This window comes from Thalassotalea litorea, assembly GCF_005843925.1.
Taxonomy (GTDB): domain Bacteria; phylum Pseudomonadota; class Gammaproteobacteria; order Enterobacterales; family Alteromonadaceae; genus Thalassotalea_A; species Thalassotalea_A litorea_A.
In genome coordinates this window covers 1-57,671 of the sequence record NZ_VCBC01000018.1, presented here as the reverse complement: position 1 = coordinate 57,671, position 57,671 = coordinate 1, and the positions used below count along the sequence as shown (strand labels likewise).

Annotated in this window: 51 protein-coding genes, 5 tRNA genes and 2 pseudogenes; 25 read left to right on the top strand and 33 right to left on the bottom strand. The window is 43.4% G+C overall.

Annotated features, from left to right (window positions below; translation table 11 throughout):
- Positions 1–206: 206 nt before the first annotated feature.
- From FE810_RS15525 to FE810_RS15510, 4 genes are all read left to right on the top strand, one after another.
- Positions 207–470, top strand: a complete 264-nt coding sequence (locus FE810_RS15525; protein ID WP_138321318.1) for a hypothetical protein — start codon at positions 207–209, stop codon at positions 468–470.
- A 64-nt stretch (positions 471–534) separates the two neighbouring features.
- Positions 535–1,697, top strand: a protein-coding gene (locus FE810_RS15520; protein WP_138321316.1) for an IS3 family transposase whose coding sequence is annotated in 2 segments (ribosomal slippage) — positions 535–790 and positions 790–1,697 — 1,164 coding nt in all. Because the reading frame shifts where the segments join, the coding sequence is not laid out codon by codon here.
- A 136-nt stretch (positions 1,698–1,833) separates the two neighbouring features.
- Complete coding sequence (locus FE810_RS15515; RefSeq protein ID WP_138321314.1) at positions 1,834–3,222, top strand: AAA family ATPase; 1,389 nt, start codon at positions 1,834–1,836, stop codon at positions 3,220–3,222.
- Complete coding sequence (locus FE810_RS15510) at positions 3,222–4,085, top strand: DUF4435 domain-containing protein (RefSeq protein ID WP_138321312.1); 864 nt, start codon at positions 3,222–3,224, stop codon at positions 4,083–4,085. Before FE810_RS15515 ends, FE810_RS15510 begins: the two co-directional genes overlap by 1 nt.
- Before the next feature lie 259 nt (positions 4,086–4,344).
- On the opposite strand, the gene FE810_RS15505 is transcribed toward FE810_RS15510, so the two are convergent.
- The gene (locus FE810_RS15505) at positions 4,345–5,484 is read right to left on the bottom strand and encodes a YiiX/YebB-like N1pC/P60 family cysteine hydrolase (protein ID WP_246037079.1); all 1,140 of its coding nucleotides are present in this window, start codon (positions 5,482–5,484) and stop codon (positions 4,345–4,347) included.
- 386 nt (positions 5,485–5,870) lie between these two features.
- On the opposite strand from FE810_RS15505, the gene FE810_RS15500 reads away from it, so the two are divergent.
- Positions 5,871–6,302, top strand: coding sequence for a hypothetical protein (locus FE810_RS15500; protein ID WP_138321308.1), 432 nt, complete (start codon positions 5,871–5,873; stop codon positions 6,300–6,302).
- Positions 6,303–6,770: 468 nt separating this feature from the next.
- Here the strand turns inward: FE810_RS15500 and FE810_RS15490 are convergent, their stop codons facing one another.
- The 3 genes from FE810_RS15490 to FE810_RS15475 form a co-directional block, all read right to left on the bottom strand.
- Positions 6,771–7,376, bottom strand: a complete 606-nt coding sequence (locus FE810_RS15490; protein ID WP_138321304.1) for a hypothetical protein — start codon at positions 7,374–7,376, stop codon at positions 6,771–6,773.
- A 370-nt stretch (positions 7,377–7,746) separates the two neighbouring features.
- Positions 7,747–7,956, bottom strand: coding sequence for a hypothetical protein (locus FE810_RS15480; RefSeq protein ID WP_138321300.1), 210 nt, complete (start codon positions 7,954–7,956; stop codon positions 7,747–7,749).
- Positions 7,957–8,154: 198 nt separating this feature from the next.
- Positions 8,155–8,424, bottom strand: coding sequence for a DUF7249 family protein (locus FE810_RS15475; protein WP_138321298.1), 270 nt, complete (start codon positions 8,422–8,424; stop codon positions 8,155–8,157).
- A gap of 484 nt (positions 8,425–8,908) precedes the next feature.
- Here FE810_RS15475 and FE810_RS15470 point away from each other — a divergent pair, with 484 nt between their 5' ends.
- Complete coding sequence (locus FE810_RS15470; protein WP_138321296.1) at positions 8,909–10,735, top strand: ATP-binding protein; 1,827 nt, start codon at positions 8,909–8,911, stop codon at positions 10,733–10,735.
- A gap of 66 nt (positions 10,736–10,801) precedes the next feature.
- On the opposite strand, the pseudogene FE810_RS15465 reads toward FE810_RS15470, so the two are convergent.
- A pseudogene (locus FE810_RS15465) lies at positions 10,802–10,942 on the bottom strand (IS481 family transposase); the annotation flags it as partial.
- 465 nt (positions 10,943–11,407) lie between these two features.
- Between FE810_RS15465 and FE810_RS15460 the strand changes: the two are divergent.
- Positions 11,408–11,698 (top strand): hypothetical protein, encoded by a 291-nt coding sequence (locus tag FE810_RS15460; protein WP_138321294.1) that lies wholly within the window; start codon positions 11,408–11,410, stop codon positions 11,696–11,698.
- Positions 11,699–11,823: 125 nt separating this feature from the next.
- A complete protein-coding gene (locus FE810_RS15455) occupies positions 11,824–12,645 on the top strand; it encodes a DNA/RNA non-specific endonuclease (RefSeq protein WP_138321292.1) in 822 nt (273 codons plus the stop codon).
- A 27-nt stretch (positions 12,646–12,672) separates the two neighbouring features.
- Here FE810_RS15455 and FE810_RS15450 read toward each other — a convergent pair whose 3' ends face one another.
- Both FE810_RS15450 and FE810_RS15445 read right to left on the bottom strand, forming a co-directional pair.
- Positions 12,673–12,888, bottom strand: coding sequence for a YHYH domain-containing protein (locus tag FE810_RS15450; RefSeq protein WP_138321290.1), 216 nt, complete (start codon positions 12,886–12,888; stop codon positions 12,673–12,675).
- A 496-nt stretch (positions 12,889–13,384) separates the two neighbouring features.
- A complete protein-coding gene (locus tag FE810_RS15445) occupies positions 13,385–16,234 on the bottom strand; it encodes a UvrD-helicase domain-containing protein (protein WP_138321288.1) in 2,850 nt (949 codons plus the stop codon).
- 295 nt (positions 16,235–16,529) lie between these two features.
- Here FE810_RS15445 and FE810_RS15440 point away from each other — a divergent pair, with 295 nt between their 5' ends.
- Positions 16,530–17,516 (top strand): PEP-CTERM sorting domain-containing protein, encoded by a 987-nt coding sequence (locus FE810_RS15440; RefSeq protein ID WP_138321286.1) that lies wholly within the window; start codon positions 16,530–16,532, stop codon positions 17,514–17,516.
- Positions 17,517–17,559: 43 nt separating this feature from the next.
- On the opposite strand, the gene FE810_RS15435 is transcribed toward FE810_RS15440, so the two are convergent.
- The 3 genes from FE810_RS15435 to FE810_RS15425 all read right to left on the bottom strand — a co-directional run bounded on the left by FE810_RS15435 (position 17,560) and on the right by FE810_RS15425 (position 19,835).
- On the bottom strand, positions 17,560–18,999 hold the full coding sequence (locus FE810_RS15435) for a hypothetical protein (RefSeq protein ID WP_138321284.1): 1,440 nt from the start codon (positions 18,997–18,999) through the stop codon (positions 17,560–17,562).
- Positions 18,989–19,204 (bottom strand): hypothetical protein, encoded by a 216-nt coding sequence (locus FE810_RS15430; RefSeq protein ID WP_138321282.1) that lies wholly within the window; start codon positions 19,202–19,204, stop codon positions 18,989–18,991. Before FE810_RS15430 ends, FE810_RS15435 begins: the two co-directional genes overlap by 11 nt.
- A gap of 157 nt (positions 19,205–19,361) precedes the next feature.
- The gene (locus tag FE810_RS15425) at positions 19,362–19,835 is read right to left on the bottom strand and encodes a helix-turn-helix domain-containing protein (RefSeq protein ID WP_138321280.1); all 474 of its coding nucleotides are present in this window, start codon (positions 19,833–19,835) and stop codon (positions 19,362–19,364) included.
- 1,215 nt (positions 19,836–21,050) lie between these two features.
- On the opposite strand from FE810_RS15425, the gene FE810_RS15420 reads away from it, so the two are divergent.
- Entirely contained in the window at positions 21,051–21,938 is an 888-nt protein-coding gene (locus FE810_RS15420; protein ID WP_138321278.1) for a hypothetical protein, read from the top strand.
- Between the two features lie 487 nt (positions 21,939–22,425).
- Here the strand turns inward: FE810_RS15420 and FE810_RS15415 are convergent, their stop codons facing one another.
- From FE810_RS15415 to FE810_RS15385, 7 genes and pseudogenes are all read right to left on the bottom strand, one after another.
- On the bottom strand, positions 22,426–22,677 hold the full coding sequence (locus FE810_RS15415) for a hypothetical protein (RefSeq protein ID WP_138321276.1): 252 nt from the start codon (positions 22,675–22,677) through the stop codon (positions 22,426–22,428).
- Between the two features lie 414 nt (positions 22,678–23,091).
- Positions 23,092–23,421, bottom strand: a pseudogene (locus tag FE810_RS15410) (IS3 family transposase); the annotation flags it as partial.
- Positions 23,422–23,455: 34 nt separating this feature from the next.
- Entirely contained in the window at positions 23,456–24,649 is a 1,194-nt protein-coding gene (locus tag FE810_RS15405) for a tyrosine-type recombinase/integrase (protein ID WP_138321273.1), read from the bottom strand.
- A gap of 141 nt (positions 24,650–24,790) precedes the next feature.
- The gene (locus FE810_RS15400) at positions 24,791–26,602 is read right to left on the bottom strand and encodes a DUF927 domain-containing protein (protein WP_138321271.1); all 1,812 of its coding nucleotides are present in this window, start codon (positions 26,600–26,602) and stop codon (positions 24,791–24,793) included.
- Positions 26,595–27,629 carry a primase/helicase family protein gene (locus FE810_RS15395; RefSeq protein WP_138321269.1) on the bottom strand — a complete coding sequence of 345 codons (1,035 nt, stop codon included), beginning with the start codon at positions 27,627–27,629 and terminating at the stop codon, positions 26,595–26,597. The genes FE810_RS15400 and FE810_RS15395 overlap by 8 nt, the downstream gene beginning before the upstream one ends.
- 26 nt (positions 27,630–27,655) lie before the next feature.
- Positions 27,656–28,057 carry a hypothetical protein gene (locus tag FE810_RS15390; RefSeq protein ID WP_138321267.1) on the bottom strand — a complete coding sequence of 134 codons (402 nt, stop codon included), beginning with the start codon at positions 28,055–28,057 and terminating at the stop codon, positions 27,656–27,658.
- A gap of 427 nt (positions 28,058–28,484) precedes the next feature.
- Positions 28,485–29,111: a hypothetical protein gene (locus tag FE810_RS15385; RefSeq protein ID WP_138321265.1), complete on the bottom strand. Its 627-nt coding sequence runs from the start codon at positions 29,109–29,111 to the stop codon at positions 28,485–28,487.
- A gap of 457 nt (positions 29,112–29,568) precedes the next feature.
- Here FE810_RS15385 and FE810_RS15380 point away from each other — a divergent pair, with 457 nt between their 5' ends.
- Complete coding sequence (locus tag FE810_RS15380) at positions 29,569–30,786, top strand: site-specific integrase (protein WP_138321263.1); 1,218 nt, start codon at positions 29,569–29,571, stop codon at positions 30,784–30,786.
- Between the two features lie 143 nt (positions 30,787–30,929).
- Here the strand turns inward: FE810_RS15380 and FE810_RS15375 are convergent.
- The 13 genes from FE810_RS15375 to ybgC form a co-directional block, all read right to left on the bottom strand.
- Positions 30,930–31,017: transfer RNA gene (locus tag FE810_RS15375), tRNA-Ser, on the bottom strand.
- A 362-nt stretch (positions 31,018–31,379) separates the two neighbouring features.
- Positions 31,380–32,423 (bottom strand): quinolinate synthase NadA, encoded by a 1,044-nt coding sequence (gene nadA / locus FE810_RS15370; protein ID WP_138321262.1) that lies wholly within the window; start codon positions 32,421–32,423, stop codon positions 31,380–31,382.
- Between the two features lie 774 nt (positions 32,424–33,197).
- Positions 33,198–33,273: transfer RNA gene (locus tag FE810_RS15365), tRNA-Lys, on the bottom strand.
- Between the two features lie 87 nt (positions 33,274–33,360).
- A tRNA-Lys gene (locus FE810_RS15360) sits at positions 33,361–33,436 on the bottom strand.
- A 57-nt stretch (positions 33,437–33,493) separates the two neighbouring features.
- Positions 33,494–33,569: transfer RNA gene (locus FE810_RS15355), tRNA-Lys, on the bottom strand.
- 39 nt (positions 33,570–33,608) lie between these two features.
- A tRNA-Lys gene (locus tag FE810_RS15350) sits at positions 33,609–33,684 on the bottom strand.
- A gap of 176 nt (positions 33,685–33,860) precedes the next feature.
- Complete coding sequence (ybgF, locus tag FE810_RS15345; RefSeq protein ID WP_138321260.1) at positions 33,861–34,640, bottom strand: tol-pal system protein YbgF; 780 nt, start codon at positions 34,638–34,640, stop codon at positions 33,861–33,863.
- 23 nt (positions 34,641–34,663) lie between these two features.
- Complete coding sequence (gene pal / locus FE810_RS15340) at positions 34,664–35,212, bottom strand: peptidoglycan-associated lipoprotein Pal (protein WP_138321258.1); 549 nt, start codon at positions 35,210–35,212, stop codon at positions 34,664–34,666.
- Between the two features lie 45 nt (positions 35,213–35,257).
- Positions 35,258–36,610, bottom strand: coding sequence for a Tol-Pal system beta propeller repeat protein TolB (gene tolB / locus FE810_RS15335; protein ID WP_138321256.1), 1,353 nt, complete (start codon positions 36,608–36,610; stop codon positions 35,258–35,260).
- A 61-nt stretch (positions 36,611–36,671) separates the two neighbouring features.
- Positions 36,672–37,664 carry a cell envelope integrity protein TolA gene (tolA, locus tag FE810_RS15330; RefSeq protein ID WP_246037078.1) on the bottom strand — a complete coding sequence of 331 codons (993 nt, stop codon included), beginning with the start codon at positions 37,662–37,664 and terminating at the stop codon, positions 36,672–36,674.
- A gap of 3 nt (positions 37,665–37,667) precedes the next feature.
- Positions 37,668–38,093, bottom strand: coding sequence for a protein TolR (gene tolR / locus FE810_RS15325; RefSeq protein WP_138321253.1), 426 nt, complete (start codon positions 38,091–38,093; stop codon positions 37,668–37,670).
- Between the two features lie 6 nt (positions 38,094–38,099).
- Positions 38,100–38,780: a protein TolQ gene (gene tolQ, locus FE810_RS15320; RefSeq protein WP_138321251.1), complete on the bottom strand. Its 681-nt coding sequence runs from the start codon at positions 38,778–38,780 to the stop codon at positions 38,100–38,102.
- Positions 38,770–39,195 (bottom strand): tol-pal system-associated acyl-CoA thioesterase, encoded by a 426-nt coding sequence (ybgC, locus tag FE810_RS15315; protein WP_138321250.1) that lies wholly within the window; start codon positions 39,193–39,195, stop codon positions 38,770–38,772. Before ybgC ends, tolQ begins: the two co-directional genes overlap by 11 nt.
- Positions 39,196–39,991: 796 nt before the next feature.
- Between ybgC and FE810_RS15310 the strand changes: the two genes are divergently transcribed.
- A complete protein-coding gene (locus FE810_RS15310) occupies positions 39,992–41,428 on the top strand; it encodes an arylsulfatase (protein ID WP_138321248.1) in 1,437 nt (478 codons plus the stop codon).
- A gap of 154 nt (positions 41,429–41,582) precedes the next feature.
- Here FE810_RS15310 and FE810_RS15305 read toward each other — a convergent pair whose 3' ends face one another.
- A complete protein-coding gene (locus tag FE810_RS15305) occupies positions 41,583–42,809 on the bottom strand; it encodes an NADH:flavin oxidoreductase/NADH oxidase family protein (protein WP_138321246.1) in 1,227 nt (408 codons plus the stop codon).
- Between the two features lie 234 nt (positions 42,810–43,043).
- Here FE810_RS15305 and FE810_RS15300 point away from each other — a divergent pair, with 234 nt between their 5' ends.
- On the top strand, positions 43,044–43,406 hold the full coding sequence (locus tag FE810_RS15300; RefSeq protein WP_138321244.1) for a hypothetical protein: 363 nt from the start codon (positions 43,044–43,046) through the stop codon (positions 43,404–43,406).
- Positions 43,407–43,465: 59 nt separating this feature from the next.
- Here FE810_RS15300 and FE810_RS15295 read toward each other — a convergent pair whose 3' ends face one another.
- Positions 43,466–45,472, bottom strand: a complete 2,007-nt coding sequence (locus FE810_RS15295; RefSeq protein WP_171022396.1) for a S9 family peptidase — start codon at positions 45,470–45,472, stop codon at positions 43,466–43,468.
- Positions 45,473–45,696: 224 nt separating this feature from the next.
- Positions 45,697–46,194, bottom strand: coding sequence for a hypothetical protein (locus FE810_RS15290; RefSeq protein ID WP_138321241.1), 498 nt, complete (start codon positions 46,192–46,194; stop codon positions 45,697–45,699).
- Positions 46,195–46,511: 317 nt separating this feature from the next.
- Here FE810_RS15290 and FE810_RS15285 point away from each other — a divergent pair, with 317 nt between their 5' ends.
- The 12 genes from FE810_RS15285 to FE810_RS15230 all read left to right on the top strand — a co-directional run bounded on the left by FE810_RS15285 (position 46,512) and on the right by FE810_RS15230 (position 57,325).
- Entirely contained in the window at positions 46,512–47,492 is a 981-nt protein-coding gene (locus tag FE810_RS15285; RefSeq protein ID WP_138321239.1) for an XdhC family protein, read from the top strand.
- Entirely contained in the window at positions 47,476–48,168 is a 693-nt protein-coding gene (locus FE810_RS15280) for a nucleotidyltransferase family protein (protein ID WP_138321237.1), read from the top strand. Before FE810_RS15285 ends, FE810_RS15280 begins: the two co-directional genes overlap by 17 nt.
- A 462-nt stretch (positions 48,169–48,630) precedes the next feature.
- Positions 48,631–49,533, top strand: a complete 903-nt coding sequence (gene hisG / locus FE810_RS15275) for an ATP phosphoribosyltransferase (protein ID WP_138321326.1) — start codon at positions 48,631–48,633, stop codon at positions 49,531–49,533.
- A gap of 3 nt (positions 49,534–49,536) precedes the next feature.
- Positions 49,537–50,892: a histidinol dehydrogenase gene (gene hisD, locus FE810_RS15270; protein WP_138321235.1), complete on the top strand. Its 1,356-nt coding sequence runs from the start codon at positions 49,537–49,539 to the stop codon at positions 50,890–50,892.
- Entirely contained in the window at positions 50,889–52,025 is a 1,137-nt protein-coding gene (gene hisC / locus FE810_RS15265) for a histidinol-phosphate transaminase (protein WP_138321234.1), read from the top strand. The genes hisD and hisC overlap by 4 nt, the downstream gene beginning before the upstream one ends.
- 88 nt (positions 52,026–52,113) lie before the next feature.
- Complete coding sequence (hisB, locus tag FE810_RS15260; RefSeq protein WP_138321232.1) at positions 52,114–53,184, top strand: bifunctional histidinol-phosphatase/imidazoleglycerol-phosphate dehydratase HisB; 1,071 nt, start codon at positions 52,114–52,116, stop codon at positions 53,182–53,184.
- Positions 53,181–53,825, top strand: a complete 645-nt coding sequence (gene hisH, locus FE810_RS15255; RefSeq protein WP_138321230.1) for an imidazole glycerol phosphate synthase subunit HisH — start codon at positions 53,181–53,183, stop codon at positions 53,823–53,825. The genes hisB and hisH overlap by 4 nt, the downstream gene beginning before the upstream one ends.
- A complete protein-coding gene (hisA, locus tag FE810_RS15250) occupies positions 53,825–54,562 on the top strand; it encodes a 1-(5-phosphoribosyl)-5-[(5-phosphoribosylamino)methylideneamino]imidazole-4-carboxamide isomerase (protein ID WP_138321228.1) in 738 nt (245 codons plus the stop codon). The genes hisH and hisA overlap by 1 nt, the downstream gene beginning before the upstream one ends.
- Entirely contained in the window at positions 54,544–55,317 is a 774-nt protein-coding gene (gene hisF, locus FE810_RS15245; RefSeq protein WP_138321226.1) for an imidazole glycerol phosphate synthase subunit HisF, read from the top strand. The genes hisA and hisF overlap by 19 nt, the downstream gene beginning before the upstream one ends.
- Positions 55,318–55,332: 15 nt before the next feature.
- Entirely contained in the window at positions 55,333–55,950 is a 618-nt protein-coding gene (hisIE, locus tag FE810_RS15240) for a bifunctional phosphoribosyl-AMP cyclohydrolase/phosphoribosyl-ATP diphosphatase HisIE (RefSeq protein WP_138321224.1), read from the top strand.
- 18 nt (positions 55,951–55,968) lie between these two features.
- Positions 55,969–56,460 carry a GNAT family N-acetyltransferase gene (locus FE810_RS15235; RefSeq protein WP_138321222.1) on the top strand — a complete coding sequence of 164 codons (492 nt, stop codon included), beginning with the start codon at positions 55,969–55,971 and terminating at the stop codon, positions 56,458–56,460.
- The gene (locus tag FE810_RS15230; protein ID WP_138321220.1) at positions 56,453–57,325 is read left to right on the top strand and encodes an alpha/beta hydrolase family protein; all 873 of its coding nucleotides are present in this window, start codon (positions 56,453–56,455) and stop codon (positions 57,323–57,325) included. Before FE810_RS15235 ends, FE810_RS15230 begins: the two co-directional genes overlap by 8 nt.
- The last annotated feature ends 346 nt before the right edge of the window (positions 57,326–57,671 follow it).

Genomic DNA, 57,671 nt, shown 5'->3' with positions numbered 1-57,671 from the left:
GATAATTTGAATTTAGATGATATCTAAAGACATTTCACTGGTCTGTTCCGGCAACTACCACAGCCAATCAAACTTTGCACCTTAGCTGTAAAATTGGATTTAAATACATATAGAGTATGTAATTTAGCAAAGACAGTGAGCTTTGAGCATAAAATTAACAAACTTGTATATACTTAAAATGCCCAATCCATACCGGTTAACGAAATATGTCAAAGTATAATTTCACTATTCTTGAACAAAAGTTCAAAAAACAATGGGAACAAAACATAACTAGTGAGTTCATAGCGGATACTTGTTTAAATAAGAACGAATATGAGAATTTAAATAACGGCGATATTTTAGACCGTTGGAAAGATAGCCAAAAAGAAAGATCTGGAAAAGGGTCTGAGAGGATCATAGAGATACTTCATAAAAGGCGGCTAGATGAACTTGAAAGTTGGGGAGAAAAATTTATAGAAGTTGTTGACTGATGTGATTCAATGATCCCGGACACCAATTTAGGTGGTGTTATCGCCACTCGATTAGAGGTGTTCCATGACAAGAAAACGTCGTACGTTTACAGAAGAATTTAAATTAGAAGCCGTTGGCCTAGTTTTAGATCAAGGTTACCCAATTCCTCAAGCTAGCCGTTCACTTGATGTTGGTGAAACTGCGTTAAGGCGCTGGGTTCAGCAGCTTCAGAAAGAGCGAGGTGGTGAAACACCACAAACCAAAGCTTTAACTTCTGAGCAGAAGAAAATACAGGAATTAGAGGCTCGAATTAATCGCTTAGAACGTGAAAAATCAATTCTAAAAAAGGCCACCGCTCTCTTGATGTCAGACGAGATGAACAATATTCGTTGATAGACCAATTAAGTGAGTTTGAATCGATAGAATTGGTCTGTGATATTTTCGATGTTCCTCGCTCAAGTTACTACGATTACAAGAATCGAGATAATTCAATCAAGCCCGAAGATGTAAAGCTTCGAGCAAAGATCAATGAGTTCTTTTCGATAAGCCGAAGCTCTGCGGGTAGCCGAACATTAGTCGCCAAGCTTTCGGAAGTAGGTCTAAATGCCGGAATATTCAAGGTGCGTAGCATCATGAAAGACATGCAATTGATTTGCAAACAACCAGGACCTCATGCCTATAAGAATGCAACGGTTGAAAGACCTGACATACCAAATCACTTGAATCGTGAATTTGCCGTTTGCCAGCCTAATCAGGTTTGGTGTGGTGACATCACCTATATTTGGTCTGGTAACAAGTGGATTTATTTAGCTGTCGTTCTAGACCTGTTTGCGCGCCGTGTGGTTGGTTGGGCCTTGTCTGATAAGCCTGATGCCGCTTTAGCTGTTAAAGCCTTAGATAGAGCTTATGAGCAGCGAGGTGAACCTAAAGGACTGTTGTTCCATTCTGATCAAGGCAGCCAGTATGGAGCTACAAAATTCAGACAACGGCTATGGCGATATCAAATTAAACAAAGCATGAGTCGTCGCGGAAACTGCTGGGATAATGCGCCGATGGAAAGACTCTTCAGAAGCTTGAAAACAGAATGGGTTCCATCAATCGGTTACCGCTCATTTGTCGAAGCAGAAAAGGATATCAGCTTCTATTTAATGGACTATTACAACTGGCAAAGGCCACACAGTTACAATGAAATGATTTCTCCTGCGATTAAGGAAGAAAAACTTAATTTACTGTCCGGAATTAGTTGACCACTTCAAAAGAAAAAATGACTCATAATTTTACTAATAGTTAAAAATACTCAAAAATTAAAGCATTAAAAAAGTTCGCTTCCTGATAACATATTGTATTTCTTGTTACTAAAAAGTTAATTCAGGGGTAGCTCAGGTGAGCGGATATATAAAGAAAATAATAATTAACGGATTATTCGAAGATAAAAATAACTATAAAATCGATTTAGTTGAAGGTTGCAACTGCCTCTTTGGTGATAATGGTTGCGGTAAGACATCTATTATAAATTTAATAGTGCATTCCTTAACTGTTAACCTTGAGGGTATCAGGGATATTCCGTTTAAATCCATATCACTCTTTTATGCCAAATCAGGCACAATAAGAGCGTTGAAATTGCTTACAGTTTCCAAGTCAGAATTTAAGTCCGAAGATGGCATGAAAGGAATCAATATTGAATTTACTTTTCATCCCATGAAAAAAACGTTCACGCTAGATGTCACTAGAATCGATTTAATTGAGAGACAGTATTCTGAACTTATTGAGCACTTCAAAAAACTCAATAAAAAATACATCAATCTTACCCATGTCCCGCTACTTCGCCTTCATGAAGGCGAAGTAGCCTACGATGACGACCTGCTTAACAGAGCATTAAGAAGGAGAAAGTTTTCTCAAAAGCAAATATCAGAACTACTCGACCCGAGTGTTCGAACATTAGTATCCTTGGAGAAAGAGTTCATTGAGGCTTATACAGATAAAACTCGACGAATTAAAGATGAGCTCGACTCTTTGAAATCAAGAATAATTGAAAAAGTCATGATAGACGAGAAGTTGGTCCGAGAAACTACCCGTTCTTTTGCTTTGATGACGAGAGCTCTAGAGAAAGAACCAGAAGTTGTTGATGTAAATGCTTATGTTGAAAAGTTTAACTTAGCAAAGCTAGATGTACCTGTTGAAAAAGTAAAAGAGCATTTTGGACAATGGAAAGCCTTAAACGAAAGGTTTAGAGAAAACTGGCAAAAAACTAATGAGTTGACCGCCGACGCAGCGAAAGCCCAAAGGCATAAAGTAGAAAAAGAATATCGTAAAAGTTACTTTAACCTTTTTTCAATAACTCATATTTATAATCAATTTGAATCTATTATCAAAGAAGTTGAAGGAGTTCAAAAAACTAAGTCAAACGAGTTAAAAACTTTTATTGAATACGAAAATCAAATCAACAATTTTTTTAAGAATAAAACGTTCTTCTTATCCGAAGATGGAGAATTCTCTATCAAGTCAGGAGAACGCAAGATTGATATTAGTGATTTAAGTAGTGGAGAAAAACACATTCTCACTATTCTAGGCAGGGTCGCTCTATCTAATGAGGGGGCCTCATCTTTTATTGCCGATGAGCCTGAGCTATCACTGCACTTGGACTGGCAAAGAAAAATAATTCCTGCAATACGTACTCTTTCACCTAATACCCAAGTGATAGTAGCCACGCACTCCCCAGCTATTTTTGAAAACGACGCAAAAGAAATAAATATTGAGGAGTGTAGAAGTTAATGTCTAGTCGCCCTCAATTTTCAATAGATGAAAAACTCCGTCAAGTAAGAAGGAGGCCCTCAACAAAGTTTGTGATAGTGGAAGGAGTTGATGATGTACCTGCATATAGTGCATTATTTTGTTCAGTTCTTTCGCCAGGTTCAGAACACCAATGGGAAGTTTTTCAAGTAAAAGGCAAGACTAATGTTATTAACTTTCTTGAAAGCTACACTGGTAATAATGTTCGCTATATCGTAGACCGAGACTTTGACCCAATAGCATCACAAGATGAAAGGTTAGTTACTTTGGCTAGATATTCGCTGGAGAATTACTTTTTATGTGACAACATTATATCTTATTCACTTGCAGTGCCATTAAAGGGCACTGCATCATCAATTCGCGATGATTTAAAATTCCAAGAATTCTTGAGCGCTATTAACAATCAGGTTGAGAGGATGTTGAAAGCTTGCTTTTATTACCAACGAGTAATCGCCCCTACTATTACTGGAAATAAACCTTCGTGGTCCGATGATTCCATTCACATTTCGAACAATGGAACATCTTGGTTATTATGTGACACTTCAATAAGTGAAACGATAGATAAATTAATTCCTTCCGAAGTAACTTCTCAGGAAATCGACGACTTTTATAGTCAGCATGGAATAATTGATGAAAATGCTGCTTACCTTATTCCTGGTAAAATGCTTAGTGAGCCCCTCAGAAGGTTTACTAAACAATTTTATAGGTCAAAAAGAAGTAGAGGTGGAACTCAATTCAATACTTTAGATGGCTTTTTAGGTGTGATCATTGCAAACTTATCCGTATCTCAAAGCTTGCGTGCAACAATCGAACCGATAATTAGGTTCTTAAAGGAAGCTGCTTAGTTAAAGTTAATGAAGTGAGCATACGGAACACAATGTTGGTCGAGTCAAATAGGTCATTACCAGAGAGCAGTAAGGTATCCGGAGACCAACCTGCAGCCCCTATAAATCAGCTGGCTATAAATAGTTTTTGCCTATCGGATAGTGTGTACTCATAATTCCCTTAGCACCATCCTCCTTGATGAAGCTATGCGCAACCGAGCTTATGGATGAGCCACGTTGCGCACTATCTCTCCTCTTAGTAAAGGAAATAAAGGAAAACCTAGTCAATTATTGTTTTGGGGAATAAATCGTATATACCAGCAATAATTTGTTCATTCATTTCGATATTATGTCCTATCCACTGTGTCATAATTTTAGGAAATGCGTATTGAGGCAATGCTTCTTCTAAATCAGTGAAATAATTTCTTAAAGATTGATTGTAAGTTTTTAACCATCTTTGTCCCAAAACCGCATCTTTGTAAAATAATTCTAGTTCTTCTTTAACGTCATTATTTTTTAGATCGATCATGCCTATAATTCCATTGTGATAAATTTTTTCATAAACATAATTAAATAGGCCATCGAGACCAAGTTCTCCTAACATCCCATTAGGTGTTACGTTTAAAAAAAGAGATTCTTGATACTCCATAGTTAACATATCAAAATGTTTGTCTAACTGTTCACAAGCTTCACGATTGTCATAAGATGAAAGTTCCAATTGCTTGAAAAAGCCAATAAACGAGTTTGGGGTTCTCCAGTTTTTAATACGATTCGTCTCCGTTATGATGCTATTCAAAATATCGTCTTCTAACTGTCGGTGACCAATAAAATCACAATGCTGAATAATCGAAATCTCATTCAATGGTATTAACACTTCAGATTGTGAAACTTTCATTTTCCTTATTAACTCTTGGGTAACATCAGTAAAATCTGGCGAATTTTCAAAATCTTTTGGAACGACATCCGCAGCTTTTTTCTTCCCGAAAAAGTTCGCATGCGCCTCAGAGAAAGATCGTGCCACTAATTCTGAGCAAATTTTACTTCTCTCAGACGGCTTAAGTATTTTCGCTTTAGCTGCTATTTGCCTCCACCCATAGGTTTCTCCTATAAACTTTATCGCATATTGTGACACCTTCTCCTTAGTAGAGCTTTTCAGTGTTGGCCGTAATATTTTAAGGCTGGTCAGTTCCTCTTGCATTATCTTACGTACATGGGTCACATGTACCCCTTTAGAAGTGACTGCCTCTATTACGTACCCACCTCCAGCGTGAATTGATACATGGGAATATTTTGAATTGTATAGCAGTTTGATTCCTACACTGGGTATTGAATCGTTGCCAGTAAGTATAATGTCCGCGGGTTCCAGTTTTGAACAATCGATTATGTGACTTGATTCATTATCAGATCTAATAAAGTCCATACTACCTTTCATATTAAAGTAGTCCTCTCTGTGATTTAGCCTAATTTATCGTAGTCTGTAATTGAAGAATTTAACCACACCGTTAATATCAAGAATTACTTATTAAAGCGGTTGACTTAGCACCCACCTCAACTCCACTAGTACTTGCCAGGTGAAAGTGTTTCAAAAAGAAAAAGACTAAATCAATAAACCTCTTAATTGGCCGATATATTTCTGTTATCAGTAAAAAAATCATTGTGTATCAGCTAACTCGAAAAGCGTAGCAAAGAAAAAGATGATTGCAAAAAGACACTTCTTGTAGAGATATCTCTTGGCTCCTATTATGCGCAAACCCTTGCCTGCGGAAAAATCAGCATCTTATATGAACACAACTAAAGGAGGTTCAAATGAGAATCATCAAGCAAGACACCTGCGGCAAAGTCTCCGCATCTGACAACCCCACCCTGACCTACAACGTCTGCTACAACCCCACTGATAAATCCTACCTTTTCCGAGTCATCACCAACAACACTGGCGGCTTCTTCTCGCCCGAGTGGATAGCCTTGGACGACATTGAGAAAGCTCTCAGCAAGCACGACACCTTCAGCGCCAAGATATTGGATAGCCTATATGCATCCAAGAGCGCCAACAATGCCGGATTCTTAGCGGCGGCCCTCAAGGCAGAAGGCATATTAGTAGCAGAGCGAGAAACCCGACGTTTGCATAAGTTGGGCGACATCGATGACTTCAAGAAGCGGATGCAAAAGCTACTCAAGAACGACTTGCCCGACATCATCGTCGAACAGCAAGCGGCTAAAGAAAAGGCTGGTAAGAAGTAGTAGCCAAAACCTCTTTGTTTCATGACACTAAAGGTCCCTTTAGCGTAATACTTCGCTACTCGTAAACTCGGGACGTAGCTTATACGAAGTGCAGCAGATCTTGGGCCACTCAGATCCAGCAGTGACTCAGCGCTACTCGCACCTGAACAAGGAGACGGTTCAGGAGGCGTCCGAGGCGGCTTCGGCCAAACTCCGGGCGGCGGTGGAAGCGCTGGACTCGCCCCGACCTGGCCTCAGAGTGATCGACGGCGGCAAAAACTGACCTCATGGATGGGTACCACGCACGGACGCAAATACGGCGTCACTGTGGGCAACTCTGGAGCACGTCGGTTCCCCCTCTCTGGCTTGGCGGCTGTGGAGGGGATTTTCACAAATTTTATTTTTTCACCCCAATTAGGCCATGATTGACAACTCAGTAGAACCCCGTAGTGTTGGGTTCTCCCTCCCGTAATACAGCCCGACCCGCAGTTAATTCCCTTTTACCTCAGTTATGTAATCATCTGGAGCTACCCCACTAAAAGGCTCGTTTGGTTTGGCTTTTGATAATGTTATTTCTTTATCTAGTCTTGAGAAGTCCCACTCAGCAAAATTTACTCTAAACTTGAAACCATCCAAGTTATCAGACCAAACAAAACTCGTATCTCCATTGTTGAAATTGGCATAATGGCGAAGGCTTTTACCGCCCTTTGAACAGGAAAGCTGTTTAACTTCTCCATCGGAGTAACGTCTAGATGTATCAATTACTCTATTTGGCTCGCATTCCTGTAGAAAGATAACACCTGCAGTTAAGCTATGATCTTCGTTTTTGTAAGCCACAATGACGTAATACTCGTCCATGTTAACCTTACGTAAGGTACTAGAGCCAAAGATAGGACTACCTGATATTGGTTTTATTTGAATTCGTCTGGATTCATCATGCCACTGCCAAGGGTCCTTCGTCATGTAATTTAGCTCTGCCCTCAATCTCTCGTTACGCTCATATTCTTCATATATTAATTTTGCTCCAACGAACAAAAATGTAACCAAAGAAATAAGTAATAGTATTTTTAGTGAGTTATAGGAGAATTTTGCCACTTTTACTTCCTTGTAATTTCATATGCAATTAAATTGTGAACCAAAAGCTATTCATTAAACACCCTTTCTGTAGGATTGTGCGAGATCGTCAAAGATAGCTTTTCTTTTGTTTAACAGCTCAATCCTGACATTATCCATGTCTCTCTCGGTTAATGAACTTTTTCCATCGTAGAATCTTCTTCGGAACTCAGCCAAAAACTCACCGTACTCTTTAAGTTGAGTCGCTATTTCAGGCAAGCCAAGCAGCATAATTTTAGATTCAGCTACAGTCAAGTTCTTGAACTGCTCGAAAAGCACCGTTTTGAACTTAACTAATTCTTTGATGCGCTTCTCAGACAGCTCCTTACCTCGGGCGTTGACTCTAACCCATTCAGTAACTATTGCACAATGAAATATGAGTAATCTCTTCGATATTACTACTCACGCCCTCTAACGAGTCATAAAACCTTTTACGGCTTTCTTTTCTCAGTTCATTTTGGTGATTCAGTCTAGTAACTAAAAACGTACCTACCATCGCCAGGTGGCTACCTAACCCAATTTTGATGGCTGTGTCTATTATTTCTAATTTGGTGGTTGCCATATCTCTCCCTAGGCCTTTGACGACTCAAGCACTTTTAAAATTTACCGTATGAGACAATTGTATTATTTCGATACAATCAGAGCATGTAATTAAACCCTCATCCATCACTATGCCACTACATTCACCAGTTTCTGGGCTACATACGAGCAAGCTATCGCCTACTTTTTGTAATACTAAATTTTTCATTACTGTTCTCATTTAATAATGTGCTTCTTCAAAAATGTGTTCGGCAATCTCTCGCCAATTAATCTCGACCAGTACCGTGCACATTAAGTCTGAATAGACGCCACCAACCAATGGCATGAATTCAATATCATGAGCTTCAATATGCTGTGCTAAGTCGTAAGTCGAGCCGGCATCTTTCGCTAGATCAAGCCAGTGTTCTTGAAGTCCCGGCTCTTCATCCATCCACACGTAAATGAGCCACGTAGCACGGTTAGTCCATCCGCTGTAAGTCCCTATAGTCATAGAATTAACTCCATATGTATTTGAACCTGAGTAGGTTCATAGACTAAAAAATGAAATTCGGATTTAAGAAGTCAATCCGAACCGGGGGCGTGCCTTTACAATCGACACATATATATGAAGAAAGCACCAAAAAATGATTTTATTTTTCGGAATTTAAGGTTTGATATTCAAATGTCGATTTACGAATTTGGTGTTTCTAAAAACAAAAGTCGAAAAATATTTTTCAAAAAAGTTTTTCGGGGAATTGACATCAACTGTAAAAAAGTAAATATTAAAACAATACATTAGCGACTTTCAGGAAACCGCGACTTAGTCCCCGTAACCTGAAAGTATTTCTGGCAACGATAATTAAACGCCCGTATTTACGGCCCTTTGATTGTCATTTGAAGGAGAAAAATTATGCAACCCCGTCCAACTTAACCCTCATTAACTCGATAAAAAATCTAATTCAATTAAATCATTTCAATATTAATGAGGTAACACTATGTCAAATATTCTAGCTTCAAAAGTTGCAGAAAGCGGCTTCACACGCATGCTTGAGAGACTTGGTCGTGACTGCGGTCCGACGCAGTTTGTTCGTGAGTTCTTAAAAAATGGGATGGAATCTATAACCAGAACAAAAAAAACAGGTACGATCTTAGTGGATGTAGACTGGGAGTTTTATGAGGATATGGGCTTCTTCAAAATGTCGTTTACTGACACCGGTGATGGGATGACCGGCGAGGATATGCTTAAATACATCAAAGACCTATCTTCTTCAGGAGGTCGAAACCAGTATGAAAACTTTGGGCTTGGCGCAAAGATATCTGCTTTGACCAGAAATCCAGCAGGCATAATTTACCGTTCATGGAAAAATGGCGAGGGCAATGAAATAGTTCTTCGATATGACGAAGAAACAGATCAATATGGATGTGCTCAATTGGATCTTGGCGATGGTAAATACGGTTACTTCCGAAGTGTTGATGAAGACGATAAACCGGATATTATTGTGGACCATGGCACCAGAGTTACTCTTATAGGTAAAACAATCGATGAAGATACAATGCAACTCCCAGACGGAGTAAATCTAACAAGAGAAAGTTGGATTTACAGAACGATAAACGAAAGGTTCTACGAAATCGACGAAAATATCGACATTAAGGTTCGCATTGGTTACAACAGACCTAGAGAAAACACTAAGCACAACCATTTATTAATTGCGAAGGGACAAAAACATATATACGAATCAAATGCAGTGCATTCAGGTACTGTTGTTTTGTCCGATGCTGATGTTCATTGGTTTATTTTAAATGAGGGAGTACAAGGTCATGGCAGACATTATGTCACAGGAAATACGTCCATAATTCATGAAGGAGAGATTTTTGACCGCACCGACGGCAGGGCAAATAGAGCGTCAATGTTTGGTATCTTATTTGGAGCTAAGCATGTAGTTCTTTTGATTGAACCTAAAGGCCAATACAATCAAAACGTTCAAAGGACTGCTCTCATGAGAATAGATGGTAATCCAATGCCTTGGTCTCGTTGGTCGGAAGAGTTTAAATCTAAAATGCCTCCGGAGATAAAAGAATATGTACAATCTCTCGTTCAAAAGGCATCCAAAGATTCCCACAGTGACAGTATTACCGAGCGCCTTAAAGCACTATCGAAATTTTACAAAGTAAGTCGTTATAAACCATCGCCGACGGGCGAGTATAATGTAGACGATGGCTCCTTAGTTGCAACGGGGTCTGAGTCAACATCCGAGCCAAGAAAAAAAGGTGGAGGTACGAATAGCGATGGAGGCGGTGCATCCGGTGGTACTACAGGAGTAAAGCCTGGGGGAGTAGAGGATATCTTAACCGGGCGCCGAAAAAACTCCGGTTCAAAAGCTAAAGAAGTTCGTCCAAATCCTTTTCCAAGAGTTGATTGGGTAAGTCTTCGAGAAAAAACGAGGGATGAAGGTGAGCTTGAAGATAGAGCGGCACTTTATATCAGCTCAGAAAACTTAATAAAAGCAAACAAAGATTTTATGGGTTTTCAAGATGTTATTCATCACTTTTTGACTGAGTATAAGGATGTTCCTAATTCAGCAGAAGTGATTTCTGACACCGTGATGGAGTGGTTCGAACAGCAATTAATGGAATCAGTTGCCGGTATTCTTTCTATGAAGAATCGAAAGATGTGGTCAAATGAAGATATTGATAAAGCTTTGTCAGAAGAATGCTTAACTGCGAGTATCATGCAACGATTTCACCTTATTAGAGAAGTCAATCGTATACTTAGTTCAAAGCTAGGTAAACCGTTGAGTAAACGCCAGGAATCTGCAGCTTAAATTAGTGTTGTACTAGCTCAGACCTGATCTGACAGTTACCCATTTTTGGACAAGGTATCTGTCAGTTCAGATTTGAGCTAAATTCTTTTCTTTCCAAATCTGTTTGCCATCCTTAAGCGTTTCTATTAGCGTTCTGCCACAGCACACTTTTCCTTGATGCGGCCGTTCATTGTTGTAGTAATCCATCCAATCGTCCAGTTCTTTCTGTCATGGCGTCACTCTCTTACAAGCTTTGTTATCCGGTTAGCTAATGTACAGTGCTAATAGAGTGTCCATTAAGCCCATTCAAAGCCATCGTATGTAAATTTGCATTCAGAAATGAGCCAAAAAGTCAGCGAAATTGCACTCAAACCTGAACCAGATAATATGCACTAATCATCTAATGAAAAGCAAAATAAAATATAGTGATAAAGACGGTTCAGTTTTGATGCAAATATACAGTGCTGTATAATTCCTGAGAGCAAGTGCAGTTGTGTTTATCAATTTTTACGTTAGCTACAACGGTAAAAACTAACAAGAGATGTCGCTGAGAGGGGTAAACCAACAAAGTCTTGCCATATCCCCAGCGTTGTTTCAAACAATGGAACAAATCTGGCTAACAGGTAGTATTCAAGGAATGGGAGTAAAGGAGCCAATAAATCTCCCCAAAACTTTAAACACAGAGTACAAACCATGAACAGAGCATTTGCTAATTTCTTTAGTGGCTGTAATGCCTTATTTCTATTTTTATTTTTAGTAGGTTCTGTCGCAGGATTCTATCACCTAGCAACGACACCGGGTGCCATAGATACCGCCGGGGGATGGTTCCGAATAGGGGCAATCTGGTTAGTGATTTGTTTCTTCTTTGGTATGTGGTTGCTGTTTATTGCCATGTACGACGAATTGCGATTACTGCGACAAACGACAGAGCAACTACTAGAGAAACACACGATTACAACCGATATAATCGAACCTACACTTTAAGGCATAACCGAAAGAAAAACATAATTGCGCTAAACCTGCTTGGGATTGGATAACCTATATGAAAGCATCACATTTTAACTCTCTCGAATAAAAGAGCCAACTTAAAGTTAAAGAAAATAGTGACTATGAATAACAACAATACCCCCCTTCTTATAGCGAGCTTTTGGTGCTCAGTTATCGCAGGTTGCGGAGGCGGTACCGAAACAACTGAAACTAAGCCACCAGAGAAGACGTCCTTCACTCTTGATATCACCTGCGATCATCATGTACTTTGGGGAGCTCCAACACTGTCAGAGGAAGTCATCCCTGTCTGTCACAACGACTACCTAATCGCTTACGATGTCAATGCTAAAATTCCTCGCTTCACCAGCCATGAAGTCACGGTTAACGAAGCCTTAAACTATGTTGACCGCGAGAATAACTTCAGCGCTGATCCGCTCCTGCCATCGACTGTGGTTCAAGCAACGTCTAGCGACTATTCATACACAGGTTACGACCGAGGCCACATGGTACCTTGGGGCGATACAGGAATTTTGCAAGATGCGCTCGACACTAACGTCTATTCAAATGTGGCGCCGATGCTGGCTGCATTTAACCGCGGTGTTTGGCTAAAGCTGGAAAACGAAATTCGTGCCCACTCTAGAGATTTTGGGGCAGACCTTTACGTCATTACTGGAGCTATTTCGGATGCAGGTATAGATAAGACCGATACGGTCATTGGCGACAATGTCGAAGTGCCTAAAGGCTTCTATAAGATAATCATCGACAGAGACAGCGATAAGGTCGGTGCTTACTTTATCGAGCAAAGCACCGAGTCAAATGAATTGAGTACGTTTAGCATTAGCATTGATGAACTTGAAAGCCAAAGCGGTATCAACTTCATGCCTTTGCTATCTCCTGAGCAGGAAGCACGTTACGAAACTTCGGCTGCAGGTTTTTTTGAATAAACAATAGGAGGCGTTTGCCTCCCTCAATTAATTCGATTTGGCTGTAGCCTTTTCTGCCTTTTTCGCATGAGTATGTTTAGTCGTACCATGATAATGGTAACCACTACACAAGCCCTTATCTTTCGATTTCTGAGAGCAATTGTGACCACCATTAACGTCTGTTCTGCCGGAATGAGCATTGGCGTTAAAAGTTAAAGCTAGAAGAGTAAAAAGCGATGCTTTAATTATTATGTGTAATTTCATGACAATTCCTTTTTTATTAGTAAGTTAACATCCTTTATAAATGCATTGTCACAGTAACAACATTGCGACTCACTAGCAAATTTTGCTCGGTGAAAAAACGAAGGTATCCGGAGACCGACCTGCAGCCCTTATAAAACAGCTGGCTATAAATAGTTTTTGCCTATCGGATAGTGTGCACTCATAATTTCCTTAGCACCATCCTCCTTGATGAAGCTATGCGCAACCGAGCTCATGGAAGAGCCACGTTGCGCTCCCAAAGAAAACTTGCTGATGAATTGCAGACCATCTGCACGATGGTGAACGTCAATTGCCCCCTTAACGATAGGGTCGATGCCGCCCGACATCAGCGCCGTAAAGCAAGAAGCTAAAGAATTGTCAGCTCTAGTTGGAACTAATTCAGCTCACTATATTCAGCGCCGTGAAGTTCCAAATACTAGAGTTTTTCAAATTCCAAACCTTTCTGTCCAACACCTATCAATAGACGTGTTATAACATCCTAGATGATTTTAACTGTGTGATCACATGGATCGGCGCTAAGTGCATAACCTGTGCACCCCCAAAATTCGCCATATTTTCCTAATCGTTTTTTCATCGGACGACCGCATTGCTCACAAGTTTTGAATGTGTGCTGACAAGATGAATTATTACAAACACTCTCATTCTGTTTATCAATAGATGGGTAACCACAGTTTGTACAGGCTCTGGCTTTGACCACCTTACAGCCTCTGCCCGTGCTACACGCATAAAAATCACCGTATTGTCCTCGTACCTTGCGATAAAAGCCGGTTGCGTAATGAGGACATTTAAAGGATTCCCGAAAACTTGCCTGAAAGGCCTCTGAGGCAATGTTTATTTCAAATTTGGGATCGAGCAATTCCGTAACAAATGCCGAAGGGGACGTGGGATCAGCGATAATGTAACTCTTTTCCCTCGCACGAGTGAGCCCGACATACAATAGTCGGCGCTCCTCCGAGTGACGAAAGGAGTCTAATGACGGCAACAATGCATCGATCACCGCCTCATCCTGACTCTCGCTTGGAAACCCTAATTTGCCCTGGAAAAAACCGATCAATATGCAATAATCCGCTTCTAACCCTTTTGACTTATGAAACGTCCAATAATCTACGTTATCTTTGACACCTCGTGCCCATAACAGCCGTTGTGCCGCAGTCAACAAATAATGATAACGAGCCATAACGGCCACACTTGCCCCGGGATCTGCATTACGTATTTTACTGACCACGTCAAAAACGCGCTCGTACAAGCCATTTGGGAGGTCACGTTTATCATCGAGCAAATATACTTGTGGTTTATCAACGTGCGCATGCGTTTCAATGTGCTTTTCGTATTGCTCAGGATTCGCCATGATAAATTGCCCGGCCGTATTGGCAATCGAATTATTGTAGCGAAACGTTTTTTGCAGTTTGGTTAACGAACAAGGCCCGACAAGCTCATCAAATCGCGTGGTCAATTCTAATTTTCCACCGGAGAATCGGTATATGGATTGCCAATCATCGCCAACCACCGTTAACGATGGTCCTGGTCCTCGTTCGATGATGGCATTGAGGAGCGCCATGCGAGAAGCGGAAATGTCTTGAAACTCATCAACGAGAATGTATTTCCAAGCAGGTTGAAATTTGCCGCCATGGATCACATCGACTGCTTGAATGATCATATCGTCAAAATCGATCGTTTCTTGCACCTTGAGCTCTGCCACGTATGCCTCTTGCAGCGCACTAAGCAAAAGCGAAAACTTATCGGCTTGCTTAAATCCGGTTTGCTTTAAACGTTGATAAATCGCACCACGGTCTAATTGTTCCACACGAATGGCCTGCAGTGCCTTGAGCAATAATTCACTCCAACTTGCAAACTGTCCCTGGTCTTTGAGCTTGTTAAAAATTTCGTTCGCCGGCATTGGATCACATTCAACCCCCTGTGCCGCGAGTTTTTGTTTTAATCCGGTAAGCAAGCGGTCCTCTTGCCACTCATAATGAAAGGTTTCGATTAGCGACGTTTCGCGTGCTTGATGTAACGTTCGCTTTTTATTCATGTCGTCGTTATAGGTGGCATCATCAATATCCGGCCGAGTTTGCCCTTGCCTATTAATGCCAAAATGCTCGATATAAATATCCGTACCTAAGATATGAAAATCTGGTTTATAGTCGAAACCGACTTCAATACGCCGTTTACACACATACGGGGCCTCGTATTGATAGTCAATTTGATTGGTAAATAAAAAGTTGGCGATCAAAAGCTCTTGGTATCCTTTCACCAACTCGTTATTTAATGTGCGGAATTCATTATCTCGCACGTACGCTTCGTATTCTGCCTTCGATGTAAAATCAAAGGTATCGACCGGCGGGTTATGCAATGCAATCAAATCGAAAATTTTTGTCAGATCAGTTCCCACGTAGTCGAGGACCCACTCGTAAATCCACTGTTTGAGTTTGACGCTATCCTCAGTGAACACACTTAAATGGGTCGTGTGGCCCGAATCACGCAACAGATGTCGACCCAAGGCGTGAAATGTCGAGATATGCGGTGCGGACTCTAATGGGATATCGGCATTACTTGCTTTTTCGTTCAAGCGTTCTTTCAGCTCTTTCGCGGCGGCATTGTTATAGGCCAAGACCAATATCTCGGACGGTGACGCCAGTCCTCTATCAATAATATCTAACGCTTTGGCGACCATGACGGAGGTTTTCCCTGTGCCCGCCGCCGCCAGAACCATGTTTCTGTCATTGGAGCGGATCACTCCCAAACGCTGCTCTTCTGTTAAAGGATTTGATTCCACGTTATCAAAAAATAGTTGACGTTTTTCAAGTTGATATTGTTCATGAAGCCGCCTAAGCGAAGCGAAATCCAGCGGGTAAAACCCGTTGAGCGATTGGAGCTTTTTTACCAATTCCGGACTTAAATATTTATGACACAATTCTTTAGCAAAACTGTAATTTTCATGCACCTGACCTATCAGTAACGCAATGTCCTGCTGCCATGAATCCCTTGGATAGTGCTTAAGTGTTAAACGATTAAATTCTTCCTGCACTGACGTCAGATGGTTTTCGACATAAGGTTGAATCAAGACATTGAATGCATCGACAAATGCATCAACATTCAGTTTATCAAGCAACCCCAAGCGAATAACCTTCGCGCCATGTCTAAGCGCGATGTTACCGCCCAAAACCGATCGCGATGAGCGTGCAAACGCTTTGAATTCAACAAATGGATACCGAATTATCTGACCATTTTTATGGGTGAACACTATCGCGTCATCGTCAATAGCGATAACCGGTTTTCTCAGTATTTGGCCAATTAAATTTGGGGTGATGGATTTCACAAATGACATTTTAGGCGCACGACTCTGGGGAATATAGATTATGAAAGGTCATTAAACGTTAGCAAGTCTATCAAACCGGCACGGATAACAAAACGCATACGCCCAACAAAAAGAAAAGCATCATGGGCATGACTGACCACATTGTTGACCAAGAGATATCTGTCTACTGAATTTACAGGAGCCCAACACTGGCCAATCAAAAAACAAATAACGTTATGATATTTAACAAATAAACATTACCGGCCCGTTTTATGCTTAGTCTGCTCAGCAAGTTTTTACAAGAAACCTTACTGGGAGCCTCCTAATGAACCGACCTAAACTTATATGTGTGATCGTCATCTTTGTGCTGAGCATGTTCAATCGGGTCCATGCCGGAGCCATCTTTGGTTCAGGAACCGACCTTCAAGGTGGATTTAGATGGAACGCTGAATATTACGGAACTGAGGGGGGAGAACGATCCTTGGTTGGCGGTTTACGATACTCGGTGCAAGGAGGTTCATTGCAAGCATACCGGGACTTGTTTAACTGGTCTATTACACCAACACTAGAAGAGTTTGAATTAGCGATTGAACAAGCATTTGCCGCGTGGACCGTAAAAGACCCAATTAGTGGCTTGGGAACAACCATCTACTTTGTTGACGATACGGCCAATACGGATGTTTCCTGGGATCTCTCTCCTTTAGGAGCCGAAATAGACTTAAAAGCGACTAACCCAGATTACACCGGAGGTTTCTCTTGGGCTAATTTATGGGCTTCAAACGATGAAGTAACTCTCACGTCTGGCACTCAACACTACCCAGGAACTCGTTCTATCATTGGTGCAGATATTCGCATGAATCGGAATATATCGTCGCTGGCGTGGTTTCGACGGGTTTTGACACATGAAATCGGCCATGCCCTAGGGTTAGCCGATGTAGAAAGAAGCCCGTTTTATGGATTTATTGACGATAATTTTGATCCGAATGACCCTTTAAATACATTGAATAACTCCTGGGCGTTGTTGGTTGATCCCTTCGACCCGGCGGCCTCCAGCGGGCTCCATAAATATTTCACGGTGGAACGACATCATTTACAAGTTCAAGGCGTGGATTTGTTAATGGAATCATTCGGCGTCGGCGTGGGGGTAAGCAACCCAGTGTGGAACCTCACGCCACTAACCAATGATGAATATGGCATGCGACAATTTTTGTACCCTGCGTTTATTCAAAGAACCCCTGTACCTGAACCGAGCACTTACCTGATGTTTTCGTTAGGATTGTTATGGTTATTTCAGCGGCGCACAATAAAGTAAATTCACGACTACGTTCTCGGAAGGCTTTGCTGTGTTAGCGCGACTACCTATCAACATCAGCCGTTTTGAGCAGTTGATTTAATCGAGCAGTTGCTTGGTTATTGGCTTTAAAATCAAGGCCGGTATCCAGCCAATGTTTACTCAGCTGTCGGATCATATCTTTCTCGGCTTGGGGTACCGAACCTGATGTTTTTAGAGAGCTATCCAGCAAGGTGGCACGATATAGCTCCTGATAGGAAAAGGTTTGTGCCGGTAATTTGGTGATCAACCAATCCAAATCAAAACACTGACTCGACACATGGCTATGCAGGGAAGTTATTTGCGCCATAATTTGCGGCAACTCTTGGTAGGCATAGCTATCAGCAAAAGCCTTTGTCATTGTTTTAAAAATTTCATTGTAAAAACAGATCCGACGCTTAATGGATTCATCGCGACTTTTGGTAAAATGCAACAACACGCACAGCGACAACAACTGCGCATCGATTTCGTCTTCCGTTAAAGGGGGGCGGTTGATATTGGACAATGCTTGGTCCGTCACGCCCTTTGCCTGCACTAAGGAAATGGGCTTGAGCGCTATCGGGATATACCGTTGCCAATGTTCTGTTAACAACGCTTGTAAGCGGGATTGGTACTCATCATCAATCTTGGCTAGCGCGCTAAGGGCAACAGCCCCAAATACAGCTAGATCGCCGGCATCCATCAATGCCGTTAACGTCACCGTTTTCATACGCGTCAATGAAAAGTGATGACCATCACCATTTGCGATATCGATATGCTCTTCAAGCGTAGCTGCAGTGTCACGGTTGGGTTCTCGAGCGGCTTTTCGTTCGTCGAGAGGTTCGTTTTTACGTTTACGTTCCAGGTTTGCCAGAGCCTGTTCGAGTGCCTGTGCTTCGCCCCGTAATACGGTTTCCAAATGCGGGCCAAACGCCGATTGCCAGGTCGTTATAAACTCAAGCAACGATATCTCTTCAGGCACGCTTAACCAATCAAATCGTTGGTCTTTTTTCAACGCCTTAACCAGTTTGTGCAGCAATACCTCATCGAGCAATACCGGCTGGCTACAAATGGCCTGCTCTGCCGCCTGTTTGCGTTGTGCCATATAGGCATTGGCATCACGCTGCGTTTTAAAGATTTTCGGGGTGGTAAAACGATCTTCGATTGCCTTATGAAGGTCTACCAGCCATTGTCGGCGCAGCCATAACTGCTCCAAATGATCTTTAAGCTCAGCCATCCCCTGATTCAATGTGGCATCCATCCCCTCATAAACGTTGAGCCACTGCATTGCGTCATATGTAGTCGGCGCATCCGCAACTTTTTTCAAAAATTTAAGGCATGCCCGCTCTTGCGCCCTATCCTCGGATGTTTCCTGCCCAAAGCGTTTTTTTAACGTCACGACAAATATCAACTTGGCCAACTGTTGAGAGGACAGCGCGGACGAAAAAATCAGCTTATCGACGCGGGTTTGTGCTTTATTTACCATCGTGATGACCCTCCAACAACTGCGTCAAATGAGTGATTTTATCTTCGAGTGCCAATCGCTCATGGGCCGCCATTTTCAAGTGCAACAGGCGGATCTCGGCTTCTAAATCATCCTTGGTCAATGCCCCGCAACGGCGCAAGGCTTGCAGCCGTTCGATGTCCTGTACCAGGCTATTCGCGTTCAGTTTTGTCTCAGTTTTGTTCATCTTGCCTCCCTGCGAACATAGATTCTTACACACGGCATCGGTTGTTTTTCAATCAGCTGTCCGTGCATCGTTTTCTTTATCAGCCTGCCGCCTGTCTGCCCGATGAAGGGCCTGGCAGCCTTGTACCGCATCCCTTCCCGGCGAGTGCCCTGCTGGGTTATTCGAGCGCCGTGCACGGTGGAAACTCTTCCTTTACCAACTGAAACACTTTCAGTTTTAATTCCATCAATCGATAACTGTCGATATCACTGAGATCGCGCTTTTCCAGCTCCTCACAGAGCAATTGATATTGTTGATGCAACTGCTGGATGCGCTGCTCTTTGGTCAGGAATATGGCTTCTTTTAAGGCATCAAGTTCAATGGCGCGGTGCTCGGCGATGACCACCTCGAAGTCTTTTTGCCAGCTCGATAACGTGCCAACGGACACATTTAAGGTCTCGGCGATGGTGCGCAAACTTTGCCCTTTGGCGCGAAGACGCACGAAGGCTTGTTGGCGCTCAACTCGCCCGGTTAGGGAACCATCGAGGTTAGGCAGTTCTCGAGCATCGACGGGTCGCTCACCGGTGTGATTGTCCGCTTGATGACCCCCTGAGGTTTGGGCGGTCGTTAACGTACGTTGTTTGCCAGCCATTCCCCACCTCCGTGTCTGTCATTGTGTTAAAACATGCCGGTCATTCTCATTGACCTGGCCCTACCTTGACTATACGCCTGAGGAATAGACTTCACCATAGTCATACGCTATTCCACAGTCTTGTTGTGGAAATGGAAAATACGCTGGCAAGGCCCGAGATGACAAGGGTTATCACAAGACGCGTGTCAAGAAAAAATCAACATAGTATCGGTCACACCACGCACATGTTCATCGAATATGGTCAGTTAACCGGTGGCATTACCCGGTAAACCCATCGTGCACATTAACGTAACCGCACCATTAACAGCTCCGTGTTCGTTGAGATTTAGGGTGTGGTGTTTTGGGGTTGATTTTTAGAATGCGCGTAAGCAAATGGCGCGATTCGCGTTCATTGTTGTTTCGGGTATCGAGTTTGACTGTCAACCATTTTGTGTATTGCCAATAAAGGGCTATTTTCCCTTAAAGGTTGCACGCAAGAGATTCATTTGAGTTTCATAGGAAGTTTGGTGGGCAAGTATCCGTTTGAGCTGTCATCAAATAGATAATCTATGATCGTTTTGTGCCAGGAACAGCAGTTCGATTATTTTCCTGTTCATTGCGATAATTAATGAAAGCGGACATTCAAATTTCAAGTAGTGTTCATATGAACTTGTGCGAACTAGTTAGTAAAACTTACTTGCTTGAAGTGGCTTATTCGTATGTTAAGACGCCATCAGATAAACGATGCCACCATCTCATAACCATATGAGATAAGCCTTGAAGCTAATAACCCTATTTCGGTGTAAGTTTTCGTCAACCTCACTGGCAACTTCTCAGCGGAAACCTGGCAAATCTCTTTTACTATTGATGGCAATTTCTAAATGGAAGCGTGGTCCAAATCAGTGGTATATACATTAAGCTTCCTACCAAGGGAAGATTTCATTTCGTATGTCAAGGAAACCACCGCGGGCAACGTGAGTTTTTCCAAGGCCGGTAAACACTTTTTTCAACATCTACTTTATCCAGTTCAAAACCGCCTACTACTAACAGGGTTTACACATATAAAGGAAGTTTTGGCTCCGTAAATAGACACAAAAGTCGGCGTGTTTACCAATAAAGCACGCTTGGTTATTGCTTTGCCGTCGCCGCACAGCAAATACCCATGAGGCTGGATATGACATCTTGAAACCTACAAAATATGGACTATACATAACAGTTAATTTATTGGGAGGAATCATGAAATATAAAGTGCCACTCATCACTCTTGTGCTAGCAAGTATATCTGTTAATGCCTTTTCACAAGAAGGTGAAATAACAGGAAATGATTTGTCCCACGTAGGTTTTGGCGGGCTCAATCTTCAAGGCTATATTAAATACAAAAAAGAGGAAGATCAACGCGGCATCGAGAGTGGAAAAATCAACATCTCTTACACCTTTGCCGGGGAAACGTGGACGTCTACTGCAAAAAGTTCCTTCTATGACCAATTCCAGAAAGAGTGCGGAAACCTTATCTCACAAAATATAGGCGATGACGGTAGAACAGCTATCTTCAGCGGTAGAGCCATTGGAAAAATAACAGAGGAACAAATGGATGAAAAATACCTAGCCTACAATGAATATTTAGCCTACAACCTCCCATCTGACATTAGACCTCAACTTAATGATGGATCGCGTTTCGAATTTTATTTCGATATGCCCTCTGGCTTAATTACCGGGATAAGTATATACAGATCCTACGTTCAACCACATGACAAAGTCGTCAATGCCGCTATACAACGATTTGGATTAAACAAATCAGATTTTGACCTAGGAGAGAAAAGCTCAAGCACTTCAAATGTCTCTAATTGGGGATTATATGCCACGGGTGGTTATAGAGCTCTGGACGATTATTATGCTGATTATATTGACTCAAACCGCTCAAAAATTACCACAACCCACGGGTACAATATCTATATTCGAACTACATCACCCGATTCAAACTCATTATCCATAAGATCGGCCATACTTGCACCTGAAAGTAAAGTCGAATCGATGAAACAAGAGGCCAAAAAAAACTGCCTAAACACCTTCAAGGATGCAATGAATGAATATACTAAGGAGCAAAAAAAACCAATTGCACTATAAGCAAAGCGGTAGCATTCATTATTACTAGAAGAAATTTTGGCTCCGTAAATAAACACAAGACCCAGAGTGTTTGCCAACAAACCAGACTTGTTTGCCGCTTAGCCGTCGTCGCGCCAACAACAAAAAATAGCCACGCATCAGAGGCATGACTTTAAATCAAGTGAATTAGTTCTGACATATATTATTGAAAAGTTGAGAGTTACCCATATTGGTATCCTTTCAGCCCACACCTGGCAAATCTCTTTTACTATTGATGGCAATTTCTAAATGGAAGCGTGGTCCAAATCAGTGGAGTATACAACAACACAACAATAGTAATTACCAGCCTAAAAAATGCCTTATATTAGTGAAAGGGATATTTCACTAATATAGACGCTAGCCCATATTCTTACTGACCTAAAAAAACCTTAGGTGATATTTCTGTTTAAATTGAAATTTCGGGTCGATTTAGACCGTCTTAACGGACCTAGAAAGGCTTTACACCCTGTTAATGGCAGTTCCCTGGTGGTAATTCTGAAAAATCGTGCTCCGGTGCTAATTCTTCATGACTCACCATAAAAGATGCTCGAATGATATCTACACAATCGCTACACGATATATGGCCAACATTTAATTTTGTGTTTTTTGAAAATTGATTAAGATTTTCGTCACATAAAGCGTGACCAGAAAAATCCACAGCGTGAGTTCTTAATGTTTGTTTAAATAACCCGGGGGTAAGTTCAGAAAGAATTTTTGCCATAACTGTTCCTTGTTAATAGCGATATATTAAACGTAGTTGTTTGTTTAGTGTTTCGCAATATGGTGTGATTACCTTTATCAGTATCAATACTCATGACGTTAACAAACGATATTGCTTTTGAGAATTCCGCTTAACTAGCTTTGAAAAAGCCTACTTTTTTTTCCGCCTAGCGCACTTTGACAAACCCTGCTTTTTATCTCTTAAAGTGTCGTTAGGTTATTGCTGCAGCCACAATAGTACCAAATCCAAATATCTTGAAAGTGATCAACTTTCAGGGGGTATAGGATTACAGGTAATAGATATACTATCCCTAAATATTTGGCTTTATTCATGATACAGCTAACCGTTTATTCTTTTGACTTAGGTTGAATGGCTGTAAATCGCTCTTTGATCTTGCCCCATAAAAATGGACAGTTAATTAACGTTATCATGTTCAGCTTCAAAGTCCGAAGGACTTTTAAACCCCAGATAACTGTGTAACCGTTTCCGGTTGTAGAAGCACTCGATGTAATCGAAGATATCGAGCTTGGCTTCTTGCCTCGTTCGATAACGACACTTTCGAATTTGCTCCCGTTTCAATGAGCCGAAGAAGCTCTCAACAACCGCATTGTCATAGCAGTTTCCTCGAGCGCTCATGCTGCATAACATGTGAAGACTCTGCAAAGTATTTTGATAATCATCACTGCCATATTGAGCCCCTTGGTCTGAATGGACAATGACGCCAGGGCTAGGCCGCCACGTTGATGCGTAACTCCCAGCGTAATTCTATAGGTGCAACTCAATTACACGGCCAGGCAAAACAATGCGCATGACAGGCTACTAGCCATTTGGCATGATTGACGATCGCCTGCCGCTGCCATTGCCTCACTTGCGTATCAATATAGGTTTCCGCGACTTTACCCAACGAATGATTTAACAAGCGCTCTGCCACTAAAAAATCCACGCCCTGCTCCGCCCAGCAGCTGCGCGCGCATTTTCTGACATCGTGTGAGGAAAACATGCCTTCGCTAAACACTTTATAACGATAGCTGGCGTCATCGTGCGTCATTGGTCCTGAGCCATTTGCGCTTGGCAATAGATATACCGACAACTCGCCTCGCTCGTTCAACCAGTGTTGATAATGTTGAAGAAATGCCACCATCGGTGCGGGAATGGGTAATTGGTGGGACTGCCCAGTTTTGGTGTGATTGGCGGGGATATGCCATACGCCGTCGTCGGTGAGTGTGAGATCCCGCCATTTTGCTTGTCGTGTTTCGCCAACGCGTGTGCCAAACACCAATTGCATCAACATCAGCACTCGAGTGGGTACGGGGGCTTTGGTTAATGATGCTAAGATCTCTGGCAGCATCACGGGTTGTAACCTGGCGGCTCTTGGTAGCTGTTTAAATCGACCAAAATCTTTTATCGCGATGTTCGATAGCGGATTGATATTGATGTATTCTAGTTTGTGCGCTTGTGAAAATGCCGCTTTTAAAATATTAAAATATTTAATCACCGTTCCCATAGACAACGTCTGTTGCAGCGGCCAGATCAACTTTTTATCAAGTATTGACTTAGTAAGCATATCGATGCGAGTAAAGCCGAGTTTAGGACATATATGCAGCCGCACGGAGCTTTCAATAGTACTCTTACGCGTTTGACTTAAGTGACCATCTGCCTGGCAGCGGGTCACATACCACGTCAACAAATCCGCTACTGTCTCAAATTGGTTGATAGCAATGTCATTTGACGATACGGCCAGCCTTAAAGCGATGTCCGGCAATCCTTGTACGATGCGTTGCAGCGAGATCTGCGGCCAATGACCAATCACGTTCCACTGAGCATTTGACCACACCAGCCAGGTACCGGATGTTCGCGATTTGTGGAATCTAAGTTTTAAGTGTGGATGTCGGGTGCAGCGAACTTCACTGGTATCCGCAATTCTTGCCTGGGCCTTAATTGCACTTTCATTTAACGGTAGACGAACTAACATCCATTTCACCTTGTGTTTTAACCGGCATCACTGGTAACCGCAGTAGCGGCCTTTAAACATAAGGCCTAGCAAGTGATACCAATGAATATTCGCACTGGTATCACTGGTAACTCGATTGGTGTTTAACGGCATTGTCCAGCATCAATGCGCCTTATCGATACAAACTTGGACCGAGTAGGCCGTTAACTGATGAGGTTGATGATAGGACGGGATCAACTTGGCATTCAAAGCATTCGTGTCCAGAATTGGCAACGCCAACTGCTCTAAATCATCATTACACACACATTCAAGTCTGATTATATAGTGCTTGACCTGTGACCCTCCGATCCGTCTATTGTGCTGCCACGCTTTGGGGTTTGACGTTGGGACCATCCAACCTCGCTGCTGAGCGAGCTTGGCAGCCTTTCTCCAATCATGGCCTTTATTAATTACCTTCCATTGTGACGACGGGATCATCAAAACATCACCGTATTCGGCGTCATACTTTCGATACCCCCAAAAATTCGAGGCAGCCCTTTTATCTCCAATCTCAATAAAATTACTTTGCGATTTTCCAACAAGTTTCTCTTGTAAACTCGACAATAATTGAAGATCTTCCAGATCGCCGGTTCCTCCTCTGGATTCTGCAACCACAGCCAGCATGTCCGTCATCATTGTCTGAACATCTTCCGTTTTCCATGGGAGAATCCGAAACTCTGTCGCTAATCTCGCAGCGGTGCCGACTGCCGCCACGTGTTTAGCCACTCGATTTAGTTGGGGACTTGCCGTGTTAGCGCAGAGCAATTGATAATATTCCTTGAAAATCTGATTCGATAGATCCCGATACTTTTCAGCGTCCGATGTAATATGACTCAAAAAAACATGCATAGGAGAACCGTAATACTTATTGCAAGCGTCTACTAAATGGTCAGAAAATTCGCCGCCCGACGCGAAACCGTACAAATAGTCGAATACACCAAACTCACGCTCGCCTATTTGCAAGCTCGCAAGACGAATATCTTGACCGGCTTGCATCTTTAGATCTCCCATCGCCAAATGGTGTTCTAACGTTTTCTCGCCAGAAGATAGCGCCACCAATCGCCAACTAGCCATATCACGCAACTCCCCGGATTTGGTGGCCCGGGTTTTCCCCAATCCATTCCCCAGCATGTATACCATGTCGAAAACTTGCGAAGGCAATGCTTGAGAAATTTCATCCATTACGATGACGCCGTCATTGTGATAAAGGGCGCGAAGCTCAAACGCGTTGTCCGTCATGCGCCAATTTTCAATCATCGACGGAGGACCCCAGACGCTAGCGGCACACAAACATAACGTGGTCTTCCCACTGCTGCTTGGGCCAACAAAATGAAAACCAAATCCATTCATATTTAGCAGCTTAATGATAGGTCCAGAAAACCCCACCGCGATGGCAAATGCCAACGCACTGTTTGCAACCGCCATCGCGCCAATGTGTTGCTGCCAATCCTTTAACGTTCCTGCTTGCTGGAGCGCCTTCAATCGATTGCCTCCCAATAACAAAAAGTCATCGGGCCTAATACCATAGATGTGGTTCCCCATGACATAGTGATCACTTAACCATCCCACTTTCTCAACCAGTGCGATATCCCTGACAGTATCGAATGTCGACATCTGATCAAGGTAATGGTTTACCAGCTCTCTCGCTTTATGATTAGTGCTGATAGAAGGCAGACCACTAGCCAAAAGGGTTTGCCTAATCTTCACGCCATGGTCGGCAAGCCAGGCCTTGGGTAAGACAACTTGTTTTAAAGCACCGGTTCGGGTAACAAACTGCACCACCATTGCCGGTTCGCCTTTTAATTGGGTCATCGCCACAACCGAAAAGAACGAAGAAACCACCAGACTCTTGTTGCTTTGTGTGTCATCCTCGGAACCTGGTCGATAGACCAGGTTCTCTTCCTCATGATAAAAGCTAACTGGTAACTTATTCATATTCACCCCCCGTTTTTAACCAGGCATTGACTAGCTGGGTCGGCGCCGATGATTCTCGTTCAATCGTTCGTAAAAATTGCTCTTGCCAATCGCTAGCAACTTGGGAAAACGTAAACCAATCCAAGTGAAAGGAAGCGGTATCGTTGGACAGTGCATGTAAATGCTCGGGTGCAAACGGCGGATGCAAGATTAAATCTCCGGGATACAGTGCCGATTCAAAGTCAAAATCGTTATCATTTGCCATCATCCCGTAGCTGCCATACTCCGCGATGAAGTAGCACTTAACATTTGGATGTGAATGTGCCAGAAGATCCCGGATCATAGTTAAATTGGCTTGTTGGGATGTGACGATAATCGTACCGTGAAATACCTCATTTAATATCAACGCATTGGGTAAATCCGGGGCAACAACAATTGCTTCCGCGTTGTCGTTTGCTCTAAGCACGAAATGCTCATCCTCACCCAAGCCATTATTAAAAGAAAAGGATTCCCCTTCCGGGGTAATAAAATCGAGCGCATAAAGGCAACTACCTGTACTCATTGGTAATATCAACGATCCTTTAGGAACATCTAACCCCTTCATCAACCGATAATCCTTATCAGTTACATTGATATCATCCCATTCTAATCCGCGCTTTGCTAAGTAAGGGTGCTGCGACGCAGGTACAGCGATATTAAGGATCCGATTGGCCTGATAATCAAAGTGTTCCTGAGAATACAACTCATCATACTCTTCAGATTCGAAGTAGTCAGCCAGTTTATCAGACAAACCGCCTAGGTAATGCATCATAATGTTATTAAACGCCATTTCCGGATTTTCTTCGTAGTAACGGCTAACAAACATCAATAAATTTCCAGATCCACATGTAGAACAGTAAAAATACCATTCACCATTTGCTTCACTACAAGCCATGTGGTTTTTCCCTCCACAAAGTGGACATTCGCCAGTGTGTCCTTTCTTTGGCGGTAACGGCTTTATGCCCATACTTTTTAAAAGTGGCATCTCCTTGCCGTTCACTGTTTTCATTAGTTGACTACATTGAGTTAAAAAATTCATGACAATATTCCCTTATCGGTTGAGAGTTGTTGAATTGAACTATCGAATTGCGTTAGAAACTTCCACACATCCTCTAACATCAATAACCTAGCATTACGTTTTGCCCGTAAACGGTTTATCACGCGAACGATTAAGATCGCACTTCGTTGGTCCAACAGTTTGTATATCGCCCCGGTACTTAACGTGATTCGTTCCTGCTGCATCAAATCATGCACAATTTCGGAAATATCCAGAGCAGAAAACTGTTCTGTAAACGTCGACTTTTCCATTCCGGCATTTCCGACAACCAAAAGCTTTGTATAGGCGTGTTCCTCATGGCTTACTTCTAAAACTTTTCCCATACTTAACTCAATCAAATCCGTTAAATCAGGGGGTAAACCCATTTTTACGTTTGGCATATTCGCCTCCAAATTAAAGAGATTGTTGTTCACGGACGCGACACCCGTGATGTACATACCATAAAATCCTGATATAAAGGACAAAAGGTAACCACCCCTGTTTTTTTAAATACAAAGGATTGACCGATGCCAAATTCAGGTCTCGATTCATAAAACGTGGGGTTAAAATTTGAATGGCGGGTTAATTTACCAGCCTTGGCGCTGCCAATAGATATTTAAAGAAAAGCGCCTTCGATTGGCGTTGAAATTCTGGCTCAATGAAATTGTAAAAATGACGGCTACGATGTCAGTTGCGGGGAGGTAATGAAATGTTTCATAAGAATCGTTGACTCAAATTAAATCAAGAACAAGCGACTATTAAATTTATAAATAAAGTCCAGAAATCATTACTTCAAACGTCGATGAATTCTAGACACTGTCCTTAAAACTATGAAGATAATTTTTGTTCCCTTTTCAATCGTTTGCGGGAAGTTTTGACTCTATAGTCAATAGCTTCGTCGCTCAAATCCACGTGTTTTCTTCCATATTCGTCTTTGATTTGTCGTACGCTCATGGTTGGATCCCTCTCATACGCATTGAGAATAAAATTATCTACTTCAGCGTGAAGCGCTTCATTTTTTTCCTTGTTAGCCTTACTCCCATAATGTTTTGCGGAATCAGTATTTAAAACTTCCGACTCGTGCGGGTTCCATGCTTTGGATGTTTTGTATCTATTCCCTTCAAAAAAGTCGTATAAGATCCCCAAACATTCCACTTCCATACCAGGTGGCGCTTTGAACTCACTCAAACGCAAGACAATCCAATTGCGAAAGTCATCACTAGCAGGTTCAATAATTATTTTGGTATTTGAAAGTTCTCGGACAAACGCAAGTTTATTTAACACCGCATCCGGTTCATAGACATCTACGCGATATTCGGGTTGAATCTCCTTACCTTCAAAAATCAGAGGTATTTTCAAGTGAACCAAAAATGAATCTAAGTTTCTTCGAACAAAGCATTTGTGGGGCGTGAGGATCGACTCAGTGCCAGTCGATATATTCTTTAACAATGTCATAATTTACTCCCTGTAAATTTTTCACAAAAGTCCGTGTGGATTACCAGTACGGCAACTACAACCACTGTTTAAATGAACAGTATCAGACTATCACGACTATATCTCAATTGGCAAACCTAAAAATAAGTGACCCCTAGTTACCTGTTGCAAGTGTTTAACTCCCGATAACATCAACCAATATATTGGATGAAATTTCAACCGAAAACAGTGAGTTCATTCGGATTAGATTTTTTAATAACCACTGTGGCTTAGGAAAATTCATTCAAATACTAATCTAAAGTTTAACCATACTTAGGAGAGAATTTATGAACATGGTAACGGTCAATCGTTATTGCGAATTGTCAGGAGAAACCTTGGCCGCAGTCAATAATCGCATCGCTCGCGGTATATGGCGAAAGGGTGTGCACTATACCGTAGTAGCAAGACGTAGACGCATTAACGTGCGGGAGGTAGAAAAATGGGCCGGTCAGCAAGCAGTATAAAAACTGATTTCCCAGGTGTAACTGTCAGAGCGCATAAGCGCTCTTCGACCATTAACCTTAGCTTTACTTACCAAGGCATCAGTTGTCGTGAGCCACTGCCAGGTTTAAACCCGGAAAGCGCAACCGACTTAAAAGCCGCGAGTCATTTACTGGGCGAAATCAAACACCAGATCAGCATTGGTCAGTTTCATTATGTTGACTACTTCCCAAATGGCGCTCAGCGAGAAAAGTTTGGCTATGGCAGTTCATACCAGACCTTGGGCGATTCGCTTCAACGCATGTTGAACATTGCGCAAAAAGAAGGTAAATCCAACTCATCGCTAACCAGTTACCAAGTGTGTGCCAGGCGCCTTGCGCCTCTACAACACGTTCGTTTGACTCACTTAGAGCCAGCCTCGATCCAGGCATTTTTCTTAAGTTTAGTGGAGAGAAACCTTGCAGCAAAAACGTTAAGCATGACGTTATCGGTTCTTCGAATCGCGCTCGACCAAGCCGTGATAGATAAAGCCATTACGGTTAACCCCTTGTCAGGATTGAAATTATCTACGCTTGTTAAGAACCATGCGCATCGATTAAAGAAATCGGTGGGTGCGAAAGCTGACATTAAGCCGTTTTCGAAGCGAGAAATGCAGGCGATTGTTGCCCATTGTACGCGCCCGCAGTTCAAACACTTAGTGATCCTTGGTTTTTTTACGGGCATGAGATTGGAAGAGTTGATTGCGCTTCGGTGGCAAGATGTGGATCTAGTTGAAGGGGTTGTGCATGTTCGTCAAGCACGCTGCTTAGGACAAACCAAAGTCCCGAAAACGCCAGCAGGTGTTCGCACCATCGCCTTGCCAAATCAAGCGATAGAAGCCTTAAACGAGCAACGCCAATACACTAAGCTGCAAAACGATTTGGTGTTCTTAAATCCGCGTACCAATCGTCCCTGGGATTCGAGACATGGTTCTATTCGCCGGCATTGGACCATCGTCCTTAAAAACGCCAACGTGCCCTATCGCTACCCTTATCAGATGCGCCACACGTTCGCCTCGAACATGATTTTTGCTGGCGCGGATCATCTCTTTATTGCCCGTCAGCTTGGCCATAATGACTTGCATAGCTTGTATAAAACCTATGGCCGTCAAATTGATGAATACCATCAAACCCAAAACCGTCCGGTGAATGCTTTTTTAGATACGATTAATATTTAGAATTTTTTGAAATCTGTGCCTTGAAAAAGGCCGCGGAGGAATTGCGGACAAACGCCAGATATAAATGTGATATATTTCAGATACTTACAAATTAGACCTTTTACTTTAAAATCCTCGCAAGCTATTGATTTTAAAGGGAAAAATGGCGGTGACGGAGAGATTCGAACTCTCGATACGTTGCCGTATACACACTTTCCAGGCGTGCTCCTTCAGCCACTCGGACACGTCACCTTAAATCGAATTGTAGAAGAATTTGATAATCGTGTTTCTTTTCACGTTTGGTGATTTGGCTGAGCACGCCAAGTGTGTTAATACCCCTTGGCAGCCACTCGGACACGTCACCTAAATTTTGTACCCAGACATGGTATATCTGAATGTGCGCGTATGTTAGGGAATATTTTGCAAGGACGCAAGTAGAAATCGGAAAACTTAAGTTTGATTGCTGTTTTTTTAGGCTGCCATCAAACGTAAAGGTTGCAGATATCAGATCGTAACCTTGGTTACTCACACAGTTTAGGAAAAGCCGCTCTATCTGCCATCTGAATTCTACACACTGCCGTCTAATCCCTTTGCCCGAAGAAAAAGGGATTATGTTATCGATTTTTCAATTGTGCCGAGAAATCTAGCATACGGTTTAATGACTTTAATGCACCATCGCGCAAATCCATATCCACATCAACTTCACGGCCTGTGCCATCGACTAATGCATCATGGATAGCTTTTAGGCCATTCATTGCCATCCAGGGGCAATGTGCACAGCTTTTACAGGTAGCGCCCTCGCCTGCGGTCGGTGCTTCGAAGAACTCTTTGTCTGGGCAAAGCTGCTGCATCTTATAGAAAATGCCACGGTCGGTGGCGACGATGAATTTTTGATTGTCCATCTCCTGAGCGGCTTTGATCAATTGACTGGTTGAACCGACGGAGTCGGCTAAATCGATAACGGATGCTGGAGACTCAGGATGCACCAATACAGCGGCATCCGGATGCAATGCCTTCATATCGGCCAGTGCTTTGGTTTTAAACTCATCATGGACGATACAAGCACCGTCCCACATAATCATATCAGCACCGGTTTGTTTCTCGATGTATGCGCCAAGGTGCTTATCAGGCCCCCAGAGTATCTTTTCACCCTGCTCGTCCAGATGCTCAACGATTTCCAGTGCACAGGATGATGTTACAATCCAATCCGCTCGGGCTTTTACTTCTGTGGATGTATTGGCATAAACCACCACGGTACGATCCGGGTGTTGGTCACAAAAGGCGTTAAATTCTTTGATAGGACAACCTAAGTCCAGAGAACAAGTTGCTTCCAGTGTCGGCATCAGTACGGTTTTTTCTGGCGTTAAAACCTTGGCGGTTTCGCCCATAAATTTCACACCAGCGACGATTAGCGTTTCAGCAGAATGTTGATTACCAAAGCGCGCCATTTCAAGAGAATCGGCAACACAGCCCCCGGTTTCTTCGGCTAGCGCCTGAATTTCAGGATCGGTGTAGTAATGGGCAACCAGGACCGCATTCTTTTCCTTTAATAACTGTTTGATTTTGACTTTGTATTCGCTTTTTTCAGCATCCGAAAGCTTTGCCGGCTTGGCTGGAAAGGTGTATTCAAAATCAACGGCTAAGGTGGTTTCTAACATTCGTAAACAACTCGTGGTTATGATACCCATTCGATTAACGGTGCACTCGTTGAGTCGCTTTGGTTAATGGAATTGGGTTTGAACAAAAACTGCGGAATATTATAAAGGAATCACCTGCAAATGCCTATAGCTCGAAAATCCGAATTAAATGTAATCTAAGATTACTCAAGGTACACAATCGAAGATTGTTCCGGGTACGTGGCAAACGACGCCACTTCGAGTACGCGATAAACCACATCGCTTCGGGTAGCGGGTAAAAGCGGCTCTTAACTCGAAGGGCGTTTAATAAGGTACACAATCAAAGATTGTTTCGGGTACGTAGCAAACGACGCCACTGCGGGTATGCGATAAACAATATCGCTGCGGGTAGCGGGTAAAAGCGGCTCTTATACCAATCACATTAAGTTTGTGCACAACTCAGAGTTAGGGCAGAGGTTCAGTTACAACATAGATTTTATTGATATAGTCATTCTATATTAATGAAATATAGGGTCGTAAATGGGCCTTTGGTAAACTCCCTACGGGTGAGTTTTAAAGGCGTTTATCCTGCGTCACTGATTTTGACAATGGAGCAACCATTCTCTGCAATCAAAGCCTTACCTAAAAGCCTTTAAATTCTCACTGAGTGAGCAATAATTTAATGTGATTGGTATTAACTCGAAGGGCGTTTTCTGCCCGTACTCTGAGTCAAAATTTATTTTGACGTACTCGGAGTGACATTTATGTCACGTACGTTAAAAATTGACAGTAAGGAGAGTTTTTAGCCTAGGAAAGTGGTGGGTCGTGAAGGATTTGAACCTTCGACAAATTGGTTAAAAGCCAACTGCTCTACCAACTGAGCTAACGACCCTAAAGATGAATCAATTTTGCTATGCAATAAACGCAGCAGCATTATAAACGTAGTGCATAAAACAAGTTTTGGGAAACTTGAAGAAAGTGGTGGGTCGTGAAGGATTTGAACCTTCGACAAATTGGTTAAAAGCCAACTGCTCTACCAACTGAGCTAACGACCCTAAAGATGTGTTAATCACTAAACATAGTGGAAAAACGGAATTTTATAAACTTGAAAGTGGTGGGTCGTGAAGGATTTGAACCTTCGACAAATTGGTTAAAAGCCAACTGCTCTACCAACTGAGCTAACGACCCTTATCAAGTTTTTTTCAAATTGTACTTCTGAGGAAGAAGTGGTGGGTCGTGAAGGATTTGAACCTTCGACAAATTGGTTAAAAGCCAACTGCTCTACCAACTGAGCTAACGACCCACATTTGCTGCTTAAGGCCTTGTGCCTCAACGCGGGGCATATGATACTCATATTAATTTTTAGTGCAACAACAAATTCGTTTTTTTTCGATAATTCAGTTTGTTTGCACAAAAAGCCATCAGATAGAGCATCTTATCGACCAAAGCGGCCGATAAGAAAGGTTTCAGACACGTTTTTTACAGATTGTTCAGACGTGTTTTTGCCAGTTGTGCCGCTGAAGAATTTGCATACTCGCTAACCACACGGTTGTACATTTGACGAGCTTTACTCAGGTTATCTTGTTTTTGCGCCACCATGCCTGCTTTTAACATGGCATCACTGCGCTTATTTGAACCTTCGTGATTATCAATTACGATATTAAACTCGGCTTCTGCTTCTTGTAACTGACCTTTATTAAACAATAACTGCCCTAACCAATAATGGGCATTGGCCGCATAGCTTGAGTTAGGATATTTGCGGGTAAAGGCTTTAAATTCCTGAATCGCCTGATCATATTTTTTTTCTTTAAGTACCAGATTAACGGCACGATCATAGGATTCATTTTCGGATAAATCCGCAGAATAATTTACGCCTGTTGCCGGGCCAGAATTCGCTCCGGAAGACACAGATTTTGACGGCGCACTTTTCATCGACGCAACTCTGTCCAGCTCTTGGTACAGTTCACGTTGACGTTGGAGAATTTGGTTAATGGTATACGCCTGTTCTTCGGTTGAACCACGCAATTCGCTCACTTCCGTTTGCAACTCATCAATTTGCAATTGCATATCGTTTAACGCACGGTTGCGGGTTTGTATCGCACGTTTCAAGGCTTCAACATCATCAGAAGAGCTTGAACTTGCCGAAGACTGGCTGGTTTGAGGTTGGTTAATATCCAGGACTGGAGCGGGTTGAGCAGCCAGTGCCACAGGGGCACCGGCTATAACCGCTAAACCTAAAATAAGTTTATACGATTTCATTTAACGTCCTTAAAAAAACGTTATTAGTAAACTAGAACCGCACGACGGTTTTCAGCAAATGCTGATTCAGTGCGAGAGTTTACTGCTGGTTTTTCTTCACCGTAGCTTACGGTTTCGATTTGAGAAGATGAAACACCGGCGTTTTCAAGGTACTTTTGTACGGCTTGTGCACGACGCTCACCTAGAGCAATGTTGTACTCTGGAGTACCACGCTCATCGGCGTGACCTTCGATTACAACTTTGGCGTTCGTGTTGTTTGCAAGGAATGCAGCGTGTGCATCCAACGTTGCAGTCACAGAAGCGCTAAGCTTTGAAGTATCGAAGTCGAAGTAAATGGTATTATCAGCAAGAAGTTTTTGCTTTTCTTCTTCTTTTACCGCTTCAAGACGAGCCGCTTCTGCTGCTGCCGCTGCTGCTGCCGCTTCACGATCAGCTTGAGCTTCAGCTTGTGCTTGAGCTTGTGCTTGACGTGCTGCTTCTTCTTCATCAACAGTAGAAGTTGAACTACAAGCTGCTAGAGCCATCAATGGCAAAGCAACTGCCATACCTTTTACTACTTTATTAAAGCGCATTTTTTTTCCTTAATAATTTTATAATAATGAGTTAACTATTTTTTGTTATAAAAATGGTGACCATGCTGGCGATTTAACCTGTCCGTTTAACGCTGGTAAACGGGCTTTAAATCGACCATCTACGGAAACCAAGCCCAATACCTGACGGTTATGATGCAAAGTACTATAGATTATCATGCCACCATTGGGGGCAATACTGGGCGACTCATCCAATCGGGTTTGAGTTAAAACCTGAAAATTGTTTGAGCCTAATTCTTGCTTCGCAAGATGGTATTGTCCTTGTGTACGGTTAACCATGACCAATTGACGTCCGTCTGGTGTTATTGAACCTCCAAGGTTCATTTCACCGTCAAATGTTAGCCTTCTCACTTTACCATCGTTCAAATTTACTCGATATAGCTGCGGTTTACCACCCCGTTCTGAGGTAAAAATCAGAGATTTACCGTCCGGTGTCCAATTTGGCTCAGTATCTATGGCTCTGTGGCGAGTAATTCGACGAATTTTTTTCGTCGCAAGCGCCATTACATACACTTCCGGATTTCCATCTTTGGATAAAACCATCGCCATATTTTTGCCATCAGGAGACCAACGCGGCGCACCATTGATGCCTTTAAAGCTACTTAGTACTTCACGTTTCGCCGTATATATATCCTGGACATAAATCTGTGCCTGGCGATCTTCGAATGTCACATAGGCTAATTTACGGCCATCAGGCGACCAGGTCGGAGACATTAACGGTTCGCGCGAACTTAACAAAACCTGCTCATTGTAACCATCATAATCGGCCATGACTAGCTGATAAGGACGATCGCCGCTATCGCGAACAATGATATACGCAATGCGAGTTTGAAACGCACCACGAACGCCGGTTAGCTTTTCATAAACGCTATCGGAAATCTGATGGGCTTTCGGGCGAAATAAGCTTGATGAAATATATTGGGTCGGCTTGGAATTGATCAGAATATGCTCATCGGATTGGACCAAACGACCATTTTGCAACATACGACGATCGGAGCCGGCCAGCTGTCCACGAATCACATCGACAAGCTGGAATGACACCAGAAACTGATCAACACCAGCTTCTTCAATACTACCCATTACCACGGCTTCAACACCGATATCGGCCCAGGCCTGGTAATCGATATCATCAATAGTGGCTGGCATTTGCGGCATCGTCACCTGGCTAATCGGGTTAAATTTACCGCTGCGCAGTAAATCATCACTGACGACCTTAGTGATGTTTTCCGGTAATGGTGTTGATCCGGTATATTTAAAAGGTAAAACGGCAATGGGTCGGGCACTGTCGACACCACCGGTGATAACAATATCCAGTTCCGCTGAGGCCTTGCTTAGCCCCAAAAAGAAAAAGATTAAAATGAACAGATTCTTTTTAAACATAATACTTCTTATTTTCCAATGTAATGCCGGTTATTTTTCATTGAAATTGACAACAGGTCAATTAAAACTCTGGGGTATACTTCAAATTGATCTCAGACATCTGCTTAAATACATCCGGATCTTGAGAAACTGGTAAGGTGCCCGCTTTATTCACAGCTTTTACCGCTTCTTGGCAAACAATCTGATCGCCTTTGATCGGCGTCACGCTGATCACAAACCCAGATGGTGCCAATTTCACTTTCAAATCACAGGATTTCCCCTTCATGGTATTTTCATCCATGATAAAGTTTCGCTGTATGGTTTGAGTGATCAAGGCCACATATTTTTGCACTTCGGTTAATACTTGTTGGTTACGGGCTTGCTGACGCGCACTCATTTCTTCCATCATTTGTTGTTCTAACAAACGTTCCTGTTCAGCGCGTTCTGCCGCTTCTTTTTTACGACGTCGATCTTCCGCTTCGCGCTGCTTACGCGCTTCTTCGGCTTTCTTTGCCGCCGCTTCCTCTTTTTGTCGCTTAGCTTTGGCATCTGCTGCGGCTTTTTCCGCTTGCTTACGCTCTTGCTCTTTTTTACGGCGATTCTTTTCTTCCGCGTCGGCTTTCGCCTTCGACTTTTTCGCCGCGTCATCGGCTTTGCGTTTTTCCACTTCTTTGCGTTTACGCTCTTGCTCTAAACGCTTAATGCGATCTGCTTCCTGCTGACGCTTTTTCTGGGCATCCGCAGCACGTCGTTCGAGTTCTTTTATGCGCTTGTCTTCACGGGCTTTCGCGGCTGCTTTTTGTTGTTCAAGTTTTTCTACCTGCTTTTGCAATTTACTTTGATCAACAACTACCGCATCGATAACCGGCATATTGTTTTTAGGCATCGCTACCGGTTTCGGGGTAGAGTCCGCGTTAAACAGCAACGCTGCGCCAAGCCCAAGGTGCAATATCAAGGCGACAGACAGGGCAATAGAATAGGTTTGCTTCGGTGTTTTCCCATCCGGCAAAAACGTGAAGATCCCCATAAAGAAATTAACGATACTGGCAATCAGTTTTTTCAGTACTGCAAACATGGGTTATTCGTTCTCCACCGCATCCGTCATTAAACCAACGGACGGAACACCGGACTTTTGTAGCAGTACCATCAACTGAATAATGGAGTTGTATGGCACATTACCATCACCATTCACTACAACGGGTGTATCGGGTTCTACCTTAAGGTGAGCGGCAACTAACGTCGCTAACTCATCGGGTTCTAACGGTTCGGTTTTACTGTCTCCGACATTAAGGTAAAAATTACCGTGGATATCCACACTGGCAACCAGCGGGGTTTTGGAATCCTGATCGATTGGCTCGGCGTCAGCCTGAGGCAAATCCACTTTGACGCCTTGAGTGATTAATGGGGCTGTGACCATAAAAATGATCAGTAGCACCAGCATCACGTCTATGTATGGCACAACGTTTATTTCGGCAACGCGTTTTCGTTTGGCTCTAACGTACATATGGACTTAGCTCCTAGGTGTCATCGCCTGACGTTGCAAGATGCTGGAAAATTCTTCCATAAAGTTGCCGTAGCTGTTTTCGATTTTTTCCACACTATGGGAGAAACGGTTAAACGCCATTACCGCAGGAATCGCGGCAAACAGTCCCATTGCCGTTGCAATCAAGGCTTCGGCAATACCTGGTGCTACCATGGCAAGGGTTGCCTGTTGCACAGAACCTAGTGCGATAAACGAGTTCATAATTCCCCAAACCGTACCGAACAGACCGATATATGGGCTGATTGAACCAACTGTTGCCAGGAATGACAGATGGGTTTCAAGACCATCAACTTCACGGGATAAAGCCACACGCATCGCTCGATGAGTACCATCAACGACCGCTTGCGGGCTAGAATCCGGTGATTTTCGAATCCGGGCAAACTCTTTAAAACCTGCCATAAATAAACTTTCAATACCGGTGACATTGCCGCGAGCACTGATTTCTTTGTATAAGCGGGATAAGTCAGTACCTGACCAGAACTTATCTTCAAATTGTTCCGCTTGCACTTTCGCCTTATTCAAAGCTTTTGAGCGTTGAATAATCATGGTCCAAGATGCGATAGAAAAGCCTAATAGGCAAAGCATCACGGATTTTACCAGGACACTGGCCTGTAAAAATAAATCGATAAAGGATAATTCAGAGTGCACTGGTTAAAGCTCCTAATATTTGCTCGGGAATAGCGCAAGGTTTGGCGCGTTGAAGATTCACGCTGGCGACAAGGACATTCAGTTGGCACAACAAGGTTCCGTCCTGATTTTTTATCACCTGCTCAAACGTCAAGCTGGCTTTCTTTAATTGTTTTATCGTTGTGGAAATGGTTAACCGATCATCGAGCTTGGCTGATGCTTTGTTGTCCATCTCAACTCGTCTGACTACAAAACCCAGGTTTTGTTCAAGAAAAATAGATTGGGAAATTCCAAGAGAGCGGAGCCATTCGGTTCTGGCGCGCTCTGCAAACTTTAGATAATTGGCATAATAAACGATACCACCAGCATCAGTGTCTTCATAATAGACTCTGAGTTGATAGTCGAAGCTGCCTTGCGTGGATTTTTGTTCACTCATTCGCGCGTTTATTATTAGTCCCAGTTGAGTTAACTTATATTAAGCCATTACAAAGGCCACACTCAAGGGATTAAAGGCGGTATTTAAGAGTTTTTTTTTAGCCTTTTGCCACAGCCGTAAATTTTCTATTGCGTAGTTTTTTAATCCTTTGCGTTAAATGATCCTCTGGGATTGACAAAGAGCGTCATTTAAATTTATTCCAATTACTTTTTTTTAGCCTTGTTTATCAACAAAGTTACATTTAATTACAGTTCGCAAGTCACGTTTATACTGATTGTAAACAGTTCTAAAGGAAAACCTAAAAACACCAAAGCACCATTAGAAAAACTAATGCGAAAAAATAAATTTTCTAGTTTGCTGAAACCCACCCACTTCCCTAGAATACGCACCATCTTATGAACATCCTTTATTTGGAATACATGTTCCTGGATTTATTTAACTTCCTTCTATCAACTATTTGTTGGCCCGCTCCTCAGCGGGCTTTTTTTTTGCCTACAGGGAAGTAGGTATGTCGTTAATGTCGGGAACGTATTAACGACGCCTACACCCAAGTAGGTATCCTGCGTACTAGGAAGACCTGATGCATGGATATCATATGAGTAGGTATGTCGTTAATGTCGGGAACATATTCGTCCCTTTCATGCGGATTTATCTAACACGGACTTAGAATTACCATCCTAAACGACGCCTTCAGGCGTTAACCAGTTTTTGTGTCGCATGCCCGTTACAATTCGCTGATGAATAATGATTGTTTTCTATACTTTAACTTTGTTACGTAAAACCTTTAGAGTTACCAATGAAACCAATCAACATACTCCTTGCTTTGCTGCTGCAATTTCTCCTGCTATCTCCTTTAGCTCTTGCTAAGGATAAACCCAACATAGTGTTAATTTTTATGGATAACTTTGGTTGGGGTGAACCAGGGTTTAACGGCGGTGGTATCATTCGCGGCGCAGAAACTCCACGATTAGACCAACTTGCCAACGAAGGATTACGCCTAACGAACTTTAACGTCGAAGTTCAATGCACACCTTCTCGCTCAGCGCTAATGACAGGTCGTTATGCCATTCGTAGTGGCAACGGCACAATTCCTTTAGGAGAAGGAGTGTATGGCTTAGTGCAATGGGAGGTGACCATGGCAGAAATGTTGTCAAAGGCCGGTTACGCTACCGGTATGTTTGGCAAATGGCACTTAGGAAGAACAAAAGGTAGATTCCCGACAGATCAGGGGTTTGATGAGTGGTATGGAGTACCTAACTCCACCGATGAGTCCGTCTATACTTCGACGCCTGGGTTTAAAGCGTCTGGATTACCAGAAACCTATGTAATGCACGGTAAAAAAGGCGAACAACCGAAAAAAATCCGGCCCTATCGTCTCGATTATCGGCCGCTCATTGATCGTGATTTAACCGATCGTGCGATGGATTTTATGGCGCAGCAAGTAAAAAGCGATAAGCCGTTTTTTGTGTACCTTCCATACACGGCAACCCACTTCCCGACCATGCCTCATCCAGATTATGTCGGAAAATCCGGCAATGGCATATGGGCTGACTTATTAATGCAGATTGATGGTTACACGGGTGAAATTATTGACCAGCTAGACAAGCTTGGTGTAAGTGACAATACCATCCTTATCTTTACTGCTGATAATGGCCCTGAGGCATTAAACGTTGGCGAAACAAACCTTACAGTTGAGACCGCCGTCCACGGTTCATCCGGTCCATGGCGTGGCAGCCTGTTTACGGGATTTGAAGGCGCATTAAGAGTGCCATTTGCGATCCGTTGGCCAGATAAAATTCAAGCTGGAAAGTCGAGCGATGAAATCGTTCATGCCATGGATTTATTTCCAACACTTGCCGGTATCGCCGGGGGTGATGTGCCCAAAGACAGAGTGATTGATGGGAAAAACATGAGTGAGTTTTTCCTAGGAAAACAAGAAACGTCGGGCCGCGATGGTTTTGTTGTATACATGGGGAACGATATATTTGGGGTAAAATGGCGCAATTGGAAGGTTCATTTTAAAGAGCAGGACACATGGGATAACGTGTTAAGAAGCTACACAATGCCCAGAGTTTACAACCTGTTAAGCGACCCATACGAGAAAGATAATGTATTATTTCCAAACACTTGGGTATTAAAAGCTGCGCTACCTCAGCTCGAAGAGCATGTTGCGTCTTTAAAACAACACCCACCGATCCCGATGGGAGCTGCTGATCCCTATGAACCTGAATAATGTAAAGTTCCGGCTACCGAAGTTTGAGCCGTCAAGTATTATCCACAACAGCGCTTTGTTGGTTATTGGCGTTAACACCCTGCACCAATAACCCAATACTTCAAAAGCAACTAACTCTTGAAGCAATTAGCGCCTGATACGTTGATGGTTGGTACTAATCAACAAAGTTTCGACGATAGCGTTTGTTCAAACGCGCCAGTTTCATCTGATCCAGTACCAAACTGACCATCGGATGAATGGGTCGTGTTATTTTGTTATGGCCATGGCGACTTAAATGGCGTCGTATGGTTGCCATGGTTGCCAACGCCCGTAAGGTTTTATCCTTTACCGTGACTTTTGGCAGTTTAGGCTTAAATTCTGTTCTCGATTGCCACCACAAGGGTAAATCTGGTTGCACAGCCAACGCGCTAGCCATACCAATCAAATCGATTTTGCTCGCCAATACTTTCGATGCTGTACTGTAATTACTGATACCACCGGTGACCATTAAAGGCATCTTGGCGATTCTTTGTAATTTTTGCGCAAAGGTTAAAAAATACGCTTCTCGGGCCAGCGTATATTCATCGGCTGCCCTACCCTGCATGGCGGGTGCTTCATAATTGCCACCGGAGATTTCAACAAAATCCACTTGCTGATCGTTAAGCATCGCGATCACCTTTTCGGCATCTTCTAAGGAGAAACCGCCTCGTTGGAAATCCGCAGAATTCAACTTAACCGCAACGATAAAATCATCTGTTACGCTTGCACGAATTTTTTGCACAATGGCGAGTAATAAGCGGGCACGATTTTCAATCGAGCCTCCCCAATGATCCTGGCGCTGATTCGTTTTTGGCGACAAAAACTGACTCAACAAATAGCCATGGGCCGAATGAATTTGTATACCATTAAAGCCGGCTTTTTGGGCTTGCAGGCTGGTTGCAGCAAAGCGGGTGATAACGTCTTCGATATCCGCGTCCGTCATTGCTTGCGGTTGCGCAAACATCTTCGAGTGCTTACCCATATCCAATGCCACAGCAGATGGCGCGAACACCTTCCCGCCCTGACGTTTGAACACTTGACGTCCCGGGTGGTTAATTTGCATTATCAGCTTACACTCGCTTTTATCGACCACTGAGCTCCATTCGCGAAATGCATCTAACGTAGAATCGGCTTCCAAAGCGATACCCGCAGGCCCTGTCATCGCTAACTTATCCACCATCACATTACCGGTGATCATGACACCTACACCACCACGCACCCATTGCCGATATAAATTAATCAGTGCGCTAGAAGGTGCTAGATTGGCATCGCCTAAATTTTCTTCCATGGCAGCCTTTACCAAGCGATTTTTAATCACCTGGCCATTGGCTAATTTCAGTGGTGTAAAAGGGCTTAATAACATATGGCGTCGCGGTATTTTTATTGAAATAAATTGTGGCTGGATTTTTACCGGATCTGACGGCTAAACACAATCGCTGGTTACAAATTAATGCACTTTTTCAAACAACCGAATATTCGCGTAAAAATACTTTTAATTCAAATAGTTGAAAAACATCAAACAATCCCCACCTAAATATCTATACCAACAATTTGATGTAATACAAAAGCTTAACGTTTTACCGCTATAAGGAACAAAATGACAATGGAATGGCAGTCATTAACCAAAACACAAAAATTTCTGATCACGCTTGCGCTGATGGCAGTCCTGCCGTTTGCACCGGAGCTTTTGCTCATTGCCGATATCGCCGGCATTGAAATATTATTTTCCTGCGTAGTCATTTACTATCGCCCTTTGATTCTAAAGGTTTGTGCTTTATATGATTACGCCAAAGAATCCGCCGATATAATCCTCGCTTGCGTGCGCAAAAGTGCCATCAAACGTCCGAGCGTTTATTTCCCACAAGCTTGTTTTTGTTCCCTGACATTGGTGTTTTTAGGGGCCGGGTCTTTCGCATTGGTCTTTCTGATGCCTGGTTTTTTATTGCCGGGTTATGTTTGACGACATGTTCTAGTTGCGGGGCAATGGAAGTCTCAATCACGAATAATTCCTGGCAATACCTAGTTAGATTGCAAATGTTTAGAAAAAAACATGTCTTCCTTTAATTCCAACTCATCATTCCACACAATATGGTTCGCCCCAGGTAGTGTGATCAACTCATAGGGTTTTCCTGCTTTATCCAATGCTTTGATAAGTTTCTCAGATTCTACAAACGGTACATCGTCATCGGCGGTACCGTGCACAATGAGTAAATGCGCCTGAAGTTTGTCTAACAAAGCTGTATTTGCTGCCAACTTATATGCCTGTGGACACATTGCCGGCGAACAGCCCATAAAAGGTTCAATTGACACCCGAAAATCTTTTAAATCTACACCTGCCGCTGAAACAATACCGGCGTGATAGGTTTGCGGCGCTTGTAATAATGCCCTTAGGGCAAAATACCCACCCCAGCTATGACCATAAACCCCTACCCGCGACATATCCATGTATGATCGATCTTTTGCAAGTTGGTTAAGCGCAGCGACATGATCGGCAATTTCGACCTGACCAAAGCGTCCATAACTATAATTTTGGAAAGCGGTTCCACGCCCAAGAGTACCGCGACCATCGATTAATACCACGATATAGCCTTGTTGTGCGCGCAAGTATGAATCGATCCACTTTCCGGCTAACGGGTGCTGTGGGATCACACTTGTATAAGGTGCCGGATACATTTCCTCAATGACTGGATAAGATTTAGATTCATCAAAATCATTCGGTTTAAACAGCGCGGCTCGAATTGGGGTTTTACCATCTGCGGCTTTAACCCAGACAAGCTCAGGTGCAAAGCCTGCTTGTGCATAAATGTCCGGATCGACAGCCCAATAGATCTTGCTTGTTTTCGCGAAAATATCAAATTCTTCCACTTGCGCTGTATTCGGAAAACTGGTGCGTAATGCCCACATGCGATCCTTATTGGCGGAAAAAAGGACCTTAATTATATTTGGACCACTGGCGATTTTTTCTGGTTTGTTCCCTGCTAATGAAAATTGATATATAGACTGTGCATAGGGATCTCCCTTTGAGCCTGCAGTCAGCGCGTAAACAAGCCCTCTTTTGTGATCGATGTCAACAATGCGGACGACCCAGCCGTCAAATTTCCCTTTCGTTAAGCTCTTATCAAGATCCCCTTTGGCATCATATACATAAAGGTGACGGTAACCACTGCGATCGCTGGTCCATATAAAACCACGGTTGCCCTTTAAAAATGCGGGTAAATGGCGAAAATCAAGGCGATTGGCATGCCCCTGCAGTAAATCAAGGCCGATTAAAGAGGCAACATCGGACTCTGTAAGCAATACATTCACATTACCGCTATCGATGTCGGCTTCAACAAGTTCAAGCTTTTTCAAAAAACGATCACTGCGTAAAAAACGCAACTGTTTACTGTCGTCGCTCCAGCCGATGATATGTATTAGCGGAGACTGTAATCCGTGTTTAATCGCCTTATATTTTTGAGTTTCTCGATTAACTACATAAATTTGCTGTTGTTGAATGGCTTGTCCGGCCCGAGAGTAAGGGATAGATCTTTTTGCATCTGCAGTTTCCGTGTCTATGCGAATTCTCGGTACCAATGAATCATTTATTTGCTTAACCGCCAACCAAGCTTCATTTGTTGACCACTTAGCTCCCTGGATGTCCCAATACCACTTATTATTTAACGGTTTGACAGTGATTTTAGGATCGTTTTCAGCTTCGCGAAAATACAAATCTCCTCGATTTTCACCTTGATGAATGCTGCCGGCAATGTAACCTTGGGATCCCGATGCGATTTCAGTCACAGGCCGACTGTGAGCAAACAGTCCCGAGCGCACAACCTTGAGGTCCTCTGGTTTATGATCACTCTGAGCTTCGACAGGGTATTGTACCTCCATCGTTTCTATGGTTTCTAAAAACTGCTCAACAACCTGCTCATTAGCCGTTAGGTGATTGTCTTTATCATTGCCTGGTGCCGCACCAAGTACTGAAAATGCGGCAAGCAACAACGTCATGACTATCATCTTATCGCGATTAACGCATTGAACCATTAAATAACCCCTTGTAGCCTGTTGAATTTCTTTGAACGTAATTAACATTAACCCTTGCATGGTACAGCTGTTTCGGTATCTGTTTTAACATTACGTTATGATAACTAGCCAAGCCAGAATGACCGCTAAAACGATCAAAATTGGCGGTATTGCTACCCCTGTAATTTGCTCAATTAACACTTTCAGGCTCAACAAGGTTTATCACAATTGGATAAGCTCTGCGCTTATCCACTGCCTGTTAATTCCAGTTCCGCTTGTGATAACAATTGTTCATAACGACTCTGGCTAATTTCACCGCGTTTTTTCAAAGCCTTGGCCTGCTCCAGGCTGTTATAATACGCAACTTCCAACGCGCCAAGGATATTGCCGTATTGCCTTTCATTAATCAGGCCTGCTTGATATTGATTCGCGGCAAGAGCCTGGTTCCATTGTTTGCCTTTAGGTGGTTCTGGTACGGTAAAATCCACAGACAACAATGTCACGTCGTGCAATTGATAACCTTGTTCGATTAAATCTTTTGCGCAATGCATATTGATATAATCAACGGTTTGGTCAGAGACATGCCAGTCAAGGTAAAAGCCGACACAGCTGACTTGGCGCTGGGTTTTCTGGTGTGATAAAGACACTTCTTTATAAGCACAGCCACCCAAGCTCAGTATTGTTAAGAACAGCAATAGTGGGGGTATTCGCTTGTTCCGGTTGAGATAGAGATTTAATTCCATATCGCTACTCCTCATCGGTAAAATTCTTGAAGGCAAGCCTTCATTCCATGAATTTAGAAACCATCTCTGATAAATTGCGGCTCATTCGGCCTGAACATAACAAGGTTCAGGCAACACGAAAAAGCATGATTTATCGGATTTGGCATAAGTTAAGCTTGAATTCATACTGCCTTGGTTTTTTACGATTTTCAACCAAGATTGTTGGCGCTAAGATTGTATGTTTCCATTAGATCTCATATCCTTAGCACAGAACAAGGGGACTAGAGAGGAACTTGTGAATTTCCGCTCCCCCCAAAAAATAATTAAAAGACAGTTAAATGCAATTAACGGATTTTGACGTACTCAAACAGGCGAATATCTGGTTTGAACAACAAAAAATGTTCTGGATGTGTACGATTATCGGCACCTACGGAAGCGCTCCTCGCCCTATTGGTTCAATTTTCATTACCGATGGTAAACAACGCGTCGGTTCGATTTCCGGCGGATGTTTAGAAGATGCGTTTGTAGACATGCTAGAGCGCGGCGAATTTGAGCAGCACGACCAAATATTTGTCTATGGTAAACATCTCGACGAACCGAATGTCGTTCGAGAACTTCCCTGTGGCGGCACCATACGCTTGCTGGTCGAGCCGATGCGACAAAATGAAGACAATCGCCAGCATTTACATCAATGGCTAACCACCGCCGAAGCGAAGCAACCTTGTCAGCGTGTAATCGACCTGTCCTCAAAAACCAGTCATAAGCAATTAGTAATGCTCGAAAATGAAACCGCCCAGGTGATTGGTGAAACTGCAAGCACCATTACTCTGACCTATGGTCAGGTTTGGTCGATATTGTTGTTAGGGATTGGCCAGGTTACTCAGCATGTGGCCGAACTTGGAATTATGGCGGGCTATGACGTAAAACTTTGTGATATGCGCAAAGAACTTGCAGACAGCTGGTCTTTTACCAAAGCCCGTGGTGGTGTCGATATTGAGTGGCGCTCTCCAGATGATTTTATCGAGCAATATGCTAATGAACGCAGTGCCGTGCTAGCATTGGCGCATGATCCCAGAATCGATGATGTCGGTTTGATGACCGTATTTGAGACCGATGCGTTTTATATCGGTGCGATGGGATCGTCGAGAACCAGCGCCAATCGCCGCGAACGTCTATCTCGCATCTGTGGCTTTACCGAATCTGAGTTCAAACGCTTACATGCGCCCATCGGCTTGCCTATCGGCAGTAAAACGCCGGTAGAAATTGCAATCGCCATTCTCGCCGACATCATTCGGGTAAGAAATGGTAAAGGTGAGTAGCAAAGGTGATATCTGTCAATCGCCGTCATCGGGTGTGGTGGCGGTAATTCTGGCCGCAGGCTTTTCTAAACGCTTTGGCGCGGATAAACGCCTGCATCCGATAGAGACCCCTTCTACTGAAAACAAAACCGAAAATAATACCCAAAACAGTACCAAAAACACAGATTGCAAGCCCCTGCTGCAAACGACACTTGAAAGCATTGTTCCGCATTTTAATAAGGTTTTGCTGGTACATCGCTACCTGGATGACAACATATCAGCATTATTGGAAGACTATCCAGTAATAAAAATCGCAGCGCCTGAGCACCCCATAGGATTGGGCGTCAGTTTGGCGACAGCCGCAAAACATCTGCTGAATGAAACGTCGCAGTCTAAGCACATCATGGTGTTTTTAGCAGATATGCCCAATATAAAATCACATACCATTTGCACATTATTGGCAGAGATCGAAAACAACGCGCAAGCAGCTATCCGCCCACAATATCTCGGCCAGGCCGGCCATCCGGTATGTATACCCGCAAGTTTGCTAGAGTCCTTAAGCGAATTGAATCAAGATGAGGGCGCCGCGAAGCTGATTAAGCAATCCGGAACAAGGCTACGCTTAGTCGATGTCGATGATGCCGGAGTGTTATTCGATATTGATACCCCTGAACAAGGTAAATCCCGTCAAACTTAATGGGGCAGCCTTAGGCTTTGTACATAAAGGCGTGAACATCGAGCAAATTTTTAATCCTCTAGCTAGTTAAAACCCTAGCTAGTTAAAACTAGATTTCATATTCCATTTTGCTATAAGCATATTCACAAAAAATTAACCTTTAAGGGTTGACGAACCTAAGGATTAACCAGTAAGGTTATAAAAACATCAAGTAATCACTCTAATTTTTAAAAAGCATTCGTTAGTAACCAATGCCAAATATTGAAAAAATTCTGAGCCTGATAACGATATATTTTGAGTTAAACGAGATAAAGAAAACATGTTAAATAACCTGAGCTTACACCATCACCATCATATTATCGATTAGCCCTCAGGTTATTCGCTGAGAGGCTATGGACCTTTCAGTGTAACGCTCAATAAAAGCAGATACCCCGAAAGAGTCCACTTTTTCGGGTTTTTTATTTTTTGGAGCAATGAAACATGATGAACAATGACAACGGTCGATTACGAATCGCCATACAAAAATCCGGACGTTTGTCCGACTCTTCTCAAGATCTATTTAAACGTTGTGGCCTTAAAGTTTCGCTGGCCGATCGCAAACTTCTTTCCCATGTCGGCAATATGCCAATCGACTTAATGCTGGTGCGCTCTAGCGATATTCCAGGTTTGGTGATGGATGGCGTTTGTGATCTTGGCATCGTTGGCGACAACACATTAGAAGAACACGCCCTGCAACGTCAACTAACCGGTGAAACCAGCGCCTATAACAAGGTGTGTTCACTTAAATTTGGTGGTTGTCGTTTATCCATTGCTCTGCCGGAAGAAGTGGACTATCAAGGTGTGCAGTCATTGGATGGTTTGCGATTAGCGACCACCTACCCTCGCCTGTTAAATCGTTTTGGTGAACAACATGGCATTCGCTTTGAAACCTGCAAATTAAATGGTTCCGTGGAAGTCGCTCCACGCGTCGGACTTGCAGACGGCATCTGCGATCTGGTATCCACTGGCGCCACATTGGAAGCCAATGGCTTGAAAGAAGTGGAAGTCATTTACACCTCAAAAGCCGCACTCATTAGCGGCGAAAAACCGCTGTCTGGTGAAAAAGCCAAAACCTTCGACAAACTACTGCCTCGGATGCAAGGGGTATTAAAGGCAAAAGAAAGCAAATACATCATGTTGCATGCACCGAAAGGTAAACTCGCCGAAGTGATTACGTTAATGCCTGGTTCCGAAACCCCGACGGTTTTACCGCTTGCCGGACGCGATGATCGCGTTGCCGTGCACATGGTCAGTACCGAAACCTTCTTCTGGGAAACCATGGAGCAACTAAAAGATTTGGGTTGTAACTCAATTCTGGTATTACCAATCGAAAAAATGATGGGATAAACGATGTTCATCTGGCAACAACTTAGCAAATCACAACAAGTCGATGCTCTGGCAAGACCGGCAATTAGCGATAGCGACACCTTAGAACAAGGGGTCAAGCGCATTATCAATGCTGTTGCGGAAAATGGCGATACCGCGCTCTTCGATTTCACCAAAAACTTTGATGGTGTGGCACTCGATGATTTACGCTTAGCCAAATCGCAATTTCAACTCGCAGAACAAGCGCTATCGCAATCCCGAAAAGATGCCATTAACACTGCGTATCAACAAATAAAAACGTTCCACAGTGCCCAGAGGTTTCAAGATATCGATGTTGAAACCCGTCCCGGTGTTAGGTGCCAATTAAAGAGCGAGGCCATCGAATCGGTTGGCTTGTATATTCCAGCAGGATCTGCGCCATTGCCCTCAACCGTGTTAATGCTTGGTGTACCCGCTCAGCTTGCCGGTTGTGAACGCGTGGTTTTAGTTTGTCCGCCGGATAAAAACGGCAAACTTGCCAATGAAATTATTTATGCGGCGTCAATCTGCGGGATTGATGAAATCTATCGTATCGGCGGTGCACAAGCGATCGCAGCCCTTGCCCTTGGCACTCAGACCATTGCTGCGGTTAATAAAGTGTTCGGTCCGGGCAATAAGTATGTCACCGAAGCGAAAAAGCAATTATCCCAATCCGTACCTGGGTTTGCCATCGATATGCCAGCTGGGCCTTCAGAGCTGTTAGTGATCGCCGACAAGGGAGCAAATCCGGTGTTTGTTGCCGCCGATTTACTCTCGCAGGCGGAGCATGGAACCGATTCGCAAGTCATTCTATTGAGTGACGACGAAGCAACCATTAATGCCGTTGCTGAGCAATTACAACTTCAACTTGAAACCTTATCGCGTAAAGACATAGCTAAAAAAGCATTGGCACAAAGTCGATTAATTCTGTGTGCCGATATTGACGAAGCGGCATTGGTTTCAAACCTGTATGGCCCTGAGCACTTAAGCTTACAAGTACGAGATACCGATACATTGCTCAGTAAAGTACGAAACGCCGGCTCAGTTTTTGTGGGTGACTATTCACCGGAATCTGCAGGGGATTATGCCAGCGGTACCAATCATGTATTACCCACGTATGGCTACTCAAAAGTTGCGTCTTCTTTATCTTTAGCGGATTTTAGTCGTCGCTATACGGTACAAACCTTAACGAAATACGGCTTGCAAAGTTTGGCGCAAACCATTGTAGAGCTAACCGATGCAGAAGGATTGGATGCGCATCAGCGTGCGGTAACCTTAAGAGTTGGGAACGGCAATAGCGATTCTATTGGCGGCATTGAATGTGATGAATCAAGCGTGCAAGACAAAGGAGACGTGGCATGAACAACTCTTCCCTGACAACGGCAGTATCCAGCAAAAATCCGAACCTCGCACCAACCAATACAATCCTTTCTCTGGTTCGTGAAGATGTTATCGAAATGGTGGCTTACCAATCGGCAAGGCGAGAACAAACTGGCGGTACAACCTGGCTCAATGCTAACGAGCAAGGCGGTAACAAGGTGTATTCGCAATCGATTGAAAACCTAAACCGCTACCCGGATTTTCAACCCAGCGCTTTGATTGACGCATATGCCAGCTATGCGAACGTTAATTCAAATCAACTATTGGCAACCCGTGGCGCAGACGAAGCGATTGAAGTGCTGATCCGCACATTTTGCGAGCCCGGTAAAGATAACATTGTGATCTGTCCACCGACGTACGGTATGTATGCGATCAGCGCCAAAGGACACCTGACAGGCGTTACCACAGTGCCATTAACCGATGCGATGCAATTGGACCTAACGGCACTAGAGCCGCAAAAGAATCAATGCAAACTGGTGTTTATCTGCTCGCCCAATAACCCAACGGGTAATTTGATCAACCGTGCTGACATTGTCAAAACATTGGAGATGTTTTCATCACAAGCGTTAGTCGTGGTGGATGAGGCGTATATTGATTACTGTCCCGAGGCTAGCTGCGTGGATTTACTCGCACAATTTCCGAACCTGGTAATTTTACGTACCTTGTCAAAGGCATTTGGTTTGGCCGGACTACGCTGTGGTTTTGCAATAGCCAACCCTGAAGTTATCGAGCTATTGAGTAAAATCATTGCCCCTTACCCTATCGCCAAACCCATTGCAGACATTGCCAGTGCAGCTTTATCTCAACCAGCCACATTATCGTTACAACGCCAGATACAACAAACCATAGAGCAACGCGATGATATTGCCGCAGAGTTGACGCTGTGCTCTTGGGTCAGCGATGTTTTCTCCTCAAAAGCGAATTTCGTTTTATTTCGGATAACGAGCAAGGCGATATGTGAGACATTTTTCCGTTATATGAGCAGCAATGGTGTGTTAATTCGTAATCAATCCAAGCAACTTGCCTTAGCGAATTGTCTGCGTGTGTCGATAGGCTCTGTCGATGAGATGGCGGAATTTAAACGCTTGCTTGCGGCATTTAAACCTGAGAGCTGAAAGCTGGTATTGAGAGCTGATACTAACGCGCAATGGCCAAAACCGAATTTGGCATAACTTAAGATTAAGATGAAGTAAGAGAAAATAAATGCAAACCAATAATATTTTATTTATCGATCGTGACGGTACGTTAATTGAAGAGCCGGTGACTGACAAACAGGTAGATAGCCTGGAAAAGCTGGTGCTAGAGCCGTTGGTGATCCCGGTATTGTTAAAGCTGCTCGACAAAGGTTACCAATTGGTGCTGGTTTCCAACCAAGACGGGTTAGGCACCGACAGTTTCCCACAACCGGATTTTGATCTTGCTCAAGATAAGATGTTGGAAATTTTTGCCTCTCAGGGGATTAAATTTGCCGATCAATTAATATGCCCACACTTTGAAGAAGACAATTGTAGCTGTCGTAAACCAAAACTTGGGCTGGTTAGCGACTACCTGCAACAGGGTCGGATTAACTTTGCTAACTCCTATGTGATTGGCGACAGGGACACGGATTTACAACTGGCGGCAAATATGGGCATTCAAGGATTACAGTATCAACGCGAAGGGCTTAATTGGCCGGCAATCGCCGATTTACTGTTAACTAATCCAAGAGAAGCGACCATCGTTCGCACGACCAAAGAAACCGATATTCGGGTGAGTGTCAATCTCGACAAACGAGGTAATAATCGCATTGAAACCGGCATTGGCTTTTTCGATCACATGTTAGATCAAATCGCCACCCATGGCGGTTTTTCACTACAGTGCAAGGTGGATGGTGACCTGCACATTGATGATCATCACAGTGTTGAAGATACGGCACTGGCATTAGGGGAAGCATTAAGACAAGCCCTTGGTGATAAGCGTGGCATTAATCGTTTTGGTTTTGTGCTGCCAATGGATGAATGCCGAGCCGAATGCAGTCTGGATTTATCCGGTCGTGCCCACATTGAATTCGATGCTAACTTTACCGACAACCGCGTTGGCGGCATGTCTACGCAAATGGTTAGCCACTTCTTTAAATCCTTAAGTGATGCGATGGCAATCACTTTGCACTTATCCACTTCTGCTGGCAATTGTCATCACCAGGTAGAAAGCCTGTTTAAGGTATTCGGAAGAGCGTTAGGCCAAGCCATTACGGTAAGCTCCGATGAATTGCCGAGCTCAAAAGGTGTTTTATGAGTCAGGAGCAGGCGTATCAGGCATTAATCATTGATACCGGTTGTGCCAATATCAACTCATTAAAATTCGCCATTGAACGGCTGGGTTATGTCGTCGGTGTTTCGCGGGATGAGGCGAAAATCAAACAGGCCCCTCGGGTATTTCTGCCGGGCGTTGGTTCAGCGGAATTCGCCATGCAAGGCATTAATGAGTTGGAGTTAAAGCAACTTATCACCTCATTAACCCAGCCTGTACTTGGCATTTGTCTTGGCATGCAATTGCTCACCAGACAATCCTTTGAAAATGGCGTGCAGACTGATTGTCTGAACCTAATCGATACGGAGGTTAACGGTATTGATATCTCCGGCGTCAATGACATGCAATCCAATGGTTCTGGGTTGCGTCTCCCCCACATGGGTTGGAATACCCTGAGCAATATCAGTGATAACCCACTGTTTACAGGCATTGGCGAAGACGATTACTTTTATTTTGTCCACAGCTATTGCGCGCCAGTATCCGAACATACCTTAGCGCAATGTCAGTATGGCCAGTCCTTTTCCGCCAGTATTTACCAGAATAATTTTTACGGCGTACAGTTTCATCCGGAGCGCTCCGGAATAAGTGGCGCACGATTATTACAAAATTTCATGGAGTTAGTTTGATGATCATCCCCGCCATTGATTTAATCGAAGGTACCGTGGTGCGCTTGTTTCAAGGCGACTATCAACAAAAAACCGAATATACCCTCGAGCCAATGCAAGTGTTAAAAAGTTATGCCGAGCAAGGCGCAACTTGGCTACATATCGTTGATTTAACGGGTGCTAAAGACCCGGCAAAACGACAATTGCCTCTGATCAGAGAATTGACCGATGCAGGGTTACTCAAAATACAAACTGGCGGCGGTATTCGCACCCGGGAAGAAGTGAAAGATTTACTCGATTCTGGCGTAGAGCGGGTTGTCATTGGTTCCGTGGCGGTAAGCAAACCAGAGCAAGTCAGCGAATGGTTTAAAGAATTTGGAGCCGATAGCATTGTGCTAGCACTAGATATCAATATCGATGCTGATGGCAATAAAGTGGTTGCCACCCATGGTTGGCAAAAAAGCTCAGGGGTGACTTTGGAGCAATTAATCGCGACTTATCGCAAAGTTGGTTTAAAGCACGTGCTATGTACCGACATCAGTAAAGACGGGACGTTGCAAGGTTCGAATGTGAGTTTATATCAACAGGTGAAATCTCAGTTTACCGATATCTGCTGGCAATCTTCTGGTGGCATCGGCAAATTAAGTGATATTGACGCGTTAAAACCAACTAACGTTGACGGGGTGATTTTAGGTCGAGCCTTACTCGAAGGTAAATTTACCTTAGCGGAGGCAATACAATGTTGGCAAAACGGATAATCCCCTGCCTCGATGTACGCGATGGTATGGTGGTTAAAGGCGTTAAGTTTCGCAACCATGAAATTATTGGTGATATTGTGCCTCTTGCTCAGCAATATGCCGAGCAAGGCGCGGATGAGTTAGTGTTTTATGATATTACCGCCAGTGCCGATGGCCGCACGCTAGACCGCAGCTGGGTTGAGCGCATTGCCAAAGTCATTGATATTCCATTTTGCGTGGCCGGTGGCATTAAAAGTGAGGCCGATGCACAAAAAATGCTGTCGATGGGCGCCGATAAGATTTCCATTAATTCGCCAGCGTTGAGCGACCCAAGTCTGATCAATCGTTTAAACCGCCAGTTTGGCCAACAATGTGTGGTCATTGGCATCGATTCATATTTTGATGATGAAACCGGGCAATATCAGGTATATCAATTTACTGGCGATGAATCTAAATCGTCAAAAACCCGTTGGCAAACAATAGACTGGGTACAAGAAGTACAAAGTCGTGGAGCCGGTGAAATTGTTTTGAATGTGATGAACCAGGACGGTGTTCGTCAAGGTTACGATATCGAACAATTATCTATGGTTCGCGATGTCGCCAACATTCCATTAATTGCCTCCGGTGGTGCCGGTACCATGGCGCATTTTTCCGAGGTATTTAAACAGGCCGATGTCGATGGTGCCCTTGCGGCGAGTGTTTTTCATAAAGGCATTATTGGCATACAGGATTTAAAACAATATTTGCGCGAGCAACAAGTGCCAATGCGTTCTTAAGGTGGATTTAACAAGATGATAATTACTACACAAAACAGTGCCGATTTAGCCTGGGAAAAAATGGGTGGCTTGCTCCCTGCCATTATCCAACATGCGGATACCGGTGCCATATTAATGCAAGGCTACATGAACAAAGATGCGTTAGATAAAACCTTAGAAATTGCACAGGCAACGTTTTATTCCCGCTCGAAACAAAGGCTATGGACCAAAGGCGAAACCTCTGACAACACGTTGGATGTGCAAAAAATTTATAGCGATTGCGATAAAGATGCCTTGTTACTGGTGTGTCGCCCCAACGGCCCCACTTGCCATTTAGGCACAGAATCTTGTTTTGCTGAGCAGGAATTTAATCAAAAACATTTTCTGTCTTTGCTCGAACAAGTCGTTAAACAACGTCAATTTGATAAACCCGAAGACAGTTATACTGCGCAACTATTGAACCAGGGTACTAAGCGTGCGGCACAAAAAGTTGGCGAAGAAGGCGTTGAAGTGGCACTGGCGGCCGCCACTGGTGATAGAGACGAATTGTTGCAAGAATGCGCCGATTTGTTTTACCACACATTAGTATTACTCAGAGATCAGGATGTCGATTTAAGCGAAGTTATGGCAGTATTACAGCAACGACATCAATAATGCGTACAAAATTCGCCTATGACACCAATAGCAATTGACTATCAAGCTAAACATTTTCAAGAGCTTAGCGCCGCTGAGTTATATCAGGCGCTAAAACTCAGAGTCGATGTATTTGTGGTTGAGCAAACCTGTTACTACCCGGAGCTGGATAATAAGGACATCGATAAAGAAGTCATTCATCTCCTCGCCTATGATAAAAATGCCACAGTTAACGAACAGGGGTTATTGCCGCTCGCCGCTTATTTACGGATCCTGCCGCCAGGTCTTTGTTACCCTGCTATGGTCGCCATTGGCCGGGTTGCAACCGATATGGATTATCGTGGCAAAGGATTGGGGCACCCGTTAATGAGCGAAGCCCTGCGCCTTTGCAAACAATTCTGGCCGGATTTTAGCGTAAAAATTTCCGCCCAAGAGCATCTAGAAGCTTTTTATAACAAACACGGTTTTACGCGAGTATCTGAGATGTATTTGGAAGATGGTATTCCTCATGTTGAGATGTTAAATGACTGAACCGAAGGAGCAAAGCTGGCAGCTTGAGTTATTACATAGTGGAAGCGATTATCAGGTGCCAATCGAAGTATTTTCTTCAAAAGATGAACGCACTAGTACATCGTTATTGATGCTACCCGCGATGGGAATGGCGGCGCGATACTATCGACCTTTTGCACAAGAGCTTGCCGAACAAAACATTGCGGTTTATTTGCTTGAGCAACGTGGCCATGGTCACAGCAGCATGCGTCCAGGCAGAAAATGTAATTATGGTTTTAAAGAGTATCTCGCGGATATCGAAGTCACCACCCAGTGGTTACAAAGGCGTCACGCCTCTGAGAAAATTAACCTGATGGGACACAGCCTTGGTGGACATCTTGCCAGTTGTTTTACCGCGACCAATCCCGAGAAAGTCGATAAAATAATCCTTTCCGGTTGCGCTTCCCCCTTTCATGCGGCTTTTGATCGAAAAACCGCATTGTTACTGCGGGGCCTATATCACAGCATTCCCATGATGAATACTTTGCTTGGCTACTATCATGGGGACTTTACCGGATTTGCGGGTAAAGAAAGCCAGCAACTTATGCTCGATTGGCGTCATTTGGTGAAAACAAACTTATACAAGGCCAAAGGTGTCGATCACGACTTTGAAGATGCCCTCAAAGCATTTTCGGGCAATATATTAAGTCTGCAATTTAGTGAAGATATCTACGCGCCCCCGATGCCAAGTCAATTGGTGTTGGATAAATACCCCGCCGCCAAAATTGAGAAAATCACCCTAACCACCAATGATTTAGGCTTTAACGCCGATCATTTCCGCTGGGCGCGAAAACCAGAGGTTAGTGCGAAAGTGGTAAAAAACTGGCTCGCCCAAAACGAATTCTAACGATAAATTGCAGTAACTTTAGGTGCGCAAAGATCATAAAACGCCTCTTGCAAATAAGAGGCGTTGACGATTGTGCCAAAAACAGGACAAATGCTTTTTATTGGAAAACCAGTGCCCGCGCACGGGGCAAGTGTCATACCAGCTCCATTAATTTTTTACACAAGGGACACTTCATTGCCCGAGACTTAAAAAAGCAATAATGCGTTGAAATAACGGTTAAACAGGCAGGACTATATCAATGCATGCGAAGGTTATACCAATCACACTAAGTTTGTGCACAACTCAGAGTTAGGGCAGAGGTTCAGTTACAACATAGATTTTATTGATATAGTCATTCTATATTAAT

Coding starts and splice junctions, on each gene's coding strand:
- FE810_RS15525 (WP_138321318.1), top strand. CDS start 207: ATGTCAAAGTATAATTTCACTATTCTTGAACAAAAGTTCAAAAAACAA.
- FE810_RS15510 (WP_138321312.1), top strand. CDS start 3,222: ATGTCTAGTCGCCCTCAATTTTCAATAGATGAAAAACTCCGTCAAGTA.
- FE810_RS15505 (WP_246037079.1), bottom strand. CDS start 5,484: ATGGACTTTATTAGATCTGATAATGAATCAAGTCACATAATCGATTGT.
- FE810_RS15500 (WP_138321308.1), top strand. CDS start 5,871: ATGAGAATCATCAAGCAAGACACCTGCGGCAAAGTCTCCGCATCTGAC.
- FE810_RS15480 (WP_138321300.1), bottom strand. CDS start 7,956: ATGGCAACCACCAAATTAGAAATAATAGACACAGCCATCAAAATTGGG.
- FE810_RS15475 (WP_138321298.1), bottom strand. CDS start 8,424: ATGACTATAGGGACTTACAGCGGATGGACTAACCGTGCTACGTGGCTC.
- FE810_RS15470 (WP_138321296.1), top strand. CDS start 8,909: ATGTCAAATATTCTAGCTTCAAAAGTTGCAGAAAGCGGCTTCACACGC.
- FE810_RS15460 (WP_138321294.1), top strand. CDS start 11,408: ATGAACAGAGCATTTGCTAATTTCTTTAGTGGCTGTAATGCCTTATTT.
- FE810_RS15455 (WP_138321292.1), top strand. CDS start 11,824: ATGAATAACAACAATACCCCCCTTCTTATAGCGAGCTTTTGGTGCTCA.
- FE810_RS15450 (WP_138321290.1), bottom strand. CDS start 12,888: ATGAAATTACACATAATAATTAAAGCATCGCTTTTTACTCTTCTAGCT.
- FE810_RS15445 (WP_138321288.1), bottom strand. CDS start 16,234: ATGTCATTTGTGAAATCCATCACCCCAAATTTAATTGGCCAAATACTG.
- FE810_RS15440 (WP_138321286.1), top strand. CDS start 16,530: ATGAACCGACCTAAACTTATATGTGTGATCGTCATCTTTGTGCTGAGC.
- FE810_RS15435 (WP_138321284.1), bottom strand. CDS start 18,999: ATGGTAAATAAAGCACAAACCCGCGTCGATAAGCTGATTTTTTCGTCC.
- FE810_RS15430 (WP_138321282.1), bottom strand. CDS start 19,204: ATGAACAAAACTGAGACAAAACTGAACGCGAATAGCCTGGTACAGGAC.
- FE810_RS15425 (WP_138321280.1), bottom strand. CDS start 19,835: ATGGCTGGCAAACAACGTACGTTAACGACCGCCCAAACCTCAGGGGGT.
- FE810_RS15420 (WP_138321278.1), top strand. CDS start 21,051: ATGAAATATAAAGTGCCACTCATCACTCTTGTGCTAGCAAGTATATCT.
- FE810_RS15415 (WP_138321276.1), bottom strand. CDS start 22,677: ATGGCAAAAATTCTTTCTGAACTTACCCCCGGGTTATTTAAACAAACA.
- FE810_RS15405 (WP_138321273.1), bottom strand. CDS start 24,649: ATGTTAGTTCGTCTACCGTTAAATGAAAGTGCAATTAAGGCCCAGGCA.
- FE810_RS15400 (WP_138321271.1), bottom strand. CDS start 26,602: ATGAATAAGTTACCAGTTAGCTTTTATCATGAGGAAGAGAACCTGGTC.
- FE810_RS15395 (WP_138321269.1), bottom strand. CDS start 27,629: ATGAAAACAGTGAACGGCAAGGAGATGCCACTTTTAAAAAGTATGGGC.
- FE810_RS15390 (WP_138321267.1), bottom strand. CDS start 28,057: ATGCCAAACGTAAAAATGGGTTTACCCCCTGATTTAACGGATTTGATT.
- FE810_RS15385 (WP_138321265.1), bottom strand. CDS start 29,111: ATGACATTGTTAAAGAATATATCGACTGGCACTGAGTCGATCCTCACG.
- FE810_RS15380 (WP_138321263.1), top strand. CDS start 29,569: ATGGGCCGGTCAGCAAGCAGTATAAAAACTGATTTCCCAGGTGTAACT.
- nadA (WP_138321262.1), bottom strand. CDS start 32,423: ATGTTAGAAACCACCTTAGCCGTTGATTTTGAATACACCTTTCCAGCC.
- ybgF (WP_138321260.1), bottom strand. CDS start 34,640: ATGAAATCGTATAAACTTATTTTAGGTTTAGCGGTTATAGCCGGTGCC.
- pal (WP_138321258.1), bottom strand. CDS start 35,212: ATGCGCTTTAATAAAGTAGTAAAAGGTATGGCAGTTGCTTTGCCATTG.
- tolB (WP_138321256.1), bottom strand. CDS start 36,610: ATGTTTAAAAAGAATCTGTTCATTTTAATCTTTTTCTTTTTGGGGCTA.
- tolA (WP_246037078.1), bottom strand. CDS start 37,664: ATGTTTGCAGTACTGAAAAAACTGATTGCCAGTATCGTTAATTTCTTT.
- tolR (WP_138321253.1), bottom strand. CDS start 38,093: ATGTACGTTAGAGCCAAACGAAAACGCGTTGCCGAAATAAACGTTGTG.
- ybgC (WP_138321250.1), bottom strand. CDS start 39,195: ATGAGTGAACAAAAATCCACGCAAGGCAGCTTCGACTATCAACTCAGA.
- FE810_RS15310 (WP_138321248.1), top strand. CDS start 39,992: ATGAAACCAATCAACATACTCCTTGCTTTGCTGCTGCAATTTCTCCTG.
- FE810_RS15305 (WP_138321246.1), bottom strand. CDS start 42,809: ATGTTATTAAGCCCTTTTACACCACTGAAATTAGCCAATGGCCAGGTG.
- FE810_RS15300 (WP_138321244.1), top strand. CDS start 43,044: ATGACAATGGAATGGCAGTCATTAACCAAAACACAAAAATTTCTGATC.
- FE810_RS15295 (WP_171022396.1), bottom strand. CDS start 45,472: ATGGTTCAATGCGTTAATCGCGATAAGATGATAGTCATGACGTTGTTG.
- FE810_RS15290 (WP_138321241.1), bottom strand. CDS start 46,194: ATGGAATTAAATCTCTATCTCAACCGGAACAAGCGAATACCCCCACTA.
- FE810_RS15285 (WP_138321239.1), top strand. CDS start 46,512: ATGCAATTAACGGATTTTGACGTACTCAAACAGGCGAATATCTGGTTT.
- FE810_RS15280 (WP_138321237.1), top strand. CDS start 47,476: ATGGTAAAGGTGAGTAGCAAAGGTGATATCTGTCAATCGCCGTCATCG.
- hisG (WP_138321326.1), top strand. CDS start 48,631: ATGAACAATGACAACGGTCGATTACGAATCGCCATACAAAAATCCGGA.
- hisD (WP_138321235.1), top strand. CDS start 49,537: ATGTTCATCTGGCAACAACTTAGCAAATCACAACAAGTCGATGCTCTG.
- hisC (WP_138321234.1), top strand. CDS start 50,889: ATGAACAACTCTTCCCTGACAACGGCAGTATCCAGCAAAAATCCGAAC.
- hisB (WP_138321232.1), top strand. CDS start 52,114: ATGCAAACCAATAATATTTTATTTATCGATCGTGACGGTACGTTAATT.
- hisH (WP_138321230.1), top strand. CDS start 53,181: ATGAGTCAGGAGCAGGCGTATCAGGCATTAATCATTGATACCGGTTGT.
- hisA (WP_138321228.1), top strand. CDS start 53,825: ATGATCATCCCCGCCATTGATTTAATCGAAGGTACCGTGGTGCGCTTG.
- hisF (WP_138321226.1), top strand. CDS start 54,544: ATGTTGGCAAAACGGATAATCCCCTGCCTCGATGTACGCGATGGTATG.
- hisIE (WP_138321224.1), top strand. CDS start 55,333: ATGATAATTACTACACAAAACAGTGCCGATTTAGCCTGGGAAAAAATG.
- FE810_RS15235 (WP_138321222.1), top strand. CDS start 55,969: ATGACACCAATAGCAATTGACTATCAAGCTAAACATTTTCAAGAGCTT.
- FE810_RS15230 (WP_138321220.1), top strand. CDS start 56,453: ATGACTGAACCGAAGGAGCAAAGCTGGCAGCTTGAGTTATTACATAGT.